The sequence below is a fragment of the Cytobacillus spongiae genome (assembly GCF_021390075.1).
The window spans coordinates 806371-864041 of record NZ_CP089997.1 but is presented as its reverse complement, the minus strand read 5'-3'; the positions used below and the strand labels follow the sequence as shown (position 1 = coordinate 864041).

The 57671-nt window shown below is 36.4% G+C and carries 58 protein-coding genes, 2 pseudogenes, 1 riboswitch and 1 other annotated feature (2 of these 62 only partly in view); of the genes and pseudogenes, 6 read left to right on the top strand and 54 right to left on the bottom strand.

Translation table 11 applies throughout. The features are described from left to right. The 4 genes in view from LS684_RS04580 to LS684_RS04565 are tightly spaced (at most 1 nt apart) and all read right to left on the bottom strand, a layout consistent with a single transcriptional unit that may run on beyond the window. Positions 1 to 3128, bottom strand: partial view of a hypothetical protein gene (locus LS684_RS04580; protein WP_233810344.1) — the 5' portion only. The gene continues 127 nt to the left of window position 1, outside the view; only the first 3128 of its 3255 coding nucleotides appear in the window; its start codon is at positions 3126 to 3128; the stop codon falls past the left edge of the window. Then, complete coding sequence (locus LS684_RS04575; protein WP_233811542.1) at positions 3125 to 4537, bottom strand: glycosyltransferase family 2 protein; 1413 nt, start codon at positions 4535 to 4537, stop codon at positions 3125 to 3127. The genes LS684_RS04580 and LS684_RS04575 overlap by 4 nt, the downstream gene beginning before the upstream one ends. Next, complete coding sequence (locus LS684_RS04570; protein WP_233810342.1) at positions 4537 to 5580, bottom strand: HEAT repeat domain-containing protein; 1044 nt, start codon at positions 5578 to 5580, stop codon at positions 4537 to 4539. Before LS684_RS04570 ends, LS684_RS04575 begins: the two co-directional genes overlap by 1 nt. 1 nt (position 5581) lies before the next feature. Beyond that, positions 5582 to 7201 (bottom strand): GGDEF domain-containing response regulator, encoded by a 1620-nt coding sequence (locus tag LS684_RS04565; protein ID WP_233810340.1) that lies wholly within the window; start codon positions 7199 to 7201, stop codon positions 5582 to 5584. Between the two features lie 370 nt (positions 7202 to 7571). Here LS684_RS04565 and LS684_RS04560 point away from each other — a divergent pair, with 370 nt between their 5' ends. Further along, positions 7572 to 8843: an ATP-binding protein gene (locus LS684_RS04560; protein WP_233810338.1), complete on the top strand. Its 1272-nt coding sequence runs from the start codon at positions 7572 to 7574 to the stop codon at positions 8841 to 8843. 25 nt (positions 8844 to 8868) lie between these two features. Here LS684_RS04560 and proC read toward each other — a convergent pair whose 3' ends face one another. Continuing rightward, positions 8869 to 9687 (bottom strand): pyrroline-5-carboxylate reductase, encoded by an 819-nt coding sequence (gene proC / locus LS684_RS04555; protein ID WP_233810336.1) that lies wholly within the window; start codon positions 9685 to 9687, stop codon positions 8869 to 8871. A 294-nt stretch (positions 9688 to 9981) separates the two neighbouring features. On the opposite strand from proC, the gene LS684_RS04550 reads away from it, so the two are divergent. Continuing rightward, positions 9982 to 10710, top strand: coding sequence for a DUF421 domain-containing protein (locus LS684_RS04550; RefSeq protein ID WP_233810334.1), 729 nt, complete (start codon positions 9982 to 9984; stop codon positions 10708 to 10710). Between the two features lie 231 nt (positions 10711 to 10941). Here LS684_RS04550 and LS684_RS04545 read toward each other — a convergent pair whose 3' ends face one another. Further along, positions 10942 to 12624 carry a glycoside hydrolase family 13 protein gene (locus tag LS684_RS04545; RefSeq protein WP_233810332.1) on the bottom strand — a complete coding sequence of 561 codons (1683 nt, stop codon included), beginning with the start codon at positions 12622 to 12624 and terminating at the stop codon, positions 10942 to 10944. 181 nt (positions 12625 to 12805) lie between these two features. Then, positions 12806 to 13126, bottom strand: coding sequence for a hypothetical protein (locus tag LS684_RS04540; RefSeq protein WP_233810330.1), 321 nt, complete (start codon positions 13124 to 13126; stop codon positions 12806 to 12808). 314 nt (positions 13127 to 13440) lie between these two features. Here LS684_RS04540 and LS684_RS04535 point away from each other — a divergent pair, with 314 nt between their 5' ends. Beyond that, complete coding sequence (locus LS684_RS04535) at positions 13441 to 14271, top strand: aldo/keto reductase (protein ID WP_233810328.1); 831 nt, start codon at positions 13441 to 13443, stop codon at positions 14269 to 14271. Positions 14272 to 14361: 90 nt separating this feature from the next. Then, positions 14362 to 14581: a binding site (T-box leader), on the top strand. A gap of 95 nt (positions 14582 to 14676) precedes the next feature. After that, entirely contained in the window at positions 14677 to 16017 is a 1341-nt protein-coding gene (locus tag LS684_RS04530; protein ID WP_233810327.1) for a sodium-dependent transporter, read from the top strand. 121 nt (positions 16018 to 16138) lie between these two features. Here LS684_RS04530 and LS684_RS04525 read toward each other — a convergent pair whose 3' ends face one another. From LS684_RS04525 to LS684_RS04470, 12 genes and pseudogenes are all read right to left on the bottom strand, one after another. Next, positions 16139 to 17131, bottom strand: coding sequence for a homoserine dehydrogenase (locus LS684_RS04525; RefSeq protein ID WP_233810325.1), 993 nt, complete (start codon positions 17129 to 17131; stop codon positions 16139 to 16141). A 75-nt stretch (positions 17132 to 17206) separates the two neighbouring features. Beyond that, positions 17207 to 17315, bottom strand: a riboswitch (SAM riboswitch). Positions 17316 to 17403: 88 nt separating this feature from the next. Continuing rightward, positions 17404 to 18555, bottom strand: a complete 1152-nt coding sequence (locus LS684_RS04520; protein ID WP_233810322.1) for a trans-sulfuration enzyme family protein — start codon at positions 18553 to 18555, stop codon at positions 17404 to 17406. A gap of 612 nt (positions 18556 to 19167) precedes the next feature. Continuing rightward, complete coding sequence (locus LS684_RS04515; RefSeq protein ID WP_233810321.1) at positions 19168 to 21177, bottom strand: methyl-accepting chemotaxis protein; 2010 nt, start codon at positions 21175 to 21177, stop codon at positions 19168 to 19170. 470 nt (positions 21178 to 21647) lie between these two features. Beyond that, a pseudogene (locus LS684_RS04510) lies at positions 21648 to 21913 on the bottom strand (excalibur calcium-binding domain-containing protein). Between the two features lie 276 nt (positions 21914 to 22189). Further along, positions 22190 to 23383: a PqqD family protein gene (locus tag LS684_RS04505; RefSeq protein ID WP_233810319.1), complete on the bottom strand. Its 1194-nt coding sequence runs from the start codon at positions 23381 to 23383 to the stop codon at positions 22190 to 22192. Then, positions 23380 to 24519, bottom strand: coding sequence for a ThiF family adenylyltransferase (locus LS684_RS04500; protein ID WP_233810317.1), 1140 nt, complete (start codon positions 24517 to 24519; stop codon positions 23380 to 23382). The genes LS684_RS04505 and LS684_RS04500 overlap by 4 nt, the downstream gene beginning before the upstream one ends. A gap of 713 nt (positions 24520 to 25232) precedes the next feature. Continuing rightward, positions 25233 to 26402, bottom strand: a complete 1170-nt coding sequence (gene yhbH / locus LS684_RS04495; RefSeq protein ID WP_233810315.1) for a sporulation protein YhbH — start codon at positions 26400 to 26402, stop codon at positions 25233 to 25235. Between the two features lie 218 nt (positions 26403 to 26620). Then, a complete protein-coding gene (locus tag LS684_RS04490; protein WP_233810313.1) occupies positions 26621 to 26806 on the bottom strand; it encodes a hypothetical protein in 186 nt (61 codons plus the stop codon). A gap of 83 nt (positions 26807 to 26889) precedes the next feature. Then, positions 26890 to 28380: pseudogene (locus tag LS684_RS04485) on the bottom strand (PrkA family serine protein kinase); the annotation flags it as partial. Positions 28381 to 28397: 17 nt separating this feature from the next. Further along, the gene (locus LS684_RS04480; protein ID WP_233810309.1) at positions 28398 to 29054 is read right to left on the bottom strand and encodes a hypothetical protein; all 657 of its coding nucleotides are present in this window, start codon (positions 29052 to 29054) and stop codon (positions 28398 to 28400) included. Continuing rightward, positions 29038 to 30174: an FtsK/SpoIIIE domain-containing protein gene (locus LS684_RS04475; protein ID WP_233810307.1), complete on the bottom strand. Its 1137-nt coding sequence runs from the start codon at positions 30172 to 30174 to the stop codon at positions 29038 to 29040. Before LS684_RS04475 ends, LS684_RS04480 begins: the two co-directional genes overlap by 17 nt. Further along, the gene (locus LS684_RS04470; RefSeq protein ID WP_233810305.1) at positions 30171 to 30359 is read right to left on the bottom strand and encodes a hypothetical protein; all 189 of its coding nucleotides are present in this window, start codon (positions 30357 to 30359) and stop codon (positions 30171 to 30173) included. Before LS684_RS04470 ends, LS684_RS04475 begins: the two co-directional genes overlap by 4 nt. A gap of 367 nt (positions 30360 to 30726) precedes the next feature. On the opposite strand from LS684_RS04470, the gene LS684_RS04465 reads away from it, so the two are divergent. Both LS684_RS04465 and LS684_RS04460 read left to right on the top strand, forming a co-directional pair. Further along, positions 30727 to 30933, top strand: coding sequence for a helix-turn-helix transcriptional regulator (locus LS684_RS04465; RefSeq protein ID WP_233810303.1), 207 nt, complete (start codon positions 30727 to 30729; stop codon positions 30931 to 30933). Between the two features lie 379 nt (positions 30934 to 31312). Beyond that, the gene (locus tag LS684_RS04460) at positions 31313 to 31876 is read left to right on the top strand and encodes an Ltp family lipoprotein (RefSeq protein WP_233810301.1); all 564 of its coding nucleotides are present in this window, start codon (positions 31313 to 31315) and stop codon (positions 31874 to 31876) included. Between the two features lie 366 nt (positions 31877 to 32242). Here LS684_RS04460 and LS684_RS04455 read toward each other — a convergent pair whose 3' ends face one another. From LS684_RS04455 to LS684_RS04290, 35 genes are all read right to left on the bottom strand, one after another. Continuing rightward, complete coding sequence (locus LS684_RS04455; protein WP_233810299.1) at positions 32243 to 32947, bottom strand: N-acetylmuramoyl-L-alanine amidase; 705 nt, start codon at positions 32945 to 32947, stop codon at positions 32243 to 32245. Next, the gene (locus LS684_RS04450; protein WP_233810297.1) at positions 32947 to 33354 is read right to left on the bottom strand and encodes a phage holin family protein; all 408 of its coding nucleotides are present in this window, start codon (positions 33352 to 33354) and stop codon (positions 32947 to 32949) included. The genes LS684_RS04455 and LS684_RS04450 overlap by 1 nt, the downstream gene beginning before the upstream one ends. 170 nt (positions 33355 to 33524) lie before the next feature. Then, positions 33525 to 34040: a hypothetical protein gene (locus LS684_RS04445; protein WP_233810295.1), complete on the bottom strand. Its 516-nt coding sequence runs from the start codon at positions 34038 to 34040 to the stop codon at positions 33525 to 33527. Positions 34041 to 34301: 261 nt separating this feature from the next. After that, a complete protein-coding gene (locus LS684_RS04440; protein WP_233810293.1) occupies positions 34302 to 34451 on the bottom strand; it encodes a CD1375 family protein in 150 nt (49 codons plus the stop codon). Next, positions 34444 to 34560 carry a CD1375 family protein gene (locus LS684_RS24085; protein ID WP_267930367.1) on the bottom strand — a complete coding sequence of 39 codons (117 nt, stop codon included), beginning with the start codon at positions 34558 to 34560 and terminating at the stop codon, positions 34444 to 34446. The genes LS684_RS04440 and LS684_RS24085 overlap by 8 nt, the downstream gene beginning before the upstream one ends. A 1-nt stretch (position 34561) precedes the next feature. Further along, positions 34562 to 34849, bottom strand: a complete 288-nt coding sequence (locus LS684_RS04435) for a hypothetical protein (protein ID WP_233810291.1) — start codon at positions 34847 to 34849, stop codon at positions 34562 to 34564. A 13-nt stretch (positions 34850 to 34862) separates the two neighbouring features. Then, positions 34863 to 36275, bottom strand: a complete 1413-nt coding sequence (locus LS684_RS04430) for a tail fiber protein (protein WP_233810289.1) — start codon at positions 36273 to 36275, stop codon at positions 34863 to 34865. Positions 36276 to 36279: 4 nt separating this feature from the next. After that, entirely contained in the window at positions 36280 to 37416 is a 1137-nt protein-coding gene (locus LS684_RS04425; RefSeq protein WP_233810287.1) for a siphovirus ReqiPepy6 Gp37-like family protein, read from the bottom strand. A gap of 3 nt (positions 37417 to 37419) precedes the next feature. After that, positions 37420 to 38313, bottom strand: a complete 894-nt coding sequence (locus tag LS684_RS04420) for a phage distal tail protein (protein WP_233810285.1) — start codon at positions 38311 to 38313, stop codon at positions 37420 to 37422. A 6-nt stretch (positions 38314 to 38319) separates the two neighbouring features. Next, positions 38320 to 41142 (bottom strand): phage tail tape measure protein, encoded by a 2823-nt coding sequence (locus LS684_RS04415; protein ID WP_233810283.1) that lies wholly within the window; start codon positions 41140 to 41142, stop codon positions 38320 to 38322. Positions 41143 to 41318: 176 nt separating this feature from the next. Continuing rightward, positions 41319 to 41768, bottom strand: coding sequence for a hypothetical protein (locus tag LS684_RS04410; protein WP_233810281.1), 450 nt, complete (start codon positions 41766 to 41768; stop codon positions 41319 to 41321). 67 nt (positions 41769 to 41835) lie between these two features. Then, entirely contained in the window at positions 41836 to 42417 is a 582-nt protein-coding gene (locus LS684_RS04405; RefSeq protein ID WP_233810279.1) for a phage tail protein, read from the bottom strand. Then, positions 42418 to 42849, bottom strand: coding sequence for a hypothetical protein (locus LS684_RS04400; RefSeq protein ID WP_233810277.1), 432 nt, complete (start codon positions 42847 to 42849; stop codon positions 42418 to 42420). Next, on the bottom strand, positions 42839 to 43237 hold the full coding sequence (locus tag LS684_RS04395) for a hypothetical protein (RefSeq protein ID WP_233810275.1): 399 nt from the start codon (positions 43235 to 43237) through the stop codon (positions 42839 to 42841). Before LS684_RS04395 ends, LS684_RS04400 begins: the two co-directional genes overlap by 11 nt. Beyond that, positions 43230 to 43580, bottom strand: a complete 351-nt coding sequence (locus LS684_RS04390; RefSeq protein WP_233810273.1) for a phage head closure protein — start codon at positions 43578 to 43580, stop codon at positions 43230 to 43232. The genes LS684_RS04395 and LS684_RS04390 overlap by 8 nt, the downstream gene beginning before the upstream one ends. Continuing rightward, positions 43564 to 43881 carry a hypothetical protein gene (locus LS684_RS04385; RefSeq protein ID WP_233810271.1) on the bottom strand — a complete coding sequence of 106 codons (318 nt, stop codon included), beginning with the start codon at positions 43879 to 43881 and terminating at the stop codon, positions 43564 to 43566. Before LS684_RS04385 ends, LS684_RS04390 begins: the two co-directional genes overlap by 17 nt. Before the next feature lie 7 nt (positions 43882 to 43888). Beyond that, on the bottom strand, positions 43889 to 44224 hold the full coding sequence (locus LS684_RS04380; RefSeq protein ID WP_233810269.1) for a hypothetical protein: 336 nt from the start codon (positions 44222 to 44224) through the stop codon (positions 43889 to 43891). A gap of 24 nt (positions 44225 to 44248) precedes the next feature. Continuing rightward, positions 44249 to 45454, bottom strand: a complete 1206-nt coding sequence (locus LS684_RS04375; RefSeq protein WP_233810267.1) for a phage major capsid protein — start codon at positions 45452 to 45454, stop codon at positions 44249 to 44251. Positions 45455 to 45498: 44 nt separating this feature from the next. Next, complete coding sequence (locus tag LS684_RS04370) at positions 45499 to 46215, bottom strand: head maturation protease, ClpP-related (RefSeq protein ID WP_233810265.1); 717 nt, start codon at positions 46213 to 46215, stop codon at positions 45499 to 45501. Continuing rightward, positions 46212 to 47369: a phage portal protein gene (locus LS684_RS04365; RefSeq protein WP_233810263.1), complete on the bottom strand. Its 1158-nt coding sequence runs from the start codon at positions 47367 to 47369 to the stop codon at positions 46212 to 46214. The genes LS684_RS04370 and LS684_RS04365 overlap by 4 nt, the downstream gene beginning before the upstream one ends. Before the next feature lie 14 nt (positions 47370 to 47383). Further along, positions 47384 to 49048, bottom strand: a complete 1665-nt coding sequence (locus tag LS684_RS04360) for a terminase TerL endonuclease subunit (RefSeq protein ID WP_233810261.1) — start codon at positions 49046 to 49048, stop codon at positions 47384 to 47386. After that, positions 49035 to 49346, bottom strand: coding sequence for a P27 family phage terminase small subunit (locus LS684_RS04355; protein WP_233810259.1), 312 nt, complete (start codon positions 49344 to 49346; stop codon positions 49035 to 49037). Before LS684_RS04355 ends, LS684_RS04360 begins: the two co-directional genes overlap by 14 nt. A 160-nt stretch (positions 49347 to 49506) precedes the next feature. Further along, entirely contained in the window at positions 49507 to 49824 is a 318-nt protein-coding gene (locus LS684_RS04350) for an HNH endonuclease (protein ID WP_233810257.1), read from the bottom strand. 567 nt (positions 49825 to 50391) lie between these two features. Next, positions 50392 to 50946 (bottom strand): tyrosine-type recombinase/integrase, encoded by a 555-nt coding sequence (locus LS684_RS04345; protein ID WP_233810255.1) that lies wholly within the window; start codon positions 50944 to 50946, stop codon positions 50392 to 50394. Between the two features lie 431 nt (positions 50947 to 51377). Beyond that, entirely contained in the window at positions 51378 to 51758 is a 381-nt protein-coding gene (locus LS684_RS04340) for an ArpU family phage packaging/lysis transcriptional regulator (protein WP_233810253.1), read from the bottom strand. A 22-nt stretch (positions 51759 to 51780) separates the two neighbouring features. After that, positions 51781 to 51966, bottom strand: a complete 186-nt coding sequence (locus LS684_RS04335; protein ID WP_233810251.1) for a hypothetical protein — start codon at positions 51964 to 51966, stop codon at positions 51781 to 51783. A gap of 118 nt (positions 51967 to 52084) precedes the next feature. Next, positions 52085 to 52258: a hypothetical protein gene (locus LS684_RS04330; protein WP_233810249.1), complete on the bottom strand. Its 174-nt coding sequence runs from the start codon at positions 52256 to 52258 to the stop codon at positions 52085 to 52087. Between the two features lie 28 nt (positions 52259 to 52286). Continuing rightward, positions 52287 to 53273 (bottom strand): site-specific tyrosine recombinase/integron integrase, encoded by a 987-nt coding sequence (xerA, locus tag LS684_RS04325; protein WP_233810247.1) that lies wholly within the window; start codon positions 53271 to 53273, stop codon positions 52287 to 52289. A gap of 523 nt (positions 53274 to 53796) precedes the next feature. Next, positions 53797 to 54600: a DNA adenine methylase gene (locus tag LS684_RS04320; protein WP_233810245.1), complete on the bottom strand. Its 804-nt coding sequence runs from the start codon at positions 54598 to 54600 to the stop codon at positions 53797 to 53799. Positions 54601 to 54662: 62 nt separating this feature from the next. Beyond that, positions 54663 to 55004 carry a hypothetical protein gene (locus LS684_RS04315; protein WP_233810243.1) on the bottom strand — a complete coding sequence of 114 codons (342 nt, stop codon included), beginning with the start codon at positions 55002 to 55004 and terminating at the stop codon, positions 54663 to 54665. 73 nt (positions 55005 to 55077) lie between these two features. Next, positions 55078 to 55269: a hypothetical protein gene (locus LS684_RS04310; protein WP_233810241.1), complete on the bottom strand. Its 192-nt coding sequence runs from the start codon at positions 55267 to 55269 to the stop codon at positions 55078 to 55080. Positions 55270 to 55316: 47 nt separating this feature from the next. Further along, positions 55317 to 55532: a hypothetical protein gene (locus LS684_RS04305; RefSeq protein WP_233810239.1), complete on the bottom strand. Its 216-nt coding sequence runs from the start codon at positions 55530 to 55532 to the stop codon at positions 55317 to 55319. Between the two features lie 28 nt (positions 55533 to 55560). Beyond that, on the bottom strand, positions 55561 to 57009 hold the full coding sequence (locus LS684_RS04300) for a DNA cytosine methyltransferase (RefSeq protein WP_233810237.1): 1449 nt from the start codon (positions 57007 to 57009) through the stop codon (positions 55561 to 55563). Positions 57010 to 57264: 255 nt separating this feature from the next. Beyond that, positions 57265 to 57411, bottom strand: coding sequence for a hypothetical protein (locus tag LS684_RS04295; protein ID WP_233810235.1), 147 nt, complete (start codon positions 57409 to 57411; stop codon positions 57265 to 57267). Positions 57412 to 57487: 76 nt separating this feature from the next. Further along, a protein-coding gene (locus LS684_RS04290; RefSeq protein ID WP_432418793.1) for an XtrA/YqaO family protein crosses the window boundary here: on the bottom strand, positions 57488 to 57671 show its 3' portion. Its footprint extends 23 nt past the window's final position; only the last 184 of its 207 coding nucleotides appear in the window; its start codon lies off the right edge, out of view; its stop codon occupies positions 57488 to 57490.

Genomic DNA, 57671 nt, shown 5'->3' with positions numbered 1-57671 from the left:
TTTTTTATATGATTATCTGTTAGAGCTGGCAGGCTCCCTATAACACCTTCAGTACCAGCCGCAACCACGGCAACGCGAAAACCTTCTACTACATGCGAAGCACTTAATCCTTCCTTCCAAATATCCCCCATTACTTCTTTTTGACTTGGATCCTTCACATTTAGCAGCATCCAAGGAATCCGTATTTCAATCGTTTGCTTATCTGTACTAATATGAATATCGGCTAATGAATCATACTCTTTATCGTTTGGATTGGCATTCCCAAACAGAAATTTTCCTGTTTCATACGATTGGAATGGAATCGTTTCATTTGTTGATGGGATCGTTAGCTCTTTGTTTAAAGCCAATCGAATGGGATGAAAAACGCCATTGTCCTTTTGACTTGCATAAGGAATCCTTGGAATCATTTGCAATTGGTCGCCATAATGAAAATAGAATGTGTCATAGTAGCTATCAATCCACAATCTTGAATGCTCATCCTTGCCAATTTCTGCTACAAAATCAACTCCAAAATCGGTTTGTACCGTTTGATGATCTCCTAAAGGAATTTTCGTTTGACCTTGGTCCTGTATTGTATCTACTAATAGATAGGTGGTTAGCTCCTCGCGATTAATAGGCTCGTTAAAATCAATTCGACTATAAAGATACCCTTCATCTGATGTAAAAAAGACTTTATTGATTTTACCGTCTTCAGATGATACATCCAAGGCTTGAACCCTTTGTTTATTCCAGTCCGCTGTTCGCCCATCTACAAAAATAGTCCCTTCATTTAATCCAGGCTCAAAGCTTAGCAAACCAAAATGTTGTTCATTTGTTTGAAGATTTGTCCAAAATGGTCTTCGGTCAGGGTTATCATAATCCATTGTATTCCATGTTCGTTTAAACCACTCATCTTGCCATGTGAACACAAGTCCGCCAGCATACCTTTCTGAAACAATGGAGCGAAACAGTTTGGCATTAATTTCTCCCTGTTCTTCCTCTGAGTGAAATCCTTGATCCATATCATATACGTTTTTATGTGTTAACCCTCTTGAAGCAGGGACTCCGAATTCGGCAACTATTATAGGCATATCATGCTCTTTTCTTAAATCATTTAAATAACCTGCATAGTTATTCTTTTCACCAAACTTATCCACATATTGAGTGTACTTTTCCTCAAAATTCAAAAAATCAGGATAATATGGATATATATGATAGGAAGCGAACATTCCACCTTTGAAATGACTTGTCGCTTGAATATTCATAGGGTTTACCGTTGCAATATCCTCTTTCACAGAAGGCTCTGCAGGATGAGCGAGTAAATCGGTAGTTACCCAGTTTGTAAAGCTCATGGAATGCTGCCATTGGTAGTTCTTGCTTTCATAAGCTGTTGTGTATTCCATTATACTTGCTAGCCAGCTTTCAAAAGGAGAGCTATTTATGGATTGGAAGTACTCACCAGAAAACGAGGGCATTCCTTTATGCTTTTCATTTGTAGCCATAACTACTTCCGGATCCCACTCAATTCCAATCATAAAGCTTAAAACATATGGAGAGATATCGTGAATATATTTTCCAGAAGCATGGCCAGGATTGGGGGCAATATCCGCGTTTCCATGAACGATATCGATCATCTGTCTAATTTCACGCTTGAAATCATCTGTTACTTCTGTATTGAAAGCATCTTGGCTTTCAACAAGCATTTCCTCATTCACCCATGCCCCATGTATTAAAAACAAAGGTTCTTCCGCCAGCTTATTATATTCAGTAAATGCTTCATAAAAAGCTGGTGGGTGAATAGTGTACACTCGTACAGCGTTTGCATTCATATCACCGATCGCTTGAAACCACCTAAAATATTCTTCCTTTGTGATAGCTGTCTCTCCAGGAAAGTGTGCTGGCTTTGCTATTCCCATATTAACACCTTTAACAAGGAGGTTCTCCCACTTTCCATTTTTAAGAACTTGAATATACTCCTCACTCGTTTGACTATTAATTTTCGTCCCGTCTACATCAGTGATTTCAACAGCTTCATTCTCCTGTTGGACATGGAGTCCTTCTTTCAAGATTTTCTTCATCACTGGAACATATACTTTCCAATAAAATGATTCATTTAAGCTGAACTTCTGCTTCCAATAGGTGAATCCTGAGGTTTGATAAATCGTTGGTACCTCGCCTTCATCTGCAAAATCCCCTGCAAAATAGTAGGAAGTGTATTTCGCATTTTTCTGTTGAACAATTGCTGGAAACGTCACTGGAATCCCATAGTTTGATAATTTCTCTTTTGCTTTGTCCGTTACAGATAGTGTATATGTAGCAAGAATCTCATCTTCATTTCGAGCGCTGACAATATCAAACCAATAGGAATAATGTGCCGATAAATCTTCATCAAAAAAACGCTGCCCATTCTTTGTTAGCTCAAAGAGTGCCCCTGTACCCCTTATCTCTTTCTCGTCCAAAACTACAATAAAATCATCTTTATTAACAAACACAAACCCAGAACCTTTAAAATCCCATTCATCTTCATAGTTTTCCTTTACCCATACAGGAACCTCCGTATTTTCTAGATGAGAGAAATAGCGCCCAATCCATCCATTCCAATTGATATGAAGTAGGTTTTCGACTTTACTCTTTACACTTTCTGCGGTAGGACTAGCAAATGTATTAAACTCTGCAATAAGAGTCTTTCCTAATCCGCCTAACAACGTCTGTTCAATTTGAGAAGCTTCTTCTTCTAGCAATCCACCATATAAGCTTTTCGATCTCTTTCCTAACAAATTACTTCCAAAGAATTCTTCTTCATATACACCATATTGATCTGCTAGATAGATGACTTCATATGGATCTAAGTCGTTTGGAATCGGCTTGATTTCGTATTCTTTGTTTGATTGAGGATGGAAACCTGCATAGTCCTTTTCAAATAAATAAGAAGCACCATTGTTTTTTATATATTTTTCATTATTTAGTATCCATACGAGTCCCTTATGCTCACGGTATGATTGATCAGGTACGGTTTTATCCACGACCAATACGTCTAGTTCCTTTTCAGACTTAACTAACCATAGCCAGAACGGGCTTAAGATGATTCCGAGAAACAGACTGACATATATGAACATATATAATTGGTTTTTCGATAATCTATTTTTCATTGCGAAACACCTTTTCGTTTCATTTCTCCCCAGCTTCTCTTACCAAAAATCATTTGAACAATACCCTCACATCGCCATAATACAGTTAAGGGTCGATACCAAAGGGTCTCTGTTAAAGAGTATAGAAATAACTTCAATAGGTGTGAGATTTTCGGATATTTCCTCATGCTCCATTCTTCTAGTAACACCGCTGCCATTGAAAATAAGGAGCCATACATACAAGACAACAAGAAGATTAGAATAGCAAATTCAATATAAATCCCACCTAAGAAAAACGAAAACAGGACGAAAAGATACCCACAAAGTTCAACAACTGGTCCTAAAAATTCAATCAACCAAAAATAAGGAAACGATATGAAACCGATTGAACCATATTTAGGATTAAAGGTTAATTTACGATGCTCCCAAAGGCTTTCAAATAACCCACGATGCCATCTATTTCTCTGTCTTCTTAAGTATTTCATCTCTTCAGGCACTTCTGTCCAGCATACAGGGTCAGGAACATAGACAATTCGCTTATTCACTCCTTTTTCTTTGAGTAAGCGGTGGATTCGGACAACAAGCTCCATATCTTCACCAACAGTGTTTGTTTTATATCCTCCTGCTTCAACTAGCCAATACTTAGAAAAGACTCCGAAGGCCCCTGAAACAATTAAGAGAAGATTATGCTTGCTAAGCCCAATTCGTCCCATGAGAAACGCACGTAAATACTCAATTACCTGCATAATAACGATTGGATGGTCCGATAACCCAATAGATAGGATATTTCCATTCTGAATTTCGCATCCATTTGCGATCCGGATACTTCCACCTGATGCAACTACCTCTTCGTTTGAATCTATGATTGGCTTCATCACCTTTAGAAAGGCATCTCGCTCTAAGACGGAATCACCATCTAATGAGCATATATATGGATAATGAGAAAAGTTTAACCCGACATTTAATGCATCTGCCTTGCCACCATTCTTCTTATCAATTAAAAAGAGACCCGGGAGTATTTTTGACTGATAGATGGTTTTAATAGGCATCGCATCTACTTGCTTTCTTACCACTTTTTTAATTTCTTGCATATCATAATGTTCAATCATTTTCTCTAGCGTTCCGTCTGTCGAACCGTCATTTACGACTACGATTTCATACCTAGGGTAGTTAATACTTAGCAAGGAACGAACACTCTGGACGATACCCATTTCCTCATTGTACGCAGGGACAATAATTGATACAGGTCTTGTAAATGTTTCATCCATGTATTCTTCATACGATTGTTCCCGATCAAGCTGATATTCCCGGCGCAGATGAACAATCGAAATCAATAAAATGGTTGAGTAAAAGCCAATGACAAGAATCATATATATGGCAATGAACCAGGCAAATGAATTTACGATATCCGTCCAAGTGATGAATAACATCATAACACCTCCCCTTTATTGATCCATTCCCATGCCATGTCTCTAGCAAAAGGATCCTTAGATGTTTCTAACACTTCTCGAAGAGTACGCTCTCCATTAGGAAATTGCATAATGGATTGACCGGCCTGTGACCTTACCCACCAAGAAGAATCATGAAGAAGCCGAATTAAACAAGGGATAGCCACCTTTTCTTTCGTTTCACCAAACAACTTAGCGACCATCATCCTCTCCTGCCATTGAGGTGCTTGGCAAGATGGCATATAGGCTTCTATTTCATTTACATAACCAATCGCTGCTAATGATTTTAATGCCCGAATTTTGATTTCTCCTGAAGAGTTAGCATACATCGATTCAAGAAAAGGTAAATACTCCATCTTTTTTTGTAAACCAATCGCATCTAAAACCGCGTATTGTAGACTAGTCTGACAATGATGAAACCCTTCAATAAACTGGTCATAAAGATGATTAGGAATGCGCATTAATATATTTCGATACTCAAACTCAGATAAATGGCTGTGTTTTTGTGTTAGGGCTGTATAGAGGTGTTCATATTCAAAAGAAGCTAGAATCCTTAGGCTATGGATAATTTCATCTTTAGAGGATCTTTCTTTTTCAGATAAGTGGAGAACTTCGTTTAATAAACTGGTGATTGTGAATTCTTCAATATGGTATAAAGCGTTCATACGCTTACTCCAACGCCTGCTCGAGAGAAGCTGATGATAATATTTTTTTAAGTAATTTTCTGCAAATTCGGAGACTCGCTGTTTCTCTTCTTTCCCTTCTAGTAGATCTGTATATCTCCCAAGTAGCTCACTGATTGCGATTTGTTTTAAAAGAGAGTCGGGGACTAAGTCCCTTATGACTCTCCCTTCACTTAAGTACGAATAAATTTTCAAACTCAAATTTTCTTTAAAGTCTTCGATTTTCTTTCTAGTTTGAATTTCCCGCCATTTTCGGATGATTAAATAGCCTAACAGGATGAACAGAATCCCTAATATGACAACTGCACTAATGACTAAAAGGAAAATTTCATTCTTAATCATATTATGACATCCTCTGAATCAAACGTTGTATTCTAGCTTGAAGCTCCTTTATACTAAAAGGCTTTGTCACATAATCGTCTGCTCCTAGTTTCAACGCTCTTGCAATGTCATATTCACTTTTTCTACCAGTTAACATAACAATTTGGAATCGACTTGCATTCTTTGATTGCTTTAATCGTTGTAGAACCTCTGTCCCGTCCATCACTGGCATGATTCCATCCAGTATTAAGAAATGCTCCCCTATCTCATCTGTCCTGCCTGATTCAAAAAACTTTAGACCATCCTCGAACGTTTTGGCGTCAAGCTCATAACGATCAAACTCCATGGATTCGACCATCTTTACTAGCATCGTCCGGATAATTGGATCATCATCAATAATCGACACATTTAATCTTTTCATAGGGGCTGTTATTGGAATAATATTGGCACTTTCAATGCGTGCTCTGCCGTTTTCCTTTGCTTGATAAAGGGCTTGATCTGCTGCCTTTAATGCCGCGGATCTTGTAGTTTCAGGCTCCTGTACCATAAATACTCCACCAGAGAAGGTAACTGAAAATGTTTGATGATTCTCTTCAAACTCAATTTCTGCAAATTTCTCCAACAATCTAGACAACGTGTCTTTTGCTTCCACATCAGAAGTTCTTGGAAATAATACAACAAATTCTTCTCCCCCATAACGGAATACTGTATCGGAGCTTCTTGTATGATTTTTTAAAAATTGAGCGAATTCGGCAAGCACCTTATCCCCTACTAAGTGGCCATATGTATCATTCACCTTTTTGAAGTGATCTAGATCCAATATTGCCACAGCGAAAGGCGTCTTTGTTCGATTAAAGTCTGTTAAATTTCGCTGGAGGAGGTCATCCATAAACCTTCGATTGTATACTTGCGTGAGTTCATCCATTAATACGGATTGATCAAATATTGCTTTTCTATCAAGCTGTCGCTCCACTCGAATGACAAATTCTTCAATATCAATCGGCTTCTCAATAAAATCATCTGCACCTTTTATGTAGGCATTAAGTCTTGTTTCTCGATCATCACGAATACTAATCATCATTTTTGGAATAAACTGCTTTTTATTATGATTTTGGATGTCTTCTAGTAATTGAAAACCACTTTTCGTTGGCAAGTTTACATCAATAATTAAGCAATCAGGATGCATATCAAAGTACTGTTCGATGGCCTTCAGTGGTTCGGTATTCGCCATAACCATCCAGCCCTTTGCTTCTAAAGCATCCTTTAACAAAATCAACATTGACACATCGTCATCTATGAGTTGAATGAGAGGGGAATCCTCATTTTTCATATCTGTAAACGGTACATCAATATTATGAAGGTGCTCGTATTCATAGCTTAGAGTGATTAAATCATACAAGAAGTTGCGGAGCTCTAGAATCGACCAATTTTTCTCATCCTTCTCCTCAATTTGGTTCATTAACTCGTCGGACAGCTGATGCAACCCAACAAGATGTAAGGTCCCACTCGTTCCTTTTATGGAGTGTAAAAAGCGGTACACATCCTCATTTGAGACGGTCTCTTCTTGTTTATCTTCAAACCAAACCTTCATTTGTTCTTTCATCTTTTGAAACAATAACTGTTTATATTTTTCCAAGTTCATAATCCTGCACCTCAATTTGGGAGAAATGATAAAAGCCCGCCTGAACCGGGTATGGGCGGGTACCATCATTACTTATAACCTCTAACATCGTAAAAATAATCTTATATTTTTATTTTAGTATGAAAAGAAAGCCGTTACAAGAAGTTACGCTCATGGGTTTATTACTATTTTATGAAAAAATGAGGCGATATAGATGACACATTTGTTCTTTTCTTCATCTGTTTTCATTTGTTTGAACGGATGGATCTCTTACAAATTCTGACCTACTTCCTTTAAGCTATTTAATAATTGAAAAATTAATTCTATTAAATAAATTCCAACTACTGTATAATGTTAGGTAATATTACCTAACATTCCTAGGAGTCCAGCAATGAATGAAATTAAAGAGCTTTTCTTTAACCTTTTAATCTTATTATTGTCGATGCTCTTTCTACAGACTCTCGTAATGAATCGAATCGGTCAAATATTCCTCCATATAACCAAATGGAAAATTGCTGTAATTGCTATAATTCAAGTTTTTATTTGTATGATGTTCACCTATACCTTCGAAGGCGAGTTTAAGTTTGATTTTCGAATGATCCCTATACTAATCGCTGGGCTATATGGTGGTCCATGGGTTAGTGCAGTTGTGATGATTGCTACGATCTTATTTCGCATTCCACTTGGAGGCGACGGAATATATACTACCTTGATTGTGATTCCTTTAGCTGCCCTTATATCTAGTTTGTTATCAAATTATTTCTTACATTCCTCTACCTCTCGAAAAGTTTGTATTGTCGGAGCCATTACGTTCATATTCTCATTACTCGTCTTTATCATGCCGGTTTACTTTTTTAATTATCCGATAAATTGGTACTTCATAATGGTATTTACAACGTCTCAAACCATCGGAATGATTATCGTTACCTATACTACTGAACTAATGATTCAAAACATTCATCTCCAGCGGGCCATTATTAAGTCAGAGAAGATGGAAGTCGTCTCACACCTTGCTGCAAGCATTAGTCATGAGGTGCGCAATCCCTTGACGGTAACCAAAGGGTTCATCCAATTATTAAAAGATGACCCTACAAATAATTCAAAGAAAAATTATTACCTAAATACAGCACTAGAAGAGCTTAACCGCGCAGAAGGGATAATAAATGACTACCTGACTTTTGCGAAGCCTCACCCAGAACAACTTGAAAGAATGCCCATACATGAAGAAATTCTCAAAGTAGTTGCTCTCATTACCCCTTATGCGAATCGCCATTCCGTGAAATTGATTCATGAAATTGAACAGGAAGCTTACTTGTTAGGAGAAGCTCCTAAATTTAGACAAGCATTAGTCAATCTCCTTAAAAATTCTATTGAAGCAATGCCTAATGGAGGAACGGTCTATATTGGCTTAAAAATTTTGAGCAGTGGCTTTTCCATTCATCTTTTAGATACCGGGGTTGGAATGACACATGAACAATTAGCTAGACTTGGAGAACCATACTTTTCTACTAAAGAAAGGAAAGGGACGGGGCTTGGCATGATGGTCGTTTACCGTATAGTTGAAGGGTTAGGCGGAGAAATTGATGTATCGAGTGAAGTGAATAAGGGAACCCATTTCATTCTTACTTTTCCAGAGTTACGGAAAGAAAAAGAGGAGATCTAGTAGAAACTTATCTCCTCTAAGATGATTATGAATTTTTTTCAACAGAAAGCTCTTTTATGCGGTCTGTACATGCATTCATCGCTGATAAAACAGCAGCACGCAGCCCCTTCTCTTCTAATTCAGCAACCGCCTTTATCGTAGCTCCTCCAGGTGTACAAACTTGGTCCTTTAATTCCCCAGGATGCTTGTCTGTCTCTAGCACCATCTTAGCTGCTCCAAGAATAGCTTGTGCTGCAAGCTTGTATGCTTTCGCTCTTGGAATTCCTTGCATTACCCCTCCATCTGCTAACGCTTCAATGAACATGTACACATATGCTGGGGAAGAACCACTAATGGCAGGAATGGAATCCATTAATGCTTCTTCAATTACCTCAACCTTCCCGAAGCTCCTGAACAGTATTTCTACATTCTCTAAATCCGCTTCTGTAACCGAGCTATTCACTGCGATGGCACTCATCCCCTCACCTACTAGTGAAGGTGTGTTTGGCATCGATCGAACAGCTTTGATGTTCCGATCAAATGTATTTTCTAAGTAACTTAAGCTGACTCCTGCCGCAACTGTAATAATGACTGCCGAATCTGCTACACTTCCCTTTATTTCTTCAATAATTGCCGAATGCAGTTCTGGTTTGACTGCTAAAACAAGGAGATTCGAGAACTTTGCAACCTCTATATTGCTTTGTGTAACCTGTATGCTATATGTATTCTCCACTCTTTGAAGCGTCGAGGTTGTAAATGCGCTCGCTTTAATTTGAGAAGGGGCAACTACTCTAGATTTAATTAGCCCCGCAATCATGGCTTGAGCCATTTTTCCACAACCAATGAACCCAATCTGTTGATTCATTTGCTCACATCCTTATGTTGTTGTCATCGCTATTATACGTGACATGGAGTGAGAGAACAAAGATATTGACGCTTCCATTCCTCTCGAGTATTTCTGGTTTATCAGCCAACAGTTTACTTCCGTTTTCTTAACTTATTATTTTTTCGAATTTTACAAGTGAATACCGTCATAATAAAGATAAGACCTAACCACATAATTTTAATATACTTCATCCGTGCTCACCTCTAACATATAAGACGATAGAAATGGGAAAAAGATTACAAAACAAAGGATATTTAGTAAGGTGGTTTTTTCATGGAAGAACATATCATTCAAATGCTAAAAATTCTAGGACGAATTTATACGATCTTACCTTTATTACTACTTGTAACGATATTTATGGGTAAAAGGTCAATTGGTGAGCTACCAGTCTTTGATTTTCTCGTGATTTTAGTATTAGGTTCGGTTGTCGGAGCGGATATAGCAGAGCCTAAGATTAACCATTGGTATACTTCTATTGCAATATGTGCAATTGCTCTCTTACAATTTATCGTTGCGTATATCAAAATAAAAAATCGAAAACTCGGTAAGCTGCTTACATTTGAGCCTACTGTGGTCATCTACAAAGGTCAGTTTCTTGTCGAGAACATGAAAAACATCCGCTTTTCTCTTGATAATATATTGCAATTACTGAGAGGAAAAGATGTGTTTAATGTAGAGGATGTGGAAATTGGGATTATTGAAGCAGATGGAACGTTGTCTATCAAGCTTGTGGCCGCTAAAGAGCCTGCTCGGATTGGACAATTGAATGTCGTTCCGAACGATAAAGGCATTGATATCCCACTGATTGTGGATGGAAATGTTTATGAGGAAGTTTTAACGAAGAAGAACCTTACAAAACAATGGCTCCTTCAAGAGCTTGCCAAAAGGCACATTACCCATGTAGATAAAGTCTTTTATGCTTCGCTCAATACAAACCAAGAATTATATGTTTCTTTAAAGGATGACCATCATAAGCCTGATGCACCGCCCATTTATAACTAACAAGTGTGCGAACGATGAACAGAAGCAGAGGGCGCCTTAGGTCAGTTAAAGGGAAGCATAAGACTGTTTAGTATAGAAGGGTTCATTGCCTTCCATTGTGAATGGCTTATGACCTCGGGGGGGCTAGGCGGTGGAGCTGGATGTAGAAGCACTTATCAACCACTGATAATTCTTATTCTTTCTTAATCAATTAAAAAGGAGCATTTCCTTTGTTGAAAATGCTCCTTTTTATTAGGATAATAAATATACTCTCGCTTCGTAAGGCTTTAATTCTAATTGGTTTAAATCGTCTTCTTCTTTTCCTTCGTAATTGCTTATTAGGACTTGCTTTTTTGTATAATTTAGATCTACCGGTAACTCAAATACTGGACGTTCTGAAGAGAAATTCAAAATGACAAGTAAGGTTTTTCCGTTATACTCACGCTTATAAGCATAAATTTGATCGTGATTTGGATTCACGAGATCGTATGATCCATACACCAAAATTTCATGCTTTTTTCGTATCTGGATAAGCTTTCGGTAATAGTGAAATACAGAATTAGGGTCTGCTACTGCTTCTTTTGCATTGATCTTAATATAGTTAGGGTTGACCTTTAACCAAGGTTCTCCATGGGTAAAGCCTGCGTGTTCACGATCGTCCCATTGAAAAGGAGTTCGCGCATTGTCGCGCCCCTTAACATAAATCGACTCCATTACCGTTTGGTGATCTTCACCCTTTTCTCTCACTTTTTCATCATACATATTAAGGGTTTCGATATCTTTGTAGTCATCGATAGATTCAAACTTTACATTTGTCATCCCGATTTCTTCCCCTTGATAAATATAAGGTGTCCCCTTTAATGTATGTAGGAAGGTTGCAAGCAGCTTCGCTGACTCTACCCGATACCGCTCATCATTTCCGAATCTTGACACCATTCTTGGTTGATCGTGATTGTTTAAATATAGGCTATTCCATCCGGCATGCTCTAATCCCTTTTGCCATTTGGTAAAGCTATCCCGTAATGCATTTAGCGTGAGCGGACGAAGATCCCATTTTCCTCCAGGACCCGAATCTAAGTCAACATGTTCAAATTGGAATACCATATTTAGTTCTTCACGAGCTTCGTCTGTATAAAGCTTGGCTTGCTCTGTGTCTACTCCAGGTGTTTCCCCAACTGTCATCACATCATATTTGGACAGTACTTTTTGATTCATTTCATGGAGATAATCATGAATTTTCGGACCATTCATAAAATAGTCTCCACCTTGAACATACGTTAGCCCATCTGGATTATCCGCATTTGGAAGTCCTTCAACCTTTGAAATGAAGTTAATAACGTCCATTCGGAAGCCATCGATTCCTTTATCAAGCCAAAATTTCATCATGTCATATATTTCTTCACGAAGTTTTGGATTTTCCCAATTAAGATCTGGCTGTTTTTTACTGAATAAATGTAAGTAATATTCCCCTGTAGTTTCATCTTTTTGCCAAGCAGATCCACTGAAGAATGACTCCCAGTTATTTGGTTCTTCTCCATCTCTACCTTCTCGCCAAATATAATAATCCCTAAAAGGGTTATCCTTCGACTTTTTCGACTCCACAAACCATGCATGCTCATCCGAGCTATGATTAACAACTAGGTCCATGATTAGTTTGATTCCTCTATCGTGCATTTCTTTCAGAAGTTGTTCCCAGTCTGCCATCGTACCGAATTCGTCCATGATGTCTCGATAGTCGCTAATATCATAGCCATTGTCATCATTCGGTGATTTATAGACGGGCGATAACCAGATAACATCTATTCCTAGTTCTTTTAGATAGTCTAGTTTGGAGATGATTCCTTGAATATCACCAATTCCATCCCCATTCGCATCCATGAAACTTCTAGGATATATTTGATAGACTACCGCTTCTTTCCACCATTGCTTCGTCATTCTGATCGCTCCTTTTTCAAACGAGTATGTATGAAAGCACTAACATTCCCATTGTAAGGACTTCTTCATCCAATGTCTATGAAAGTATATTATTTTCAGCTTAGGTTTATATTCGGATCAATTCCCATAATAAAAAACAACTTAGGAAAAGGAACCAAACAAAAAAGCCCCAACAGGAGCTTTAGTATGAAAAAGATAGAATCACTTTTTGTGGCATATCCTCTTCGGTTTGGGTAGCTTTCTTGAACCGTTCACAGGATGGCATTTCAAAAGAGAAATCTTCGACTGTTGATGGAATTAACCCTTTTTCTCTTAGAACATCAAACACTTTTTGCATGGCATCATCTGATTCAATGATCTCCCCATTTTCTACTGATTCGAAGCCTGATACACATGTTTCAATAATACTTTCATGGATTTGTTCTTGTGAGAATATAAACTTGGCATTTGCCATTTGTTCTACTTCTTGGTTTTCCAGTTCAATAATTGTCGTAATATTCATTACCGACACCTCCAGTTTGTTCACCTCATATTATAGGTGGAATATTTAAATTTGGGAGTGTTCAAACTATTTTTTCACGATTTCTTCATTTGTTTTTTACAATATTAAGGCATTTCAAAAGAACCGTTTGCATTGCCTTATTTAACTGTTTAATACCCATTTCTTTTATCGTATCCACACTTTACTTCTTTAAAGTTTTCAAGCATATTTGTTCATGTTTTTTCCACTTTTATGAGAAAATAAATTGTATGATTCACCCAGCTCCATTTAGATGATTTTTTCAGAGCTAATGACCTAACAAAGGAGGAAATAAAATGCCAAAAAATCTTCAGGATACGACCACACTACATAACGGGGTTCAAATGCCATGGTTTGGTTTAGGTGTATTTAAAGTGAAGGAAGGCGAAGAAGTCGTTGAGTCTGTAAAAGCTGCTATTAAAAATGGCTATAAGAGCATCGATACAGCTGCAATATATGAAAATGAAGAGGGCGTTGGACAAGCAATTAAAGATGCAGGCGTTCCACGTGAAGAATTGTTTATCACTACAAAGGTTTGGAATGCAGATCAAGGCTATGATTCAACTCTTCAAGCATTTGAGATAAGCATGGAGAAGCTAGGTTTAGAATACCTAGATTTATATTTGATTCACTGGCCGGTAGAAGGAAAGTACAAAGACACATGGAAGGCTCTAGAGAAGCTTTATAAAGATGGCCGCGTTCGCGCAATCGGGGTGAGTAACTTCCATGTTCACCACTTACAAGATTTACTTTCAATTGCTGAAATTAAACCGATGGTAAACCAAATTGAATACCATCCACATTTAACTCAAACAGAAGTTCATGAGTTCTGTAAAAAAGAAGGAATCCAATTAGAAGCATGGTCCCCACTTAAGCAAGGTGAGCTTCTAAATGACTCAACAATCACAGCTATTGCTGAAAAGCATCAAAAATCACCTGCTCAAATTATTTTACGCTGGGATTTACAAAATGAAGTCGTTACAATTCCAAAGTCAACAAAGGAACACCGTATTATTGAAAATGCTAGCATTTTTGATTTTGAGCTTTCAAGCGAGGAAATGGAACAAATCAGCGGATTAAATAAAAATGAGCGCACTGGTCCAGATCCGGATAACTTTGATTTTTAAGCCACCTGCCTAAGGTTTAAAGATTACAGCTAAACTTCTTGTTGACCTTTCTCTCAATTCATAATATAATCCTAAGAAATACTTTAATACCAAAAAGCGTTGATGGGTTATATTAAGCCGTTCTCCCTGTTACTAGAGAATCAGTGGTTGGTGGAAACTGATACAAAGAATTGGTGAATTTCATTCTCGGAGCTTTTCTTTTCCTGAAACTTAGGCAAAAGAACGGGTTAGACCGTTATCGATTAATGAGTGGAAAGCAATATTGTGCTTTCAAATAGGGTGGTACCGCGTGCTCAGCCACGTCCCTATCTAGATTTTCTAGATAGGGGCGTGGCTTTTTATGTTTGACTCCTACTAGGTAAGTCTTTTTAGCTGAAATTCATCATAGAAAAGGAGAGAAACAAAGTGGAGAGAGAACAATGGTCATCAAGAATTGGCTTCATACTATCTGCAGCTGGTTCAGCTATCGGAATTGGCGCGATATGGAAGCTCCCCTATGTAACAGGAGTGAGTGGTGGCGGAGCCTTTTTTCTACTGTTTTTATTATTTTCTTTATTCATAGGCCTTCCACTATTATTAGCAGAATTCGTTATTGGACGAAGTACGGGAAAGGATGCTATTCGCGCCTATTCAGCGATTGCTCCAAATAGCAAATGGCATTGGATTGGCTGGATCGGAGTCATTACCTGCTTTATATTACTATCCTTCTACAGTGTGGTAGGTGGATGGATCGTTATCTATTTCATCAAAGGAATCTTCGGTGGAATCATCCAATCAGGAGCGGATTATGGCGGGCTTTTTGGAGAATCCATTGGGGACGCTTGGTCTGTTCTTCTCGCTCAAGCTGCATTCTTACTGATTACGATCGTCGTTGTGGCAAAGGGCGTTCAGCAAGGAATTGAGAAGGCAAGCAAGCTGCTGATGCCCGCATTATTTGTATTATTTGTGATATTAATCGCTCGATCGTTAACTTTAGAAAATTCTTTAGAAGGTGTTAAATTCTTTTTATCACCTGATTTTTCAAAATTAACTTCCAACAGCATCCTATTCGCCATGGGACAATCCTTCTTCTCATTAAGTGTTGGGGTTTCTGTTATGGTGACATACAGCTCCTATCTTCCTAAGACAGAGCGAATTGTTCAACCTGCTCTTTCTGTAGTGTTCATGAATTTATTTATAGCAGTATTAGCTGGACTCGCAATTTTCCCTGCCGTATTCTCATTAGGTCTTGAACCAGCTGAAGGACCAGGATTGTTGTTCGTTGTTTTACCAGCCGTTTTTGAAAAATTAGCAATGGGAGAGGTCTTCTTCTTTTTATTCTTAGCCTTATTCTTATTTGCGACCTTAACTTCTGCTTTTTCAATGCTAGAGATTATTATCGCCACACTTTCAAAAGGGAATATGAAGAAGCGTGCTTCTTACTCATGGATTATAGGAGGTTTCATCTTCATTCTTGGAATTCCATCTGCCCTTTCATTTGGCACACTTTCAGACCTTACGATTTTTGGAAAAAACGCCTTTGATGCAGCCGATTTCCTTGTGAGTAATATTCTTCTCCCGATTGGTGTATTGCTCATATCATTATTTGTTCCAAATTTAATCAAAAAAGAAGTGCTTAAAAGAGAATTATTACAAGACTCTACTAGAGGAACCATCCTATTCAACATTTGGTATATCGTGTTAAAATTTGTGATTCCACCAATCATTATCATTGTTTTCATGGATGCTCTCGGAATCTTTAAATAAGGTTGATAACAGGACATTCCAAAGGAAAGGATGTTATCGTACATTTGATTCTTCTGTGTGAGCTTGATTTTCCAATTAGTTATGCACTAATGTACAGGATGAGGCGCAGTTCAATAGCACCTCATCCTTTATTATGAGCAAATGGAATATTCTCTTTCGCAAAGATAGCTACTAATTCTTCTAGCATAATACTTGCCGTTGCTGTTTTCCCAGCTCCTGGCCCTCTTAAGGTAAGCTCTCCCGATAAATCTGTATGAATAATAATTGCATTATCTACCCCCTCAACAGCAAATAACGGATGCTGCGGCCCAACCAGTGTTGGTCTGATTGACCCAATAATGCGATCTCCTACTAGTTCAGCTGAAGCTATATACTTAAGCCTTAATTTTTCATTTACGAAAGGAACTAATTCTTGTAGAGAGCTACCTAATGGTCTCCGTTCTACTTCATTCCAAACAGGCTGAGAACCATATATGGTTTCACAAAGAATCATTAGCTTATAAAAGGCATCAAATCCATCTACATCATTGGTAGGATCCGCTTCAGCATACCCGAGTTGCTGTGCTTTTTCTAAAGCTACTTCATATTCCTTCCCTTGCTCTCTCATATACGTGAGCATATAATTCGTTGTCCCATTTAGAATACCCTCGACTTTATGAATTCGATTGACCTTTAAAAGCTGACTAATGGTTCGAATAACCGGAATAGACCCAGCAGTTGTCGCCTCATACCCAATATACGTGTGATTATCTTGTGCTTGACGTTTCAATCGCTCACCATGTAGTGAAAACATTTCTTTATTTGCGGTGATTACCGGAATTCCCCTTCCTAGCCACTCGCTCACATATGTGGCAGCTGGCTCTTCCCCAACGATCGCTTCCACAACAACATCGATATTTGGAGTTTTCAATAGATCACTCCACTGATTCGTAACAATTGTACTAGCTGGAACACCTCTCTTCTTTCCACCATCTCGAACGAAAATGACAGGTACTTCAATCTCCGCATTAAGTAACTGACTCAAAGCAGACTTTTTCCCCTCAATCATTTCGAAAATACCTTGCCCAACTGTCCCAAATCCTAACAGAGCTACTCTAATTGTTTTAGCTGTCAAGACGCCACGTCCTTCCTTAAATAATTGACAAAAACGCCCTCTTCCAAAGAAGAGGGCGTGAAATCGACAATCCTCCTCTCATCTCTCAAGTCACATGACTTGTAGGAATTGGCACCATCCCAATTGTACATTGGTGGTTGCCGGGCTTCATCGGGCCTAGTCCCTCCGCCTCTCTGGATAAGAGTTTATTTAGTTGTTCTGATTTTTACTTACAAGGGGATTTTATCGAATACGATACGAATCGTCAATCATTTTTAGAAAATTTATTATTTTCAAACGGATTTTCCAGCTGCTTGCTCAATTGCTTTGGTAAATTGCTGGACAATATCAAATAATTCTTCTATTCCAACAGATATACGCACAACATGCTGGGTTATGCCCAATTTTTCTTTCGCTTCTTTCGGAAGAGCACGATGGGATGTAGCAATTGGATAGGAGACTGTCGTTTCTACACCTGCTAGTGAAGGAACAATTTTTATCCAATCTAACGCTGAAAAGAAGACACTCATATTTACCTTTTGCTGCAGCGTTACGGTTACAATTGCCCCATTACCTTTAGGCAGTTCATTTTGTGGATAATATACTTTTTCTACAAGCTCGCTTTCCACGAGAGCATTAGCCAATTCCTTCGCATTAGCTGCTTGCTTCTCTACTCGCAAAGCCATTGTTTTCGAGCCTCTCATTGTTAGCCACGCTTCAAATGGGCTTAAATTAGAGCCTAGCCCCACCACTTTTTGCCGAGCCTTATCCACGAGTTCTTTTCTCCCTACTAGAACACCTGCTGACACATCACTATGACCACCGATGTATTTTGTCGCGCTGTGGGCGACTAAATCGACTCCTAGCTCAATTGGATTGAGCAAGATCGGTGTCGCAAATGTGTTATCAATCATTGTCATCAACTCATTTTTCTTAGCGAAATTCACAAGTTCAGCTATCTTTTCTACTCGTAAAAAAGGATTCGTAATCGATTCAGAGTAGATCAGCTTTGTATTGGAATGAACATGTGATTGAAGAGATTCTATTTCTGTAAAATCAGCAAATGTAACTTGAATACCAAAATTCTTCAATTCATGACCCAGTAAATGATACGTTCCACCATACAGATCTTCTGCTGCGAGGATGTGATCGCCATTCTGTACCACAGCCAAAATACCTGCTAAAATAGCTGATATCCCAGAGGAAGTAGCCACCCCATCTTCTGCACCTTCTAGCTTAGCAATCGCCTGACCCAGCTCATCTGTATTCGGATTGCCGTTTCTCGTATATAAATAGGAACCGTCTCCTTCATAATGCCCTTCTAGATCCTCTAACGTCTTAAATTGAAAAACTGAGGTTTGAAAAATCGGTGTTGCTTTACTTCGAATGGATTCTGTATCTTTTTTATTTTGATGAACCACTTCGGTATGTATCGAACGCTTCATTATTCTGCCCCCTTATTCAGGTGATTAATGAATTCTATTATACAGTAGAGAATTAAAGGAAGAAATGATAAAGTTTTTATAAAATACTGAAATTTAGCCATGCTCTTTTGATGCTACTAATCGTTCATCTTGTTTTCTATCACTTTTTTATTTATCAAACCTCATTGATTAGCCATATCCGATCATATTAAAGCCTTAATATACTAGATTAGATGTGAATTTCCCTATGATGAGCGAAAACCCTCATCTATGGAGCGAAAATTCGTCGAATCGGAGCGAATTCTAGTCGAATAGGAGCGAAAATGGCGAAATGCGAGCGATATTCGAGGATAATGGAGCGAACGCTCATAAAAGGAGCGTTCGCTCACAAAAAGGACAATTCCGTGAAGAATCGTCAACATCTTACAATTAAACCTCGAATCCAATTAGTTCTCGCCTCCTAATAGAGCAATCCTATGCAATTAACTCGCAACTCATAATTGACACATCACTTCAATTTGCCGCATTCTCTCAATTGACCTACCATCTCAATTAGCCCTTCCTCTTCTCACGGCAAACCAAATTTCCATCATAGAAAAACGAGCAGGGGGTCCCCCTGCTCGTTCTCACTTCTTATCGTAATTTAAATTGACGAACCTGTTCTTCTAGCTTTCTAGATAATCCTTCAAGACCATTTGCATGTCTACTAAACTCTTCCATCGTTGCAGATATTTCTTCAGCCGAAGCGGAGACTTCCTCAGTTGCTGAAGCCGTTTGTTCAGAAATCGCCGAAATATTACTTGTTTGTTCAGATACAATATCTTTGCTTTGTTGGCCGATCTCAATCGAGGTTCTTACTTCCTCCGATTTCCTTGTTACTTCTTCTAATGAACGTAAAATACTGGCAAAAATTTCTTTCGTTTCTTCCACTGCCTTTTCCTGTTCTTCAACCGTACGATTCGTTGATTCTACTGACTCTACCGCTTTCTCCACAACTTGTTCAATGTTTTGGATAATACCAACGACTTGATCTGCTGACCTTTGGGATTCTTCTGCTAACTTGCGAACCTCTTGGGCTACTACTGCAAATCCTTTCCCATGCTCACCTGCCCGGGCCGCTTCAATACTTGCGTTTAATGATAGTAAGTTCGTTTGCTCTGAGATGCCTGTAATCGTGTCAATAAACGCGCTAATGCCTTTCATACTGTCTGCAACCTCTCCAATAATGGCAGACACTTGATTCGAAGATGCCTTCGTATCCGTCGATTTGATTGTTAATAGATTCATATGGTTTAAACCTTTTTCACCTAGCTCTACTGACTGCTGTTGAACAGCTAACATATCATTGGTTACCGCTTTAATATCATCTAAATTCGAAGACAATTGTTCCATCTCTTCTGCGACAGTTTGAATGTTTTCTGTTTGCGAAGCGGTCCCTTCAGCTACCTCACCCATTGCAATTGCCACTTGCGAAATAGAAGATGTAGTCTCATCCGTCATTTTAGAAAGGGAAGACGAAGTGGACAGCACTGTTTGTGAAGATGCTTCTACCTCAGTCAGAGCCTTTGAAAGATGATTCATCATCCGATTATAACTCTCTTCTAATTGCTTAAATTCATCTTTTGATTTCAACGAAACACGGGTTGTTAGATCTCCTTCAGATGCTGTTTGAATTGATTGTTGGAGAGTACGAATATTTTTGACTATTCCTTTGCTAAAAAAGAATGCTAGAACAGCTGAAATGACAATAAATCCAGCCATCAACGCAAAAATGGCAAATTCCAACCCTTTTGTACGACTCGTAAACTCCTTTTCTTCAAGTGTAGCTAATACATGCCAACCCGTGCTTTCATTAGTTGAGTAGACAGAAAATTTTTCTTTACCGTCGTACTCATAATTACTTACTCCTTCTTGATTCTTCTGCATGTCTTCCCATACACTTAGCTTGGTCACTACATCTGTACCAATCAATTCTTGGTTTGGATGAGTGATAAGAGTCCCCTCTCGATCTACTAATACTGCATATCCCTCATGTCCGACAACAATTTCATTTGTTACTTCTGCTAACTTTCCTAAGTCGACATCCACACCAATGACTCCAATAACCTCTCCAGCTTTCTCAACTGTTTTAGATAAAGTTACTACTAGATCTCCTGTTGCTACGTCTTTGTATGGAGTCCCAGTCACTAATTGACCTTTATTATTCACAGCTGATTGATACCAATCTCGTGTAGTCGGGTCGAAGTCATCTGGCAAGCCTTCCCCAGATTCTTTAGGTGATATCATAAAATCGTTACGTTCAGTAGCAAAATAGAGATGCTTATAATCCTCTCGTGTCAAACGCGTTCCATCTAATAAAAAGAAACCGTATTTAGCGTTCTCTGGGTTTAAATAGTAATCGGTAAAATTAATATTATTCGATAAAAGAGTGATTTGGCCACCAATCCCATTGGTTAGGGTATCAATTCGATTGCTGACTTCATTTACTAGCTGTACGGTCGAATTTTCCACTTCATCCTTCACGATTTTTTGAGAATACATAACGGAAAAACTCCCTAGAGCGATTATGGGAATTAACGTTACAAGTAACATCATGCTAATTAATTTCGTTTGAACATTGTTCAATCTTGATGCCTTTTTCATATCTGTTCTCCTTTATTCAATTGATATCTATTTTATCGGCAGTTTTTAACAAGTTGATAGTGTTAATTCATATTAAATCTTTTCCAATCTTGTATATTTAGCCGTTTACTTCATTCTTTTTTTATATCCATTATGATAATAAAACTATTTCTAACATTCATATAGGATAATGAAATGTGTGGAAAATACACCTAAAAAACGTATGAGCTATCTTACCATTTGGAGATGGAATTTTTATGCTGGAATCCTCGTTTTATCATGCTAGCATGAACACTACAATGATCATGCCCACAAAACAATTTATAATCGGAAAACTAAGCGAAAGTGATGAAGAGTTTTTACGTAAAGGGAGCCCTGATGAGGCAGGGATTTTAGAGGGGCATCATTAAGTAGATGATTCCCACAAAAAATGTGGAACGTGTAACTTCACTTTTTTGTGGGATCTTTTTATCTCATTAAACGATTGTCTTTTACTTTTCGCATGCAATAAAATCTTTATCGCGATCCTTGCTCTTATTCGCATCATAAAGCTCTTTTGACACAAAAGGTTTATATTTTACCTTTCCTCCTTTATTGACCGTATCTTTAGTACGAGCCCCCCCCCTTGGTAATCTTTATTTAGTTCCGTGCAATTTTGATATTTTTCAATCGACTTTGCTGAAGTAGCAGAAGTTAATTCAGATGTAACACCAAGCATTAAACTTAATGAAAGAATAGTAGCTATAGTTTTTTTCATACTTCCTCACACCTTACATCCTTTATTTTAACTGTATGATAATTTAAGGTTTGTTTCGATTTCAAGATAGACAAAAAGTTTTTTCCATTTTTCGTTAATTTCCTTTTAAAACGAATTTGATAGAGTGATATATTTCTCATCACCTCACAAACAGCTCTCTCGAAGATTACCTATCACCCGCTAAGGAATAAGATATTCAAATGTAGGTTAAGCAACAACTTCATAAAAAAAGCTTGTTGCATCAAACAAGCTTTTCATTATTCATATCATTCTATTTTAGGCTTGTGCAACAGCCCTTCTTTCTTTACGTTCTCTCCATAGCGTCCTAAAACCAAGTAGCCATGTAACCAATTGAATTAACGTCACACCAAGGACAATGATGCTATCCCAAAAATAATAACTGTAAAAATCATTCGCAACTACATTTTTTATCACAATCGTGATTCCATAAATGGATGGAGGTAGCCGAAATAAAAGAAATTGACCAGCTGCAACAAAGGCTCCAACCAAATACAAATATCCGAACCACACTGCATTTTTTTGCTCGTATTTCGGAAGATCATTCCACAGTGGAGTCTCCTTCTTTAAGAACTTCTTTCGTAAGTACATAATTCCGTTTTCATGTAATGCTGAAGTGTTTTTCCAGTTACTAACGACATAGTACATATCGGTTCGTAAATATATAATGAACTGCCAGATGAACTTTACAATACAAATGTATACGATTAACTTAGCATAATCTATGACCAACTGATTGCTACTATATAATTGCATTAGCAAACAAGCTAAAATAATTACAACATCCCATGCCATTCCTGCTAAATATGGCACATATCTTTTTGATTTTGGCCTTGACCATAAACCAGTCATATCGGTTTCAGCTACTAAAAAAACCATTCGTAAATTCAAGCGAACACGTGAAATAACCTGTTCTTTTGCTGCTGCCAGAACGTGTCCAAATTCATGAATTGCAATTAACAGGTAGCTTACAACCATTAAATTTAGGGTGCTTAAACCAATCGCTTGAAACACAAAGATGTCCTTATAATGTGGCGTGAGCTTTGGTTGCGTGAACAATAAAAAGATTATGATAAAAAAAGAAATAGAATACAAAATTAAAGCCGGTGAAGAATAGAAAAATCTACCTAACTGAACGAGCACCCTGCTCGGTTCACGTTTTACTTGAGGGTTTAACACTTCTCCATCGATGCTTAACACTAGTTTATATTCTAGTAGAGTGCTAGCAAAATCAAGCACATCAATATCATCATCATATTTCTTTTTTAGAATATCTGTAGCCTCTGTTATCGTGGAATGTCCATCCAACAACTTGATAACGTCCACAGCTACTTCAGGTACTCGTAAGAATTCTCCAGTATGTGGATCACCTATAGTGTATTCATCTCCATCTGGCTGTATCGATAAATGTGAACAATCAACTACTGTGTTTAAGTTTATTTCTATCGTCATGTAAGTACACCCTCATTGTGATCAATAGCTATTGAAATTAATTCTTCTAAGCTAGCCATTTCTTTGAAATCAGAAGAACAGGTTGGACAATATGGCTTTTTAGTTGTTTTAATATTGTCCTGTGAGATTTCCATTGTGGTCGTATCGATTGATATGATAGGTTTCATTAACGGGGAGATGCCTGTTATTAATTTCGTTACATCGGATGTAAAAAGCCCAGTTAAAATGGCTAAATTAGGGGCGAATCCAGTGTTAACTCCAGTAAAAGTTCTACCGTAATTGGTCTTTAAACGAATGATGGAATCTGGCTCCATCTGAATCAGTTCAATAAATTTGCAATCTAAGCAAGGTTCATTACATGTTGGAATCGTTCGATCCCATCTAATCTTGTGTGCATTAAACCCGCCCAGATAAAATGGAATGCCCAATGTAAAGCATGCAGCATTTACCCAACGATCGACGATAATGTTTGGTTGATCCATCATACTAATTACGGCATGACAACCTTCGATAATGTCTAATAAATCTTCATACTTTTTAATTTCGCGGTTATACATCTTTACTTTTATATCAGAATTTATTTTTCTTGTTTTTTCGTCTGCTACTTTCGATTTTAGCCTTCCGATATCATCCTCGTTATACAGGAATTGTCGGTTTAAATTAGAGCGTTCAATTGTATCGTAATCGACACCAACAATTTCACCAATACCTAATCCTGCAAGAAATGATACCGTTAAGCTGCCACCTCCGAGTCCAAGTACTGCTACTTTCGATTGGTTTAATTTTTCTTGCATGGAATACTTACTATTATTCATACTTGCATAGCTAGAAAAGTAATTGAAATTTGACTGATACCGTTCTATCTGTGTAGATGAGTATGTAGTTGGAATAACAATATCTTCTACTATTCCAAGATCATCAAGAGCTTCAATTACATCGCCAAGCTCTAGCACGCTAATATTCAGTTCTTTTGCAATCTCTTCCATTGAACTCGTTCCATCTAAAAGGTGGAGCAGCTTACTTAAATTACCGTCTAAATCATCAAGTTCTATCATTTGTCCATTGTGAATGACTTCAATTGAACTCTCTTTTCTAATGATCGGATGCAATGTCTTCTTAAAAGCCGGATTCAACATAATAATCCCCCATCCTAGAAAGTCATAATATGGTTCCCTCTAGATACTGGTAAAGAATGTTCTAAGTAATTTCATGAAAAATCCCCGCTCAACAACGAGTGGGGATTTCCCATTTGTTTCATTCCACACATTTATGTATGGAATTAACCGCCTCTGTGCATTAGCTCAGCATCAATAGTTGGAGTTAGTTTTTCTACTTTACGAACTGTAATTTTCATCAAACACACCCCCTAACTTTTTACAATTTTGATATTAATTGATAATTAGGATTACGTCAATATAAATTTCTGAATATATTTTAAATTCAGAAATTTATATTATTCTAAGATTACTTTAGTAGAACACTAAGCGAAATTTCAATTGATTCCCACCTTCACGTCTTTGCTGATAAATTTTTCAACATAACCAATATTTTTACTGTCTCTATATATCTACGTAATAGGAAATTCCAGAGAATGAACGATTAATTAGCAGGGTCTTTAATTACACAGGTGTTTGCTTCGTTTCTCGAATTATTTTAGACCTTTAAAGCTTTACATGTTTAATTGATTGTATAAAAATTCCTTTTTTATAATAGTAATATTTTTATCAGATTTTTTTGTGCTTTTGATTAGTGTTCTGAGGACCCTTTTCCGTAATAGGAATATTCACCTAGATCTATTTTCATCATTTCTCCACAGCAAATAAGCCAGCAGTCCTGCTGGCTTATTTGCTTACGCATACATTTTATTCTCTTCCTTTTGGAAGAAGCTTTTCATCGCATGGAACACATCGGCTTTTTGCTTGAGGATGTAATAACGGAAGTTTTCATTTTTGATGTTTTTATAAGCGGACATTAGGGTCGAGTGGCGGTTGTATTGATTCACTTCACCATACCCAAACATACTGGATACTTCCATGATCTCTTCCACCAGCTTTACACAGCGTGGGTTGTCGGATGTTAAATTATCTCCATCGGAGAAGTGAAATGGGTAAATATTATATCGTGTTGGATCGTATTTGTTATCAATTAATTCGATTGCTTTCCGATAGGCAGATGAGCAAATCGTTCCCCCGCTCTCGCCTTTCGTGAAAAATTCCTCTTCTGTTACGACCTTTGCTTCTGTATGATGGGCTATAAACTCTATGTCTACCGTTTCGTATTTCGTTCGTAGAAATCTTGTCATCCAGAAGAAGAAGCTTCTTGCCATATATTTTTCCCATATTCCCATCGATCCTGACGTATCCATCATCGCTAGAACGACGGCTTTCGACTCTGGCTTAACGATTTCATTCCATGTTTTGAATTTCAAGTCTTCCTGATAAATGGGGTGAAAGCTTGGTGCCCCCTTCATGGCATTGCGCTTAAATGCTGTCATCATCGTTCGTTTTTTATCTATATTGCCCATTAATCCTGTTTTCCTAATGTCATTAAACTCAATATTCTCGACGATGATTTCATCCTGTTCTTTCTTTTTCAAATTTGGCAGTTCCAATTCTTTGAACAATGCTTCTTCTATATCCATTAATGATACTTCTGCTTCAAAATAGTCATCTCCTGCTTGATCTCCTGCCCCTTGACCTTTCCCAGGTCCCTTTTGGCCACTAGAGCCATCACGAGCGACGACATCTCCAACCTGACTATCTCCATCCCCCTGCCCTACATGCTTATTCTTATCGTAGTTGTAGCGAATTTTATATTCGTCCAAGGAACGGATTGGAATCTTAACCACATCTCGACCATTTGACATGACGATGTTTTCTTCTGTGACTAAGTCTGGTAGATTGTTGCGGATGGCATCTTGAACTTTTTCTTGATGGCGCTGCTGATCATCGTGGCCTTTACGGTGGAGGGACCAATCTTCTTTTGAAATCACAAACTGATGGTTATTTGCATCGGTCATAAAATAACCCCTCCTTATAAAATTGTTTTCAAATTCCTTCACATTTCACATACGAGTTTCATACAATATCCCGAGTGTCATTTACTCAAAAGAAAATGGTGATTACTCTATCCTATGCAAAATGAGTAGAATAATTTACAAATTATTTTGACAATAAGACAATCGCCTACAAAAAAAGACAAGCCTACAAAAAAACGCATACGAAAAACGACTTGTTATCAAGTCGTTTTTCTGGTTGAATTCTTTTCATCTTGTATAGGGTCAGGATGCTTATCATCTTCCTTAAGCTCTTGATTCGTTCGAAGATTTTCCATCTGCTTACCTAGAATTTCGATTTCTGCTAAATTCTCTGCCATTGAGCTATTGGGTGGTACAGATTGTTTGTCCAGCTTGTCCTTCTTCACCTTGATCACCTCTTTTTCTCTATTTACCCAGTGACCCTCTTTTTAAAACATACGGCTGACAGAAGGACTGCCAGCCGTTATTCCTATCTATTTAACAAACTTCCCACATAACGAAGTAGTTCATTGGCTGATGTTGAATTATAGCCGTGCTCATCAATTAATCTTGCGACTACCTCATTTACCTTCTTCAGCTGCTGCTCATCAGGTGTTTTCGTAGACGTAGTAATCTTAACAACATCCTTTAAGTCAGCAAATAATTTCTTTTGAATGGCTTCACGAAGACGATCATGAGAATTATAGTCAAATCGCTTTCCTTTTCGTGCATAAGCTGAAATTCGAATAAGAATTTCTTCACGGAACGCTTTTTTCGCATTTTCTGAAATTCCGATTTGTTCTTCAATAGAGCGCATCAGCTTTTCATCTGGATTAATTTCTTCACCAGTTAACGGATCACGTAATTTCACTTTATTGCAGTACGCTTCCACATTATCAAGATAGTTATCCATTAATGTCTTAGCTGACTCATCATATGAATAGACAAACGCTTTTTGGACTTCTTTTTTCGCAATATCATCATATTCCTTACGAGCTAGCGAAATATAATTTAAATAACGTTCACGGAGCTCAGGTGTTATTGATGGATGATGATCAAGCCCTTCCTTCAGCGACCGTAGAACATCTAGAGCATTAATAGACGTCATTTCCTTGCGAATAATGGTCGAAGAAATTCGGTTAATCACATAACGTGGATCAATCCCGCTCATTCCTTCATCTGAGTATTCCTTCTTCAATTCGTCTACATCTGCTGAATTAAAACCTTCTACATTCTCGCCATCGTACAACCGCATTTTCTTCACTAAATCAATATCACCTTTTTTCGGTTCTTTCAGGCGGGTAAGAATAGTAAACATCGCTGCTACACGTAATGTATGTGGGGCAATATGAACATCTGATACATCGCTCTCACTAATCATCTTTTCATAAATCTTTTCTTCCTGTGACACCTTTAAGTTATATGGAACATGCATCACGATAATTCTTGAATGCAATGCTTCATTTTTCTTATTGGAAATAAATGAACGGTACTCCGTTTCATTTGTATGAGCGACAATTAACTCATCTGCAGAAATCAACGCAAAGCGACCTGCCTTAAAGTTCCCTTCCTGTGTGAGCGACAATAAATGCCACAGAAATTTCTCATCACATTTCAGCATTTCTTGAAACTCCATCATGCCTCGGTTCGCTTTATTAAGCTCTCCATCAAATCGATAGGCACGAGGATCTGATTCCGAACCATATTCAGCAATCGTTGAAAAATCAATGCTACCTGTTAAGTCGGCAATATCTTGAGACTTCGGATCAGACGGACTAAACGTCCCAATACCAACCCGCTTATCTTCTGAAAAGAACACTCTTTCCACCAATACATCTTCAATCCTACCACCATATTCCTTCTCTAAACGCATCATATTCAGCGGTGATAAATTCCCTTCAATTCGAACACCATATTGCTCATGAAACTCTTTCCTTAGATTTTGGGGGATTAGGTGTAAGGCATCCTCGTACATACGACAAGTAAACTTCTAAAATCCTATCCTATTTGTATTTTTATCTTACCACTATTAGGCTCTAAAATATATTTTTCTTGGATTTGTTTCTCTTCTGGCTGGAGGGATTGAATAAACTGGGTAAAGTTTTGATGTTGAAATATTTTAAAGGGGAATTCATCATCTAGTGCGTATCTTTGTTCACCAAGAATTAATATATGTGGAAACGGTTTTATAATGATTCCACTATTATACAGATCTACATATCGTTCTATTTTTTCGCGCATTTGCTTTTCAGAATAGATACTTTTTTGCACTTCAATAAAGAAGCCTGTTTTACGATAACGACAATAAATGTCTGGCTCAGCTACTCCTTTGTTTCCATACTTCGGTTCAACCAAAAATGATTCAATGAATCCATGTTTTTTAATTTCCTTGTAAGTATTAAGAATGGCTAAGAAATGACCAATCTTTTGTGAGTTTTTTTTGATCTGAACTTCAGGTCCAAAATAAACATATGGAGCAAATGCCGTTGAACGTTGAATTTCCCCATCTCTAAATAGCCTTAACAAAACATTATTGGCTGCTTGAAGGGGTTTTTTTAATGTAGAAAAATGAAGTTCTGCAATGGAGTCACGATCCATGACGCGAAATTTAGTTAAGTCTTTAATGATAGCTTTATCTCTATTCGTTAACATCATGAAACACATCCTTTTCGTTTAACTGCCTCGGTGTTTCTGTGACATCCTTCGCTGGATTCTTCATAACTATGAAAGGGTTTAAAAGTTCTTTTGCTTTTTCCATGGTTATATAGGGTGCTTGAATTTCATAAAGTTTGTCGCTATTCATAACGAAACGTCCACTAGTATCGATTTTGTGTGCATCAGGAGTATTGACGATTTTAGACTCGACTGCATCACGTAATTGAAACCCCATTGAAGTAGTTAAATTGGCTCGAATAGTGGTATCTAGTACCTTTGCGTTCGGTCTTTGCATGGATAAAATAGCAAACACCCCAAGAGTTCTCCCGATAGCCACAATTTCAGTTAAGATATCCATAATGGTTTCATCTTTCCGAAGCATGACAAATTCATCAATGCAAACGACAATATAAGGACGTTTATGTTTTCCTGGCAGATCATCCACATGACTAACCTCAAATAGCTCTGTTAAATCACTTCGTTCATCTAGCTCTTTTTTGATTGCTGCTAACATCTTTCCTATATCCCTCACGCTGCTATAAACACACTGAACATGTTCTACCTTGCGGAAAATATGAAACTCTGATTTTTTGCAATCTCCTAGAAATAATTCCAACTCATTTGGACTTTTCGTTAATATCAACGACGTTAGTATAGATCGGAGCTGTGTGGACTTCCCACTTCCTGTTTCCCCAGCAATTAAAATGTGTGGTTTGATTGCAAGATCATAGGTAACCCATTCTCCATTTTTACCCTTTCCACAAATAATTCCTAAGCGATGTGGAGTAAGCAATGGAATGATTGTGTTCTTGTTGTAGCTTAAAGAAGTTGGGATATCTTTGTTGTAAATTCTTAACATAAACTTCTTCAATTCTCCTTCCAATTCAATATTTTTTCCGAATACCTGTTGAAAAACAAATTGATTTTTTTTCAATAACTTAGGATCCATTCCATCTGGAATAGTAAAGGTAACTGTTGGATTTTCTTCTCCTGTAATAGAACGAATTTTAGGAAATATAGGACGTTCTAGTTCACCTAAGTATAATTCTCCTGCTTTAAATGCTTTAATCATCTTTTTTCGAATAGACATTTCTTTTTTTATATCAGACCAGAAACTCATCTTAACCACCCCAACATTGCATTAGTTTCAAGGAAGTAGACCCCAGCTGCCATTGCTGCAATAGGAATCAGTATCTTAAGTGTTTTTCCTAGAAAATGAAAGCCTAGATCTTCAAAAATTTTCTCAAGACATACTAATGTAATGGTGATTCCTCCAGCAACTAATATTGTTCCATCAAATAACATTTTCTCACTCCTTTTAATAATTTTAATTTTCTAATTATCAGAAAAATCACCTCCGTTCCTCCCTTATCTTCTTTTTCTTTTCTTGGTTTATACTTTCTTAACAAATTTATTGTTTATTATTTTTTTGCTATGTTTCCCTCGTACTATTGGGGTAGGACTAAACAGTAGCTAATGTGCAGGGAACGGATTTGAAAACAGTAGATTTCATTTAGATAAACATTTTCTACTGTTTCTCCTTCGTGTTATTAGCTTATGTACTATTAGTATCAATCTTGCCTGTCCAACCAAATTTGTTTTGGATATATACAAATTAATTTCACAAAGGAATTATCATACTAGTGGAGAATTGTATTATTGGGTGATTATTATGAAAAGATTAAAAAGTAATATAGGATGGCTAATAGAGAAGTCCCCTTATACGAGAGATTTTTTGAGGAAAAGGTATAATAAGTCTGCAAACACTATATCCAATTGGTGTACTGGAAAAAGTAAACCATCTGCAGATGAATTGTTTGATCTTGCGGAATTATTAGAGGTAAAGGTCGATGATCTATACGAAAGGGAAACTGAATGAATGTCATAATTTCTGTACATTACATCATAGAAGGCACCAGAGGTTTACAACGAGGTAAGTTTGTCATTCGATACAACCAAAATGTAGTTCAACTTGCTTATGATTGGTTTGAATAAATAAGAGCAGAAACTGGACGCAGAAAAATGATATTGGAACAAGTCCTTGTTGATAATGAGAGGGATATAACCGAGGAAGTTGTGAGGTTAGGTAGTATAATACTTGAAGATAATTTGCCGTTTTAGTGAACAGTATTGTCATTTCATAAGTAAAGTTCTATATTCCCCCTACTCAAAGAGTAAGGGGTTATTTTTTTGTTTCGACTTTTGTAAAAATCTAGTAATATAGTATTTGGTAGTAATTAGAAAAGGAGGGAAAAGTAGTGAAAGAAAAAGTAAAAAAACCAATTTATAAAAAATGGTGGTTTTGGGTTGTCATTGTGTTTATTACTATTGGAGCTTTAGGATCTAATGATGAAGAAGTAGCAGAAGAACCAAAAGCAGAAGAAGTTTCTGCAGAACCAGAAGCAGAAAAAACAGATGAAGAAATAAAAGCTGAAGAAGAAGCCGCTGCAAAAGCCAAGGCCGAAGAAGAGGCAAAGGAAAAAGCTGAAAAGGAAAAGGCTGAAGCCGAGGCGAAAATCCCTAGAGAATTTAAGGCAGCATTAGCAAAAGCAGAGTCATATGCTGAAGGTATGCATATGTCAAAGGCAGGTATTTACGACCAATTAACATCAGAATACGGTGAGAACTTCCCAGCAGAAGCAGCTCAATATGCCATTGATAACATTGTATGGGATTGGAAAGAAAATGCACTAAAAAAGGCAAAATCGTATGCAGAGGGTATGAACATGTCTGATTCGGCCGTTTATGACCAATTAATTTCGGAATATGGGGAAAAATTTACCCCGGAAGAAGCCCAATACGCTATCGATAATTTAGAATAAGATTAAAAGCCCCTCTCATTGAGAAGGGCCTTTTTTAAGTACTAAAAATATATGCTTATATTCTGGGTGATTTCTTACAACATCCCCATATGACCCAGTACGCTTTATACTGCTCAGATTATAGGGAAAGCAGTCTGCATGTAATATCTGATCAAAATAAATATCTGTAAGGACTCTGTCATCTTCCCAAAATAACTTCTCACAAACATTGCAACGTGGTTGGATCTTTTCTTTCAAGTTTAACATACTATCCCTCCTCCTTTCTTTTAGGAGAGATTCTATTTAATGGTATAAAATTCCTTTTCGTTCACAAAGTTGTTAGAAAACAACTTAAGCCCTCTCTCGAAAAGAGAAAGGGCTTAATTCTTATTCCTGAACTATATATGTCGGATAACCCTTTTTCTTTAACTCCTCTGCTAATTTATCTGCGTTAGATTTGTCTACGAACGCACCTACTTGTACTTTAAATAGACTTTCCTTTGCTGGTAAAGATGGTTTAGGAGAACTCTCTTTCTTCTTTAAACCATATTGTTGAGCTAAACAGGTTACAATTGCTATTGCCGCTTTCTTTTGATAAGCAACTGTCCGCATCTTCATTGCCTCGTCTTTATTATCCATAAATGCTACTTCAACCAAGATGGCTGTCATATTTGTCTCACGAAGAATATGGAAGTCGGCACTCTTCACCCCGCGATTAGTAAAACCTAAATTCTTCACCAAATTAGCTTGTACCTTACTAGCTAACGCTAAGGCCTCTTTTGGTTTCGAAGTGTATACGTAGGTTTCAGTACCTGTTGCATTACACCATTTTGAACCAACAGCATTATGATGAACGGATACATGCACGTTTGACCCCCAACCATTGACTCGATCAGTACGTTCTTTTAAAGGTACATCTCTTTTCCCGGTTGGATCGTCTACTCTCAAAACAGCTACATTTTCATAATTATTTAATTCAGCCATAATGAATTTAACAATAGCTTGGTTATAGCTCCATTCTCTATAATCATCAGGGGAACGTTTACCTGGCGTATTTTCTCCATGACCGCCTTCTAATGAGATTTTCAACATTACTTACCATCTCCTTTTTCTTTCAAAACAGCAATGATATTGTTTATAGGCCCAAGATTAACACCTAATTTACCACCGTTTTCAGCTAAGCTAATAAATTCAATTATGATATATGCAATAGTTACCCCATCCCCTAAGTGTTGAGTGCCCAGTACAACTTTTTCTAGGAGGTAAACAGACCCAATTAGGATCAATACGTATACTTTCTTCAAAAACCCTCTGCGCCCCACAGAGCTACTTAAACCACCGTTTGCAGCTCCTGCCATTACACCCGTTATATAATCAGCAGCCATCATAATAATTAAAGTGGGAAATGCCCATCCCATTGCGCCAACAATAAGGGACCATATGGATCCTACAGCAGTTCCGACACTTTTAATACCAAAGACAATTTTATTTCCATCCATACCCGTACCTGCTCTCAAATTAAATTAGCCACGATCGGTTCGTAGCCAAACTAAAATTATGCATAAAAAATACACCTACTCATTGAGTGGTGTTGTGTCACTTCATCTTCCAAAAAAAAGAGCCCCTTAGTAAAGAGACTCTAACCCTTCGTATTCATCTATATAAATCCTTATTTTGTAAAGAACTTGTTAGGTATCCATAAGGCAGCCCAGTATGCCTGACTGTATTCAGCTAATTGTGGTACTTTAACAGAAATTACTCCGATTCTACTACTGTGTTCTTTTACTGTAACAATCTGATCTAAAATGAGTCCGTTTTTATCTCTGACCTCAAAACTTATTAGACCATTTGACCCTAAGTCAGGTAAAGAAATTTGAAATTCTTTATTCATGACACTTGTAGTTCCTGTAGACCAGTGGAATTGTTCGGATTCTTTTATAAGAGTTTCAATTTTTTTATTTGTTTTCTCTATACCCTTTTCAATTCCTTTATTAACTGCTGTTTGTACTAGAAAGTATAATGCAACTCCTACAGCTCCAATCAATCCAACAAATATCCCTGCTGCAGAATAAAACCATGAAATATTATTGCTGATATTGTCCTGGAATATACCCATAGAATCCTTTAGTCCCTCAAATTTAACTTCTAATTCGTTTAGTTTTGTTGCTAATTCCTCTACCTTCATAAGTTCCTCCACCTTGTAAAATATTACAAGGCGAGTATATCACTTTGATTAGAAAATAAAAAGTCGGTGCGAAACAAAGCAACATAAATAAGACGATTATTAATAGCGAAATACCATAATGATTTGTTACCCAAGTCATCAAGAACCCACACCTTCCTTATTCATAAATTCTATAAAAAAGCATAAAAAAGCATAAAAAAGCATAAAAAATACACCTCCATCGGTGCGGTAGTTGTGTCGTATTATCTTCCTGTTACGACATTAGATAGTTTGTTCTGTTGGTAAAGGATCTCCGTTACCATCTAACCCTAATGCTTTTAAGTCTGCTTCAACAGATGCTCTAAAAGTTAAAGGTACTTGTTCTAAAGTCCTTCTCTTATTAATAATTAAAGCTACATACATATCAACCATTTGTAGTTCCTCCTTCAATAATAGCTTGTACTTCAGTACGGTATTTTTCAGGTACTTCTTCAATTGAACGGCGACCTTCTTGTACCAAACGAACATACATCTCCACCATCCTAAACACTACCTTTCAAAAGCAATTCTTCATAAATTGTTGCTAAAACTTCAAATTGAATTAGATTATCTTGTTGAATTTGTTGTTCTAGACGTTCAATTTTTTGTTCTAATGTCTCTATTGGTTCCTCTTGAACAGGCTCTATATCGATAAATGTTCCATCCGATTGCATCTTTTGACCAAATTCACCTATATCAGAGCTAAATTCATTTTCAAGCAGTGTACAATTTCCACCTACATATTTAATGCCAATAACAATATCTTTCTCATCCAATGTAATTACTCTCATTCATAGCCCTCCCTTATAAAAACTCAATTACATACCAATATATCTGGGTGGTCGTTCCGGATTGATAAACAGAGAAAGCCACATTTGAGTTTGAATTAAAGTAACCTTGAACAGAAGAACTAGTACTCCAGCCGCTATTCGTTTTATATGAAAATACAAGGAATGTTTTGGCTTGGTTGACAACATCAATATTGGCGCTAGTTCCAGTACTAGATGAACCAATCTGAGATTGACCACTCTGAACCCTTACATTACCTTCAAACTCAATTACCTGCCAAGTTATATAAACTATCGAACTATTTGCATTTCTTTGCAACAATAGATTAGTTGCTGTACTCAAATTACCCATGACTTTATGTTCGTTAATGTTATCGTTTGTTGTTTGGGTAGATACCAATACAAATGACTTTGCGATGTCAACTGTCGTTATAGGAATATTAACGGATAAACTTCCGGCCGAAATCGAAGTATTTCCTTTTTGGACACTCTTAATCCTTATGCCATCTGGAATACTTAAAATCCCTGTGTTCAACTCATTAAATGTTGCCACTTCACCAACCTTTGAGACAGTGCCTTTTTTGCCAATAATGGTAGTCTCGAGTTGGTTTTTTCCATTACTGGCTGACGTAAAAGCCGCATCTGCCCTGTCCATTGCTGTCTTAACAGCTTTAGGTGTAGCAGCTAACAATTCGCTTTCACTGGTAACGCTGCTTGATAATTGAACATGCCCTTTTTGTGTTAAAGACGCATCTTCCGCCGAATGTTCATCAACTTGTTGCTGTAATGCAGTTATCTGATTACTTAAATTACCAGCAATATCACCAGATAATTGACCTTTCACACTATCAAACCAAGTTTGAAATTCCTCTTCGTGTGCTTGAGAAGTATTATTAAACCAAGCTTGATATTGTTCAAATATTTCCGTTGTATCTGCTTGTAACAAACTATTAACTATCCCGCAAAAATTATTATTTAATCGCAAGTCGGTCACAATTGATTGATCTATCGATGTAATCCCTTTGTTTACACTAATATCAGCTATCCCTAGTTCATAGATATCTGCATCCCTTTGTAAAGAAGGGGCAGATGGTGTAGAAGCAAAAATACCCTTTTTAACTTTAGCTTTGATTTCTCTATCAACATAACTTAATTGGATAACTATGCGATCAATTCGATTAAGTACACCGTCAGCTACATCAATGGGCAAAATTAAATCATCTGTATTTTCGTACATTCGCCCGTCAATCCATGCAGCTCCTGCTTTTAATCTAACAGTCATATCTGTATCGTCAGCAATCACTTGGAGATTAGAAGCAATATTGGGAAACACACCATTTGTTACTAACTTTCTAAAATAGTTTACAAAGTCTTCTGCTTTATATTTTCGATCGCCGTTTACACTGTTAAAAATAAAAGATTTTTCCACTTTCTCACCTCATTCTTTGTTGGATTCGATCAATTAGTGTAGGAATATTACTTCCAAAGTTTACTCGAATGTCCACTGTATCGTTTTCGTATACTTCCTCAACTGTTGTTATTCTTGTATTAAGCAAGACACCCCAACGGTCATTTTTTACAGTCACAATATCTCCTAAGTCAAAATCTTGCTTGTAGATTAAATTAGATGTAACAGAGATACCTGAATCAAAAGTTTGTATAGGTTGAGTTTCAGCTAATTTCAATTTCCCTCTTTCTTCAAGTAAAGCTTCATACTCTTCATCATTTAGAATTATTTGAGTACCATCTTCACTTTGAATCGAACTAGACAAATCGCGTGCATCCACAAATAATTCTTTACGCTCAAATCCTCCAAAATTATTATTTATGAACACTAGCTTTCTATCAGCTCCTTCACCTTGCCCAGCTACAATTGCTACATTTCTAAAACCACTATCGCTATCTGTAAATTTCTGTTGATGAACATTCTCAAATTCTAAAGAGAATATTGCTCTTGGATTTTCTGATTGACCGACAGATAAATCTCGACCTTCATAAACATCGAAAATGTAATTTTTATTAGCCAAATCAAAAAGAACTCGCCACCCAGTGTCATACTTTAGTGCGAGTTCTTCTGTTAACTGAGCTAGGTTCCCATAGGAATTAACTTCGTTTGCTAGTTTAGATATACCAATATTCGGCGATAATACTAAGCCAGGAATAACTCGATTTGGATCCGATGGAGTAACTGCGTTTTTATCAATGAAATATTTAATTACCTCTTCCACAGAACCACTTTTATTCATATCGCCAAGAACCGTTCGAATAGATATTATATTGTCAACAAAGTATCCACTCACTGTTAGTATTTCATTTTCCTGTTCATCTAAAATTAGATTTTCTATATAAGCAGCCTCTTCCGGACTATCTTCTTTTACTAAGATATGTCCTTTTTGAAGGAGTTGAATAAGTTGAAAAGTTGTTTCATCATCATTCTCTACACCTTCTGGCAAATTCAAATGAAATTCAAACGTTCCTGTTTTATAAAATTCTCTTCGCCATATAAGAGATATAAAGGTGTCTATAATCCCCAACATTTCAAAGTTTGTGTTAAAAACAAAAATATTCATTTCCTATACCCCTATATATTGTGGCGAGAAATAGATGGATACTTCTAAATTATCTACATTGGTATCAGCGTCATATCGAAACAGATTATCACCGACTTCTAACTGCATAAACTTGCTATTGTGATCAATTGTGTTAAAAGCAATTGTTGTCACACCATTAACAACGGATTCGATTCTTTTCTTCCCTTTATTTGTATTTATTGTTATCACTTCGCCAGCTGTCATTGTTGTATTTAACTTGAAATACTCGCGAGAATTAACATTAAATAATGAAGGGTTTACTACTGTTCCTAAAGCTTTAAATTGTATAATCATTCCTGTTTTTACTTGCCCATAATTTAATACATTAACGATAAGTGACGAAGATCTTCTACCTATTTCTATACCTTCTTCTGGAATTTCTAAAAGGAATTCTAATAAAGGTTCCCAAACAGCAATTTCAACTTTTTGTTGTTCTGTTCCTTTAAAAAATGGACTTCCTGCTGATAATTGTACAAGTACGTCGTGCCATTCTTCATTTACCGTTTCGATTCCTGGAGTGATGGATGGAGTAAGCTCCACGTTCACCTCAATATAGACGCTCCGAACCTCGGTTTTTATTTGTAATTTAATCGGGTTATATATTGGATTAAATACTTTAAACACTTCATCTCTTTTAGATTGAATCCATTCCTCCGATTTACCACTTACTTCAATGTAAAATAATAAAGGGAAATCTCTTCTTTCTATCCGTGAAGATATAGCCGTTGAACCTTGAGTTCGAAAATTTGACCCATAGTTGACATTCACCTTTGCTCCTGTAGTATCAATTTCTTCTTGAATTCTATAAACTCCAGAATTAGAAATGAGCAAGCTGTCTCCGTTTTGGTTTGTACATATTAATTCTTTTACACGCAAATTTGCTCATCTCCTTATTTGGAATGCTGCTTGTTGTAAAGCCAACCTGTTTTGCCTTGCTGTTTCTGATGGTGACAATGGAGTAGGACTCACGATGTTGATATGTTGTTCAATTTTTGATATTCCAGTCCCATTATTGTTGTTACTAACTGCGCCATTTGTATTATTTATTTTTGGGACTGCTGCTTCAGCTAAACGTTCAGAAATGCTAGTAATATTGCCTAATGAGGTTTCCATTCCATCCGCTAAACCAGTTCCAACCATTTGTCCTAGCCACTTTGTTACTCGAGATGGTGAGTGAATATCCAAAGCATCTTTGATGGTTGATTTAATACTATTGGCTATTTCATTTACTTTGTCCCAAACAGCACTTGCCATTGACCCTATTCCGTTAATAAGTCCTTGAATGATATCAATTCCAATTTGTTTTAGATCGATGTTCTTAAAAAACGTTTCTGCTTCAATCCAGATTTCTTGAATCTTTTCTTTGGCTGCTGTCATTTTTTCATGAACAGAAGTTTTTAAGTCTTCAAACTTTTCTTTGACTTTATTTTTTATACCATCAACCAAATCACTAGTAATTGTCTTCGCTGAACTCCAGATTTCTTGAATTTTTAGTTTGACAGCTTCTAAAATAGTTGAGGTAACATATTTTACTTCTGACCATGCTGTACTTATATATCCTTTAATTGTTTCTAAAGCTCCTGAGAATATGAGTTTTATCCCATCCCAGATTCCTCTCAAAGCTTCTTTAATGTTATCGAATATTATTTTTGTGTGTTCTTTTAATCCTTCAAAATCACCTGTCACCAAGTCTACAATCAAAAGGATTGCTCCAAGGAAAATGTTTTTGATAAGGTCCCATACACTCGAAAAGTATTCTTTTAGGCCTTCGAAAATTTGGTATAATCCGTTTTTCATACTCATAAATGATTCTTTAACACTATTGATAAACGGAGTGACTATGGCCATAACCAAATTTACAATAGTATTCCATAATGCTATTGCATTATCTTTCATGCTTGTCCAAGTGTCGATAAAAAACTGTTTTATGCTATCCCAAAGTATTGTTAAAAAATCTTTCATACCATTCCATATCAGAACTGTATACTGCTTTATTTCATCCCAATTTTTATATATTATTATCGCCAAAGTAGTAACTACTGCGATTATAATTCCAATAGGTCCAGTTAGAGCCATCATAGCCGTCCTAATAACATTAAAAACTGGAGCTAACTTTACTGCTAAACCAGCAAGTCCTCCAAATGGTACTAGCAGAGCTCCAATTCCTTGTACCATAAAACCAAGCATTGTTAAGAATGGACCAATGGCTGCAGCAATAAGACCAAATATAATTGCTAAGTTTTGACCAATAGGAGATAGATTCGAAAACCAAGTAGCTACTTTTTCTGCAGCAACCGCTATGGGAGGTAAAACAGAGTTTGCAAAATCAAGAAGCACTTCTCCAATTGGGAGTAGTGTATCTTGTAATTTTCTAAATATAGATGTTAACTTCATCCCAAAGGTTTGTTCTAAAGATTCCCCGGCTCGAGAAGTTGAGCCTTCGAATCCCTCTATGTGATTTTTTGAATTTGCCATTGACGATATTACTTCGGATTCAAGGTCTTCCCATTGTGTACCAAATAAAGCAACTCCTGCTGTGTTTCTTTTTACTGGCTCTTCGATAGCTGTTAATGCTGCTAACGTTGCTTGAAAAGCTTGTTCACCCTTGGTACCACCTTCTGCTATGGCTTCTCCCATTTGTACGGCATCTAGACCAATAGCAGCAAATCCTTCTGCTGTAGTTTTAGTGCCATCTTTTGCTCGAACATTAAACTCTTTTACCGCATCCCCAACTTTATCTAAGTTAAATGCCCCGGCTTCTGCGCCACTGATTAATATATTGAGCATATCTTCCGCTGAATGTCCCATACTTGAAAATTGAGGAGAATATTCTCGTAATGTATCAAGTAATTCATCTGAAAAGTTCCCGCCTTTTTGGAACCCTACAGTCATGAGATCCATGGCTGTCGAAGCATCAATACCGAAGTTCTTCATCATAACAGTAGCTGTGCGTGTTGATTCAACAACATCAACGTTAAAGGTCTTTTCTAAAATTAGAGCCTGTTCAGTTACTTTTGGTAAGGCTTCATCGCTTATTCCTTGTATATTTTGTTTTACAGTAACTAAATGGTTGGTGACTTCTCCAATGTTTTCGCCAAATCCTTTTTCCCAAACAGATTTCGCGAAATCTCTTAATTTCTCGGCTTCTTCTCCAGTAATCCCAAGTTGAGCTTGCATTCGAGCTTGAGCACTATCAAAGTCTGTAGCAACTTTTAACGCACCTACACCTACAGCTGCAATTGCTGGTGTGACAGTAGTTGTTGCTACATTTCCAATGTTTTTCAGTTTTTCACCTGTCTTATTTAGGGAGTTTGATGCTCGACTTGCTACATCAGATTGTTCTGCCAGGTGATCATTTGTCTGAGCAATTTCATTAGCTAGACGTTGTTCGGCTGTTCTAGCAGCTAATAAGTCTCTTGATAACTTATCAACTTCTTTTGAGTTTTCACCATAGACTAACTTAGCTTTTTCAAGTTGTTCTCTCGTTGCAGCTACTTTTTGTCCTGTAATTTCTTGAGCTTGTCTTAAATAATCTAGTTTTGATTGTAATTTATCAGTTTCAGTGCCATTTAATTTCAACTGTTCTTGCTGTAAATTAAACTCTTGACGTAAATTTGAACTTTCAGCCTTCATTTCTTTTATTACTCGATTAAATTCTTGATTAAATGCTCTAAAAGTTACAGCCGCTCCCGTCCCATTGTTCATCTAATTCACCTCCTACTTAGGATTGTTTTTCCAAGCATCAAAGGCCAACTTTCCTGAAATAATTCTTTCCACCGACCGAATAGATTCGTGCCAAAAAGTGTTACTATCAATCCCGTAAACTAATACATATAGAACATATACGTCTTCAACACATTCAATGTTGATAGTCGGTGGTCTTACTTCTTTTTTCCTTTTTTTGTACTCGACTGTAATCCTGCAACAAATTTGTTTGTTTCTTTTGATATTGCACTTGTTACTTGTTGCAAATAAATCATTGCGGTGTCTTCAAATTTGTAATGGTATTTTTTCAAAAACTTGTCGAAATCCATATCAAGCGTTGGATTAGCTCCTATACAACCTAAATAAATTATCTTTTGCATTTCTACTTCATCAAGACTATTTAAAACTTCGCTTCCGACAGTTCCTTCAGCAATTCCATCAATCCCTTGAAGTTTTAGTAAATCCGCTGCAAGTGAACTTTTCATCATTCCGAGATCCTTGCCAACTTTTAATGCATAGTTTGTTAAAAAACATGGTATTTTGATTTCATTTTTGTAGACAGGTTTGAACTCGCCATCAACTTCTACAATTTCCATATCTTTTAATTCAATTATTTCTACAGCCATTTTGATACCTCCATTTGAGAAATAAAAAAAGAGCTCCTATATCTTATAGAAGCTCTCTAGTAAATTATTAAACTGTTGGCACTTGTATTAATGAAGGTGTAAATTCTGTGTGCCATTGTTCTGCGACAGTAGGATCATCAAGCTCATCTACTAATGTTTCGTAATAAAAGTTTCCAAGTGAATCCGCTAATCCTGTAAATTCTATTTCCAACATAGCCACTTCATCAGAACCGTTTTCGATTGCGATTTTAAACCCTGTAGAATTAGAACAGTTACTAAAAGCTATAAGTTTTACAACGTCTTCAAATTCATCAATTACATCCGCTGTAAATACAAAACTTTTCCCCTTTGACATGCTACCATATGCCCAAATACCAGGCTTTAATTTGTCATTAGACAAACCAAAGTAATCACGAGCAACTTGTACTGGAATATGAGCATTAACTTTCATGTTCATTTTTGTTGGTTTAGTAATCTTTTTCACTTCGACTCCAGCACATTTTTTCACAATTTCTATCGCTTCTGTTTCCCCTTCGATATCTCCCACACAACCAAATTTTGTCCCAGTGTTTTTTGTAGCGCCATCGAAAAATTGAACACTTGCATTCTTAATGGCAACTGAATCAAATTCTGTAATTGTTATTGTCATTTACAATTCCTCCCTAAAAAAATCATCAATGCGATTAGATAAAATCTCTAATATTTGAGGTAGAGCATTTTCTAAGCCTCTTTCCATGAAGTGTTGTTCAACTAAGTTATGAACACCTCTTCCTTCATTCGGAAATACTAAGTAACCAAAGCTTCCTTTCTTATTTGCTGCTCCGCCTTTTGCCTTAATTGTGAAACCAAGATTATGTTTTTCACTCTTAGACCACTTACTAAATTTCGCATGATTTTTGGAACGTGTTTTGTTTTTCCAACGTGATACAGGAATTAATTTTGTGATTTCTTCTGTTGCTAATTTAATTCCTTCATTATGCAGCACATCATTTATTACTTCTTCTATGTTTCCTGGTAAACGAGATAACTTTTCCTCTAAAATACTTAATTGTTCAAAGTCTATATTAAATTCAGCACTCAATTGGAACCAGCCTTTTAAAAGTAAGTGTTACTCTGTCCATGTAACGGTCTGTATCTTTCATTTGCAGACGCTCTTTTCTTGATCTTATAAAAGATACTGCCTTTACTTTAATTATGGAGGATATAATATCAATTGTTTGTTCGTCCACATTGTCTTGATTTTCAGAATGATAATAAACGTAAATGTTTTGTGATAACCGTTTAGTATCTGAGGTAGGTTGGAAATCGCTTGTTTCATAAACAAAGAAGTTGTAGCCATTAACATCTAAAGACTCCTCTTCATTTTCGCTCGGCTCATCCTCATAAATTGGAATACCAAATTTCGAATTTAGGTTTTGGACAATGTTTTCTATTTGTTCACGCATAAATGTTTTTGTTTTTTCATTCATTGCTTACACCTACTCTTTGTAAATAGAAGAATAGACTTGTTTTCATCTGATCATAATCAACATTGATAACATCGTACTCATACCCTCTTAGAATTACAGTTAACTTATTCTTATTTAAATCTCTAAAAGAAGGTGGAAATGGTGTTTTAATTTTCAAATCTAAGCTTGCGCCTTTTAGGCCTGCCATTTGAAAGTCACTATCTCTACAAGAAATTTCTTTAAAAGCAAGTGTGCCGATTGATTCAAATGTTTCACCTATTCTTTTTCCGGTAGATGTTCTAGTTGTACTCTTTCTACCGTAATTAATAAAACCATCATTATATGTCTCACGATACGGTTTCATCGACAATAATTACACCAACTTTCCCTATTGCCACTTCCAAAATAAGACGAGATAATTCACTTTTAAAGTTTTTTTCAAATTCATCAGCCGCATTGTTGTATACATAACGGCATCTCTCAAGGAGAAGTTCTGCTGGCCATTGTTCATTAACGAAGTCAAAAGAAGACGCGCCTGTTAAATGTAATAAGTACGCCTCTGATTTTTTTATTATTTTTTCGAGCTCCGTATCTTCTTCTACCCAAGTGATACGGAGCTTTCCTTTTAGTTCCTTAACAAGAGAAGTAAGTATGGATTGTTCCATGTTCTCCCTACTCTCTACCTAAAATTAGATCAATGAGGTCTTCCTTTACAGCGTTTGATTTATATTCAATGCCTTTGCTTTCTAAATATGTTTTGAGCGTTTCATTTTTTACCTCTTTTAACTCATCAGCTGTTAGAGTTGATAAGTCTTTATCTACCTCTTTAATGCTGCTTTCCTCATCAGAAGAAATAAACGCTTTTTTATATTTTTTATGAACTGCTAGCAAATGCTTAATACGGTCAGAATCAGTTTCATATCCATTTTTCGGATATGCTTCTCCCTTTTTATAAAGAACTTCATGTTCAACATCTTGGAATGTATTTAAAACTGTATACATTTTCATCTTGAATCAACTCCTTTTAATCTCTTATACAACAGGAACACCAATTTGGCTGATATCGAACACAGTAAAAGAATCTGGATCTAATGGACGTCCATTTGCAAGTTGGCGAACTAAGTATAGTCGTTGGTCCTCAATCATTCTTAAAACATCTGTAGTTTCAAGTTTTTGTTCAGCTGCTACACCCATAAAATAATCTTTGGGTTTACCTGAAATCATACGATCTAATGGAACCGCAGGGGATTGAATAATTTCAAGTCCAGGAATTGAAAAATTATTGTATGTCCACGTCCCGTCGTCTTTTTGTTTCGCTCCAAGTGCAAAGAATTTAACAGCATAGTCCATAGGATTCACAATTAAAGTAACACCTGTATAACGACGAGTACCATTTTTAGTTGTTGGTGCAAGAATCTCTTCACCAATAGTTTTTGGTGTGAAATCTGTTAATACTACTGGAGTCTTTTCTGGATATACTCCATTGGTAACAGAACCTTCTAAATCACGGATCATTCCAATAGGTTTTTTATTTCCGTCACCATTAACAATTACATTCTCCAATTCATCCGCTACTACTTCAGCCATAAAAGTGCGAACGTAACGATCTAACCACTCTGGTCCAAGCTCAAACATTGCTTTAGAAACAACTAAGAATCCGCTTAATTTATACATACCTTGTTCAACAGTACGGAATCCCTCATCTAACATTTCTTGAATGGCTGCAGTAACATCTCCCCAGAAAGCAACTGGATTACCTGGTTTTCTTAAAACCCATGCAGTAGTAGCCCCCGTACGTTGGAAGTTCACTCGTGATAATAAAGGATGCTCTTTCTCTAAGTCTTCAAAAACTCGCTCAAACACCGTTGGAGGCATTAGCTTAATTACTTCATCAAATGAGTTAGCTTCAATAGCAGCATTGTAAAATTTCTTTTCTTCCGTCGTCAGAACACGAACACCACGAGATGCTAAAACCTGCGCATCCCAATTTTCTGCATCTGCTTGTCTCGCTTCCTTAATAACTGTGTTCATCATGTCTTGAAAATGAAGCATATTATCTTCGAAGTTTGCAACAATGTTCTCGGCTACAACTTTCGCATCTCCATTTTCAAAAGCTTCTTGCATAGCTTTCACTTGATCTTCTTTGTTTTCAATGACAGGCTTTTTATCTAGGTTTTTAATACCTGCAAAAAATTGAATATTTAAGTTTAACCACTTTGGTTTTGTTTCTACTTTCATCTTGTTCCCTCCAATTTTTAATCAAAATAAAAAACGCCTAATTTTTATTGGCGTTTGAATCGATTTAATACATTATTTGATTTTGCACCAGGCTCTTTTTTTGCTCTAAAACGTTCAAGAATTGAATTTTTGAAGTCTTCTGGGTCAGTTTGTTCTCTAGTGCTATCTTCATTAACTTTATCTGCAAGACCGATTTCTACAGCTTCAGTTGAAGTAAACCAAGTTTCATTGATAATCATCGTATCAATTTCAGAACGTTCACCTTGATATCGAGTCATATAGATATCTGCGATTGATTTATCGATGCCTTCAAGTGCATTTAACGTTTTCTTAATATCTGTCTTATTCCCCCAAGCAAAAGTTGAACCTTCATGAATCATAAGCATTGAACCTGTATTCATGATTAATTCATCAGCTGCCATCGCGATAATAGATGCAGCACTTGCAGCAATGCCATCAACAAAAACAGTTACATTAGCTTTGTGGTTTTTTAATTGATTGTAGATAGCAATACCATCAAACACATCTCCACCATAGCTATTAATATGAACTTCAATATTGCTGGAAATGATATCATTTAAAAGATTTTCTATATCGGTTGCAGTGATATAATCACCCCACCACGACTCCCCTATATCACCATAAATTGTGATTTTGTGTGTATCATCATTCAGAGCTTCGGCTTTAAAAACTTTATCAATCTTAGGAAGTGTATTAAATTTATCGTTTTTAAATCGCCGATTTCTCATTCTTTTTGTCATCTTGTTTCACCCCCTTCCAATGTACTTACATCTTGATAATTCTTGGTAACAAATCGTTTTTGTGACCACTCAGTATTTTGAGGCTCTTTACCAAGCATGATTAATATGTCATCTATACATAACCCACCTACGGCAAATAACTTGTCTACCGCTGTAGCAAGTTGCGTAATGTCCACTATTTTTAATTGACTCGTATCAACTTTCATATAAGTTCTCTTTAAATAGTCGCTCTTTTCATACATCTTTCTATTAATCTCATCTTCCAACAACTTTGCTATTGGTTTAATGCAGAACATTAAGAAACCATCGATAAGTTTTTCGATATCTGCAATGTCTCCCCTTAAAAGGCCTTTTGGTACATGGAAAGACATAGATACAAAATCAATAATGTCATTTACTAATTCTCTAATATCCCGACTTGTCCCGTTATTCCCGGCATTTCCTTTTTGACCATCACTCATATCTTCCATTTCAATTCCATCCTGAATCTGAAAAACAGAACCTTCTTTATCAGGATCAAACCAATTTTTCATCTGATTTTCAAATAATTCGTCAATTTCTTTTTGTGTTTCATCATCTTGACCTCTTAAGAACTCACCTTTTAATTTATACCTCTTGTTGTTTTTACGCTTATAATAATTCATGCCAGATGAAATTAATTTGCCATAATCATTATAAAGCGAGTTAATAACTTCCATAATGTTTCGGTCATTCAGCTTGAAATATAAAACATCTGATTCGATATAACTCTTATTAAGTTTAAAGTCTTTTACAACAATGTCTGTATAAACATTTTCTTTAAATGCGAATTCTTTCTTGGTGAATTCATCAGCAATGTAAAGTTGATCATTTTGCATAATGACTAAACACTCATTGTTGTTCATTAAGTGATTAATGACACTATGCCAGAATTCAGATGCGTTTTGATTTTGATTAGGTTCAACATTTAATAAATAATAGTTTTCAGCTCGTTTTTCTACACCTTGTTCAAAAGTTTGAAAGTTACACCTAGTTATGGTGTTAGCAATCAAGTCTATGCAAGATTCTATTGCAAGCCTTTTATAATACGTTTTAACACTTAGTTCAAAATAAGAGTCTAAACTGACTACTTTATTAGAGCCGATAATATTGCGAAACCAATCAGTAAAACCCATTTCCCTCACCTCCTTTAATAAGAATAAGATTTAATTAATTTCTTCACATTATCTTTTGTTAGAGGAGTTGAGTCTTTTAGCTCTAAATCGAATTGCAAAGCGTGAAGAAAAGCAAAAAAGCCATCAGTCTTCCTTAGACGTGGCTCAATCTTCTCGTAAGTTATATTTCCTTTCGCATCTCTTTTGATGTAGACGTTATTTGTATACCATCTCATCATCATGTCATCGCCATATACAAGATTTTCATAAGCAAATAGGTCCTCAACTATTGGCTGTAATTGTGTATGTGTTTTACTACCGCTTCTAGCAATCTCGATATTTTTAAAACCAGCTTTCTCAAACTCTTCTTTTAAATAATTTATACGATACATGTCACCAGCAATCAATTTTAATTTATATTCTTTTGCTTTCTCAGCAAACCAATTAACTATATATTCAGGACGATTTGTTTTATCTTTAATAATTGTGACAAGACCTAGTTCCTTGGCTAGTTCAATATCGATCTTATAGTTGTTTTGATCCAAAGATTGCTGATTAATAAAGGTATGATGAAGCCAATACCTCTTTTTACCCTTTTTAAAATATAACCCTACTCCAACAAAATCTGTTGTATCAGAATAATCAACAGCTCCAATACATTCATTGCCCTTTAAATTAGGAATTTCTTGATTTGTAGCTTTTATTTTTTCCCATTCAGCAACTAAATCATAAGAATCTTGGGATGGGATATTCATTCGCTTTGTCATAAACTCAAGCTTTGCTGATTTTCTATGTTCTATATTGTTATACTCTGTTTCCATTTCCAATTTAAGATGTGGAAAATAGTTGATTGATGGATTGGCTTTTTCCCACATTCTTTTATCGTGGACCTCTTCTGGAGAATCAAGTTTGCAAATAAACGGAAATAATCGACTATTTTTAATTTCTCCGTTTAGTAGCATTTTTGCCTCTTCTTTCATTTGATCAAGAAATCCATCTCTGATATTTCCATCAGTTGTGATATAAAACCTTCGTGGTCTTGGCACTTTTCCTAATGCAGAGGTAAATACTTTAATGTTATCCTCACTTTCATAAGCATGAACTTCATCAAAAATAATTGCTCCCGGTCTTAAACCATCCTTTGTTTTCGCATTGTTTGTAAAATACTCAAGCTTGGATTTTGTCTTATAAAATCCTATTACTTCTAATGTTCTTTTGAAGTGCTTACTTAATTTTTTCCAATGATCATCAAGAACTTCCCATACATCCATAAAGGAAGTTTTCGCTTGTTTCTCGTTTGTGGCAACTATTGCCACATCATATTTTTTAATCTTTTGTTTGGAAATCAAGTAAAAACAAATGGCTGCAATTAAACCATTCTTACCGGCTCCACGCCCCATCATTAAAAAAAACTCATTGAATACCAATGAATCATCAGCCTTGTAAAACACACCTACCACAAAGGCAATAATAAAATTCTCCCAAGCCAATAATTCAAATGGGAAATATTTTTGTATGCTTTCAATAGCTTCGCTTATTTCCTTATGGTCTATATAAATGAGATTCTGTTCTTCATCTAATTTATTTTTTAGATATTCAATTAATTGATGTACTTCATTAGAGACTAATATCTTGCCTGTCTCCACTTGGTTAAAGTAAAAATCTATATGTTCGTTATAAATAACATTAGAAGTCGTCATCGTCATCATCTTTCTGTTCAGCAGTTGCCTTCAAACCTAGCTCTGACAGAATTTTAAGCATCTGTGCATTTGTCTTATTTAAATCGTTAATAGAAGGATTCGATTTAGGTCCGTGCATACCAGCAATTTTAACACCCTTTGTTTTTACGTCTTCTATAAGTTCATTTTTCAGATCCCAAAGCGCTAAGTAATCTTGAACTAGATCAAGATAGTGACTTCCAGTGATCCATTTTTCTTCTAGCTGACTTAGAAGGTCTTTTTCAATGCGCTTTCTTTGAGCCTTACTATTTCTCGCCAACTCCAGCTCCCTCCTTCCACTTATTTTCCATTTATTCCTAAACTAAGCTAGTTACCTTTGCTCACAGATAAATAATCGTCACCCCTCCCCGTTGTACGGTTCCCCGAGGAAAACTCGATTTTTTAAACCGGGGGGTATATAACTGTCATTTTGCTTCATTTCACCATCTCTCATCGTTAATAAATTTTGGTTCAGGTTTCTTGAAGCCTTCTAGCTTTTCTGGGTGCTCTTCGTTATGACAACTAATACAAAGCGTTTCAAGGTTATCCTCCGCATAAGCTAGCTCAGGAACGACTTTTAATTCCCTAATGTGGTGAACGTTCTTCCCTTTGCTGTACTTACCTCGTCGTTTACACTTCTGACATTCGTAATTGTCTCGTTTTTGAATTCTTTTGCTGAGTTTTCTCCATTTCCGACAGTTATAAAACTTTACGATATTACCCTCGTTTAAGAGCTTATTTATTTCGTCTATCGTCATTTATATCACTCCAAAATAAAAAGCACCCTTAGAAGGATGCTCTAAAAACCTATAAATAAGTTTAATTTACTAAAGGTATAGAAAGTACCTAACATTGTTGCTACAACTATTAATCCTACTAATTTATTTATTATACTAGTTGGTAGCTTAATAAGTCTTAACAACAAGATGATTAACACCGAAATAAGAGAACAAATTACAATTAATATTCCTAAATTCAATGCTATATTATTTACTGGTGTTTTATCTATCTGACTAAAATCAATCAATGTCCTAATCCTCCACCTGGGTACATCATTACCAATCACTCCTATCTTATATTATTTTTCTAATTCGACAGGAATATATTTTTTCCTTCTATTAATCTCTTACTTAAATATTTGTGGTTTTCCAAGTGTTTATGAGCTCGTATTCTCAATTAGAATTGCCTTGTGAATTATCTTCATTACATAGACTGTTAAATTCATACGAGCTAATCCATATCAGCTATATCAAGCTTTCCGGCCATTCCTAAATATGAATTTGACAACTCTAAAATAAAGACAATTCAATAATAAATAAAAAAGGTTAAAGAACCACTTTATTACGCCGTTTATCTTTCTCCTCTTGATCAATTCCTATATATCGTAATGTGTAACTTGGATCAGCATGATTCATTTGTTCTTGCAAATCTGCCACATCATTATGTGTTTTATAATAAAAATAGCCCCAAGTTTTTCGCATTGAATGCGTCCCGATGGCTTCAATTCCTACTTCTTCTGCTGCTTCTCTTAAAATGAGATATGCCATAGCTCTTGTAATCGGCTTATTATGGCCAATCCTACTCTTAAACAAATACTCATCTTTTGGCTTTCCCTTAATATATTCTCTAATTTCTTTTTTAATTGGTGCTTGAAGTTTTATTCTTTGTGTCGGCCGATTTTTGTGAAGGGTCTTTTGTCTTTTGTAGACAATATGCCAACCTTCTACATCTCTAACTTTTAATTTAAGTAGATCTGCAATGGCCATCCCCGTATTGATTCCCAAAAGGAACAACAGATAATTCCGTTTGCTACGTTTTTTTAAATAATCCTTAATGGCATTTATTGTTTCTTTATCTCTGATTGGTTCGACTAAATTCATACTTTAATCACATCTCATCTGTCCTCCCTTAAAAGACAAAGTATTGATAACTCCATATAACGTCGAAGTGGAATGAGTTTTATTTATAAGGGAGAATGACTCCGACGTTATATGCAAATATCAACATGACTCATATATCCAAATACACCGAGAGGATTAGCTGTGATTTAGAAATACAAGTAGAAATTGTGATCTCTAAAATTCCCCAATCGTCTCAATCGCAAGACTAGCGCGCTTAGGATTCCACATGCTCCCCTCGTAGACTGGCATGCTTCATTACCCGGCAGAGATCTGATGAGTACACCATTGATAAGGGATAGGTGCGTCTCCCATATACCAATGGTACTGTTTACCAAAATAAAAAAAGGTCCCCAATTTGGACCCTGTTTTGTCGGTTTTTTCTCGGCTTTTTGTCGGTTTTTTCTCTGGTGTTAAATAATTGCGAGTGCAGTCGCAATCATATTTATTGCTGACCTCTTTTTTCGATAGAACTGGTCCTTTTTAAGGCCCACCTCTTCCATGATGTATAGGTCACTAAACACATTATTGGAAAGGTATTTTAATTCAATAATCAATTTTTCTGTATCGTCCAGTAATTCGTATAATGCTCTTTCAATTTGTTTTATCTTTAGAGTTGCTTCCTCACTACGGTCCCTAAGAGATGGGAAAAGATTGATCACCCCGTGAACCTTTTGTTCCTCTTTATTTTGTGACTGTATCTTTAATGCTCTATATAGTTTTAATTCTTTGGCCACTAAAGATCGTACATGTTTCTCGTCAACTTCCTTAAATAATGACATCTGCATACTCATTCTCTTTTCCTCCCCCGTAAGATTATCTTTGCCTTAATGATCCCCGAGTTCTCCTATATATTGGGCGATTAATTCCCATCAACTCTTTAATATCATGTTTTGACAATTTTTCTTTATATTTTTTTATAACTTCTTTATCTGCTATTTCTTGATGAGAAATACTATTTTGTTTTGACCAATTCTTTAATTCGTCAGATAATTGTCCCATCTTATTCCTCCTAAAAACAAAAGGACACCAATCAAAGCAATGTTAATTGCTGTTGATCAGTGCCCTCACGCTATTTCGTTCTTGGACTAGTATTTATTTGTAACTCAATTATACTGCATTATTTAGTACCATATCGTGATTGGTTACCTTTTTTCCCCCTCCATTTAAAATCAACACCATTATTAGAAAGGTTCTTATCAATTAACTTCTTACTTGTTGGTTTTATGGGATGTTTATCAATATATGCCAGTCTTTCCTCTTCTGTCATAATCCACGAGATAACTTGACTCATAACTAGACTCCTTTCTCTTTTTAGATATTTATAACACTAAGAATTTTTTATGTGTTTCACGTTTCTTTTCTTCTGTAAGCTGGGCATATATTTGAGTAGTTGCAGGATCCTCGTGTCCAAGCAACGCTTGTACCGCAGCTATATCTGCACCATTATTTAATGTTAATGTGGCAAATGTATGCCTTAACGTATGAGGACTAATCCTCTTGTCTAATCCAGCTTGTTGGGCAATCTTTGCAATCTCCCTCTGAATACCCCTTTTTGATAATCTTCGATAAGGTTTACGTTCTGTGATCATCAACGCTTCTTCCAGGTCCGTTCGATTCATCAAGTACTTTCTTAGATGGTACATAGCTTTAGGGCTAAAATATACTTCGCGTTCTTTATTACCCTTTCCAATGACTCTAGAGCTGGCAGTTTGATAGTTGATATCTGACCGATTGAGATCATGAATCTCTGACAGCCTGCAGCCGGTAGCATAGAGTATTTCGAGGAAGGCTCTTTGCCTGCTTGTCTTGCATGACTCCCTCAACAGCTCAAGCTCTTCAATATTAAGGGCTTTAGGTAGCCGTTTTTCCTTTTTAGGTGGTTTAATTTTAGTTGTTGGATCACGTTGAATAAACTCTTCTGCTGCCAACCATCCAAACATACTTTTTAATACTGATAGTTTCTTAGATATTGAACTTAATTTAAGATGTTCGAATTGGCCTAAATATACTCTGATTTCGGCAGTAGTTATGTCTGCTGCACGCTTTTTCAAATGCTTGGAGAAACTATTTAGCTCAATCCCATAACCGTGAAGTGTATTCGGACTCAAACCCTCAAGCTTTTTAGCAGAAAGGAAGAGTCTAATCTTCTCTGTTAGATCTGGATGAATGTCAGTTTGCTCAACCTTCTTCACATGGTATTTTGCTAGAATACTTGATAATTTGTTTTTTACTTGCTCGATATTAATTGGCACCAACTCGGATATATAAGCAGTTACTTCGGATATCATTTGTTCACTGGCATTCATGACTAACTCCTCCTTCTACTAATTTCTTAAAATATGGGTTGCATCTTGTCTTATTGCAATTCTGAACTAATTTAATTCATCACTTTTTCAAACTACATCATAACTTTTTTGAATCAAAACCATATAGTTTGAATAAGATACTATTGGCAGCTCCCATTTTCAAAAGTTCTTGTGAAATGGGGTATGTGTAATGACTATATTGCTTCAAATAATTATTGGTGTTGTCACTACTTTAATTAGTGGAGTTCTTGTGGGTTTAATTCGACACTTTTTTAAAAAAATTAACAGAAAAAAGTAATTTCTTATGGAGCCTGCCTAAGTTAATCCGATTTTTTGGGTTAACTTTTCAGGCAAAAAGAAATAATTAAATATAAAGATGTTACACTCCAAAAATGTTTATTTCTCCGTACTTCTCAACGGAAAGTAAGCATTTTTTCGTTTTTTCTTCACTAACCATGCGGGGAAGGTGTTATTTAATCAACTTTCATATTTCTAAAATAAAATAATTAAATATAAGATATAACTAAAATAACGACTCTTGAAATACGCCATACTCTGCTGCAAAAGGATTTACCCAAAGTACTTCTTCTCTTATTGCACCAGCCTCTACCTTTGCTCTCCTGGTTTCTCTTGTCCAATATTTTAGTCTTTCATCGTACATAGGGTGAGAATATCCTGAAAGAACAACTGGACCTGGATGTTCATCCAATGTGTTAATAAGTTCTTCGTGATCTTCTTCAGTCATTTCAAATTTATAACTCGATGTTGTACGAGTAGATAAAATGTAAGGTGGATCAGCATAAATTAATACATTCTGCCTAGAGTATCTTTTAATCAAATCAACTGCTGATTGATTTTCAATTTGAACACCAAGTAACCTTTCTGCGACTGCAGCAATCTTATTAGGAAAGTTCAACCACTCTTTACCTGGAAGAGGTCCATTCATTTCAATCATGCTACGCCATCCAGTTCTATGTGATGTTTTACCTCCTCTTCCTTGCCACAATCGAACAATTAATCTTCTTGCTCTTTCTAAATCATCTTCTGCCTCGAGGTAGCTATTGTAATATTCCTCTCTACTGTGAGGAGTTAATCTTATTGCCTGTGCTAATTCATCTGGTCTCTCTCTTATAACCCTAAAAAGATTTACTACATCACCATCAAGGTCATTTACTGTCTCCAGCTGGCTTCTTTGCTTTGTAAATAAAACTGCACCACTACCGAAAAATGGTTCCAAATATGTTTGATGTTCTGGAAAATGACTAATTATCCAATTAGCCATACTCCACTTGCTACCTGGATAATGCAATATTCTTGGTATTGCCAAACTAAAAACCCCCTTTTAGTGAACAACATTATTCTGCTGTTGATCTTACTCGAACTGCGGCACTACCCTCTTTCACTTCCTGCAATTCCAATCTCACTTACATCAGCAACGAAATAATTTTCAATTACAATATCTGTACTTGATATCGGAACAATCATTTCTGCACCTATTCCTTCCAATGTACTAATGCAAGATTCAATTCTAACGTTTTCGACTTCACACATTTCTTCGTGATATTGTTCGTTTACTTCCTTAATAAATTCATCAGCATTTTTGAAGTCGGATGCTTTACCGTAAGCCACTTCTCCACATTCTGAAAATGTTATGTTCTTAACTTCACGTTTAGGTAAAGTATAAATACCGATTTTTTGGTTCCAAACCATTTCATTTTTTCTATGTTTCATTATTAATTCGCTCCCTTTTTTAATGAATATCGTGGGTCATGAACGTTCTTTCATCGAATTGTTCATTAAACTTTTAAATAGAAACGACTTTGTATTGTTCTAAACCGCATAATTCAGCTTCTAGTTTTGCTCTGTATTCACTTGAAAAGAAAGTTTCAGGTATACTCGTAAATCCTTCAAAATAGCTGTTTTCATTATAATCACCAAAGCGAGTGTTATATTTTACAAACCCTTTTTCGTCTTTAATTACATATGAACTAGTCACCGTATACACCATCCTTTATTCCTGTACTACAATCTCGGAATGTGTCACTAACGAAGGTTAATGATATAACCCTCTTTATCTATTAAATAGTCAATTGAACAACTATCTAGAAAGTCCTTAATTTCATCTTTGGATTTCTTAGCTTTGGAATCGATGCAATATTTAATTGTGTTATGATATCCTTCATACCTGTATGATCCATTAGGCAGTTGCCTTTCGAAAAACCTGTCAGCAGGTCTTTCTTCAACATAATAAACTGGCATTGAGTTTCCTCCTCTTTGTGATACGACACTACACTATGGCTCTTTTATACCTGGAACTTTCCACACACATTTCCGGAAGGTTAGCTCTAACGAGCGCATCCGCAAAAGGTGGTGGTACTGAATTACCACATCTAGCCACTTGTTGAGTTTTAGGGTAAGGCTTTCCTTTGATATCTCTTTCAATAACGTATTCTTTTGGAAAACCTTGAGCTGCATATAGTTCGTGTGGTTGTAGCATCCTCATGCCAATATCAACGATTTGATAATCTTGACCATGAATAGTGACTAATCCGAATCTGTCTTTCGTAGTAACAGTGTGAAGTGGTTCTCTGATTGATTGACCAATATCAGAACCGTAGTATTTCATAAGAAAGGCTTGGACTAATGAATGATGATCCTTGACAGTAATTGTATGCAATGGCTCATTCAAATTGATTCCTGCACCTGTATAATTTCCTCCATAGTTCTTAGCAAGAAAAGCAGATACCAATCCAAATCTATTTGCAGTCGGTATTGTATAAACTGGTTCTTTTAGAGATTGTCCTCTAACCTCATTGGGGTTAGTCTCAGTGTAGTATTGAGAAAGAAAAGGAGTAACCAAACAATGCTCAGCCTTCGTAGTAATCGTTGTTAAAGGCTTGTCTAACTCATATTGCAACCTATCCCCACCAAAACCCGTCTGACCGATTCTAACAATGTAAGGTTGAGGATTATCGACTACAAACTTCTGAATTCCTCGAGCAATTCTTCGCATGGTATTGTCAGCTAAAGGTTTCTTCCTCTCAAAAATGGAAGGAGTACCAATATCCCAATCTATGATCTCCGACGCCGTTCTCCAAGGTTTTAATCTCCCTGCCTTTACTTCAAGACTATTGGGATCACCATGCGTTGGTTGTGGCCATACAATCGGCTTGCTATCACATCGAGCAACCATGAAGAATCTTTTTCGGATTGTTGGAGCACCAAAATCACATGCTCTTAACTCTTTAAATTCCACTTTGTACCCTAGAGATTCTAATGCTTTAACAAATGAATTAAAGGTCTTCCCCTTTTGTGTTCCATCTGGATAACCCTCTTCTGTTAACGGACCCCATGTCTTGAATTCTTCAACATTCTCTAACATTATGACTCTAGGTTTAACTGCAATTGCCCACTTTACAGCTATCCAAGCTAAACCTCTTATATTCTTTTCAACAGGTTTACCACCTTTTGCTTTACTGAAGTGTTTGCAATCAGGAGAGAACCACGCAAGTCCTACTTTTCTTCCCTTTACAGCTTTTACTGGATCCACATCCCAAACACTCTCACAATAATGTTCTGTATCTGGGTGATTAACTTTGTGCATTGCAATAGCTGCAGGATCATGATTGATAGCAATATCAACTGATAAGCCAGTTGCCATTTCAATTCCTGTACTAGCTCCACCACCACCAGCAAAGTTATCTACGATAATTTCTCTGAATAAATTCAGTTGCATTTTCTCCCTCCTTTTTTGTCGCTTCATTATTCTAAACCGACACTACCCACGTTTAAGTCAGTCTCTATTTCTGAATTGACTACTTTAAACAAACTATGCGACTGTTCACATTTACTACAGCAATACATGACTTGCTCACTTTTGCTAACTATGAATAACTCACCACAGTTTGAACATTCACTTGGTTTCCCTATACAGATTTTCATCACTATTCCTCATCTGGAAGCTATCCAAAATTAATGGATAGCCCTCATATTAGAATTTCAACAATTTTTTTACAGGGTTTCTGCCGATCGTTCTATTTTTTACCCTTTTGTGTAAGGTACCTTTTTTTACTGCGTTAATATCTCCAATTGCACGAGAGGTTTTATTTAACACTTTTTGAATTTGCCTTAGTGACATGATAATCTCCTCCAATTATCGTCTTTTGTACCATGCAGCTACTTATTTAGGTACCTAGAGTGTGTGAGAATTGATCTTAGATGAGTTCACTTTCACGAAAAGATATTCGCTTAGTTTTTCCGTTAATCGTTTCGATTACTGTTTCTCCATGCTCAGCTGCTTCACAAATTGTTGCTGTCCCTTTTACACCGTCTAATACAATGACTTTTATTTTTCCTGATTCTAATTTTTGATTAATGCTCATATCGTTAATATTAATT

What these genes read in the sequence shown, in the direction of transcription:
- LS684_RS04550 (WP_233810334.1), top strand. Translation starts at nt 9,982, where the DNA reads ATGGAAGAACATATCATTCAAATGCTAAAAATTCTAGGACGAATTTAT.
- LS684_RS04465 (WP_233810303.1), top strand. Translation starts at nt 30,727, where the DNA reads ATGAAAAGATTAAAAAGTAATATAGGATGGCTAATAGAGAAGTCCCCT.
- LS684_RS24085 (WP_267930367.1), bottom strand. Translation starts at nt 34,560, where the DNA reads ATGGTGGAGATGTATGTTCGTTTGGTACAAGAAGGTCGCCGTTCAATT.
- LS684_RS04385 (WP_233810271.1), bottom strand. Translation starts at nt 43,881, where the DNA reads ATGGAACAATCCATACTTACTTCTCTTGTTAAGGAACTAAAAGGAAAG.
- LS684_RS04335 (WP_233810251.1), bottom strand. Translation starts at nt 51,966, where the DNA reads ATGGGACAATTATCTGACGAATTAAAGAATTGGTCAAAACAAAATAGT.
- LS684_RS04535 (WP_233810328.1), top strand. Translation starts at nt 13,441, where the DNA reads ATGCCAAAAAATCTTCAGGATACGACCACACTACATAACGGGGTTCAA.
- LS684_RS04390 (WP_233810273.1), bottom strand. Translation starts at nt 43,580, where the DNA reads ATGAAACCGTATCGTGAGACATATAATGATGGTTTTATTAATTACGGT.
- LS684_RS04415 (WP_233810283.1), bottom strand. Translation starts at nt 41,142, where the DNA reads ATGAACAATGGGACGGGAGCGGCTGTAACTTTTAGAGCATTTAATCAA.
- LS684_RS04350 (WP_233810257.1), bottom strand. Translation starts at nt 49,824, where the DNA reads ATGACGATAGACGAAATAAATAAGCTCTTAAACGAGGGTAATATCGTA.
- LS684_RS04405 (WP_233810279.1), bottom strand. Translation starts at nt 42,417, where the DNA reads ATGACAATAACAATTACAGAATTTGATTCAGTTGCCATTAAGAATGCA.
- LS684_RS04330 (WP_233810249.1), bottom strand. Translation starts at nt 52,258, where the DNA reads ATGAGTCAAGTTATCTCGTGGATTATGACAGAAGAGGAAAGACTGGCA.
- LS684_RS04470 (WP_233810305.1), bottom strand. Translation starts at nt 30,359, where the DNA reads ATGTTATTTGATGGAACAATATTAGTTGCTGGAGGAATCACCATTACA.
- LS684_RS04475 (WP_233810307.1), bottom strand. Translation starts at nt 30,174, where the DNA reads ATGAGTTTCTGGTCTGATATAAAAAAAGAAATGTCTATTCGAAAAAAG.
- LS684_RS04500 (WP_233810317.1), bottom strand. Translation starts at nt 24,519, where the DNA reads ATGTTGAATCCGGCTTTTAAGAAGACATTGCATCCGATCATTAGAAAA.
- LS684_RS04540 (WP_233810330.1), bottom strand. Translation starts at nt 13,126, where the DNA reads ATGAATATTACGACAATTATTGAACTGGAAAACCAAGAAGTAGAACAA.
- LS684_RS04345 (WP_233810255.1), bottom strand. Translation starts at nt 50,946, where the DNA reads ATGAATTTAGTCGAACCAATCAGAGATAAAGAAACAATAAATGCCATT.
- LS684_RS04435 (WP_233810291.1), bottom strand. Translation starts at nt 34,849, where the DNA reads ATGAGAGTAATTACATTGGATGAGAAAGATATTGTTATTGGCATTAAA.
- LS684_RS04575 (WP_233811542.1), bottom strand. Translation starts at nt 4,537, where the DNA reads ATGTTATTCATCACTTGGACGGATATCGTAAATTCATTTGCCTGGTTC.
- LS684_RS04425 (WP_233810287.1), bottom strand. Translation starts at nt 37,416, where the DNA reads ATGAATATTTTTGTTTTTAACACAAACTTTGAAATGTTGGGGATTATA.
- LS684_RS04410 (WP_233810281.1), bottom strand. Translation starts at nt 41,768, where the DNA reads ATGGCTGTAGAAATAATTGAATTAAAAGATATGGAAATTGTAGAAGTT.
- LS684_RS04365 (WP_233810263.1), bottom strand. Translation starts at nt 47,369, where the DNA reads ATGGGTTTTACTGATTGGTTTCGCAATATTATCGGCTCTAATAAAGTA.
- LS684_RS04315 (WP_233810243.1), bottom strand. Translation starts at nt 55,004, where the DNA reads ATGAAACATAGAAAAAATGAAATGGTTTGGAACCAAAAAATCGGTATT.
- LS684_RS04305 (WP_233810239.1), bottom strand. Translation starts at nt 55,532, where the DNA reads ATGCCAGTTTATTATGTTGAAGAAAGACCTGCTGACAGGTTTTTCGAA.
- LS684_RS04520 (WP_233810322.1), bottom strand. Translation starts at nt 18,555, where the DNA reads ATGAAGCGTTCGATACATACCGAAGTGGTTCATCAAAATAAAAAAGAT.
- LS684_RS04565 (WP_233810340.1), bottom strand. Translation starts at nt 7,201, where the DNA reads ATGAACTTGGAAAAATATAAACAGTTATTGTTTCAAAAGATGAAAGAA.
- LS684_RS04370 (WP_233810265.1), bottom strand. Translation starts at nt 46,215, where the DNA reads ATGACAAAAAGAATGAGAAATCGGCGATTTAAAAACGATAAATTTAAT.
- LS684_RS04570 (WP_233810342.1), bottom strand. Translation starts at nt 5,580, where the DNA reads ATGATTAAGAATGAAATTTTCCTTTTAGTCATTAGTGCAGTTGTCATA.
- LS684_RS04505 (WP_233810319.1), bottom strand. Translation starts at nt 23,383, where the DNA reads ATGACGATAGAAATAAACTTAAACACAGTAGTTGATTGTTCACATTTA.
- LS684_RS04380 (WP_233810269.1), bottom strand. Translation starts at nt 44,224, where the DNA reads ATGAAAATGTATACAGTTTTAAATACATTCCAAGATGTTGAACATGAA.
- LS684_RS04450 (WP_233810297.1), bottom strand. Translation starts at nt 33,354, where the DNA reads ATGGATGGAAATAAAATTGTCTTTGGTATTAAAAGTGTCGGAACTGCT.
- LS684_RS04340 (WP_233810253.1), bottom strand. Translation starts at nt 51,758, where the DNA reads ATGAGTATGCAGATGTCATTATTTAAGGAAGTTGACGAGAAACATGTA.
- LS684_RS04445 (WP_233810295.1), bottom strand. Translation starts at nt 34,040, where the DNA reads ATGAAGGTAGAGGAATTAGCAACAAAACTAAACGAATTAGAAGTTAAA.
- LS684_RS04480 (WP_233810309.1), bottom strand. Translation starts at nt 29,054, where the DNA reads ATGATGTTAACGAATAGAGATAAAGCTATCATTAAAGACTTAACTAAA.
- LS684_RS04300 (WP_233810237.1), bottom strand. Translation starts at nt 57,009, where the DNA reads ATGCAACTGAATTTATTCAGAGAAATTATCGTAGATAACTTTGCTGGT.
- LS684_RS04440 (WP_233810293.1), bottom strand. Translation starts at nt 34,451, where the DNA reads ATGGTTGATATGTATGTAGCTTTAATTATTAATAAGAGAAGGACTTTA.
- proC (WP_233810336.1), bottom strand. Translation starts at nt 9,687, where the DNA reads ATGAATCAACAGATTGGGTTCATTGGTTGTGGAAAAATGGCTCAAGCC.
- LS684_RS04560 (WP_233810338.1), top strand. Translation starts at nt 7,572, where the DNA reads ATGAATGAAATTAAAGAGCTTTTCTTTAACCTTTTAATCTTATTATTG.
- LS684_RS04375 (WP_233810267.1), bottom strand. Translation starts at nt 45,454, where the DNA reads ATGAAAGTAGAAACAAAACCAAAGTGGTTAAACTTAAATATTCAATTT.
- LS684_RS04295 (WP_233810235.1), bottom strand. Translation starts at nt 57,411, where the DNA reads ATGTCACTAAGGCAAATTCAAAAAGTGTTAAATAAAACCTCTCGTGCA.
- yhbH (WP_233810315.1), bottom strand. Translation starts at nt 26,402, where the DNA reads ATGACCGATGCAAATAACCATCAGTTTGTGATTTCAAAAGAAGATTGG.
- LS684_RS04515 (WP_233810321.1), bottom strand. Translation starts at nt 21,177, where the DNA reads ATGAAAAAGGCATCAAGATTGAACAATGTTCAAACGAAATTAATTAGC.
- LS684_RS04455 (WP_233810299.1), bottom strand. Translation starts at nt 32,947, where the DNA reads ATGTTGAAAATCTCATTAGAAGGCGGTCATGGAGAAAATACGCCAGGT.
- LS684_RS04360 (WP_233810261.1), bottom strand. Translation starts at nt 49,048, where the DNA reads ATGACGACTTCTAATGTTATTTATAACGAACATATAGATTTTTACTTT.
- LS684_RS04395 (WP_233810275.1), bottom strand. Translation starts at nt 43,237, where the DNA reads ATGAATGAAAAAACAAAAACATTTATGCGTGAACAAATAGAAAACATT.
- xerA (WP_233810247.1), bottom strand. Translation starts at nt 53,273, where the DNA reads ATGAATGCCAGTGAACAAATGATATCCGAAGTAACTGCTTATATATCC.
- LS684_RS04545 (WP_233810332.1), bottom strand. Translation starts at nt 12,624, where the DNA reads ATGACGAAGCAATGGTGGAAAGAAGCGGTAGTCTATCAAATATATCCT.